Raw genomic sequence first — 56446 nt, 5'->3', positions numbered from 1 at the left:
CAGCCGGACGGCGAGTTCGCGCCCGACGGCCGCCGCCGAGCCGTGCGCGATGGGGTTGCCGGCGGGCTTGAGCGCGCCGAGCAGGACTTCGCGCTGCGGTTCGACCCGCAGCCAGGAGAGGGTGGCCGGCAGCGGCCCGTCCTGCGGCGGCGCGATCCGGGCGTGGAACGGGTGGTTGAACTCCTGGCCCTGGGCGGGCAGGGTCTGGCTCCGCCAGTCGCCCGGGCCGCCGACCAGTGCGTAACTGAACTCGTGCGTCCAGTGCTGGAGTTGGAAGGAGGCGCCGTCGGGCAGGGTGCGCCGGGGCGGGTCGATCCAGACGCCGGAGGGCCAGCCGGTGCAGGAGCGCATCAGGGAGAGGTGCAGGGCTCCAGTGGTGTCGACCGCGAAGCCGGGCAGGCCGAAGCTGAGCAACGCGACGGTGTGGTCGGCGAGTTGGTCCACGACGTCGGACGGGCAGACGGCTCCGATCCGGGCGTCGGCGAGGTCCGCGACGAGCGCGGCGGCGTCCGTGACGACCAGTGCGGGCAGCGCCCGCAGGTCCCGCAGGTCGGCGCCGGGCTGCCAGACCTCGGCGAGCGGGGTGAGTGCGGGCACCCAGACCGCGCCGTGCGTCTTGAGGACGCTCGCGTACTCCTCGCCGGCCCGCTCGATCAACTCCCGTGCGGCGTCGTTCTCTTCCGGCCCGCCGAGGACGATCCGGAAGTCGGGCAGGTTGGAGTCGACGTCCAGCCAGCCGTACCGGGCCCAGTCGGCGCCGGAGGTGGTGGCGGTGACGCCGACCCGGGCGAGGGCGACCACCAGCGGGCGGGCGTCGGCGGCGTCGTCCAGGCTCGGCACGACCACCTCGGCGACGCCCAACGCCCGCTCCCCCAGCGGCGATCCGGCCGGATCGGACAGCACGGCGCGCGCGGTGGCGCCGAGGCCGAACCAGGTGTTGGCCGGGTTGTCCAAGGTCCACGGCGCCTCGGCGGAGTCGACGTCGGGCAGGGCGAAGCCGCGCCCGACGACGGCGCCGGCGACCTCGCTGACCGGCAGCGCGCCGGGCAGGTCGACGGGGAAGCGCAGCCGCAGCAGCCGGTCGGCGCCGGAGTAGTCGACGACCCGGGTGCGGCAGTCGACCCGGTCGAGGCCGCGCCACAGGGTGACGGTCTGCTCGTAGCGGATCCCGTCGACGGTGCCGCCGATCACCAGCCGCTCGCCGAGCGGGCCGGTCTCGCGGCGCACGTCGGCCGGGGCCGTGCCGGAGCCGCGCACCGGTCCGCTGGGCACCAGGTGCCAGGGGCCCTCGCCGAAGTCGGGATGCTGCGGGTACTCCTCGTAGACCCGCAGTTCGTTGCCGATCCGGCCGCCCTGGATCAACTCCCGGTCGTGCAGGAGGTCGTGGACGGAGGACAGGCCGCCGCCACGGACGGGGTCGGCGCTCACCCGGTAGCGGTCGTTGGTGATCACCACCCCCTCGGCCGCCGTCCAGGGCTCCGCCGCCGGGCCCTCCACCAGCCGCCAGGTGCGCCAGCCGAGCGCGGGGACGTCGGCGGCGAGGAAGCGCAGGGCCCCCCGGTCGACGGTGCTCGGCACGGGCTCGCCCCGGTCGTCGAGCACCCGTACCGCCCCGGTCTGCGGGGGAAGTTGGACGACGACCAGGTCGGTCCGGTCGAAGGAGAGCGTGTTGGTGACGACCACGGCCGAACCGGCGGCCACCGCCGACCCGCCGGCCCCCTCCGGACCGACGCCGGCGGTGGAGATCCGCGCGGTCAGCGCGTCCAGCGCCTGGTCCCGGACGGCGGCCGCGAGGTCGTGCGCCTCTCGCCAGCCGCCGAGCAGGTCGAGGTAGACCTGGTCGGACTCGGAGCCGGTGATGGCGTCGTGGTGGGCGCCGTAGGCGAGTTGGCGCCAGACCTTGTCGAGAGCGGCGGTGGGGTACTGCCCCAGGCCGTGGACGGCGGCGAGGGTGGCGAGCTTCTCGGCGTCGGCGGCCGCGACCTCGCCGGCCCGCTGGGCCTGCTTGGTGTCGATGTACGAGACGTCCTTGCCGGTGTAGACCGGGTTCATGTCGCGGGTCTGCGGGCTGGGCCGGCGGCCGGTGGCGGCGAGTTCGGCCCGGACGGCGTCGAGGAAGTCGCGCGGGGTGGCGCAGACGAAGCGCGGCCAGAGGTACTTGGCGGCCCAGGAGCGGTGGATCTCGGTGACCCACTTGTTGGGCGGGGTGTAGTCGGTGCCGACGGGCAGCAGCAGGTTCCTGGTCGCGCCGACGGGCTTGAGCTTGCGGTACAGCTCGTAGACGGCCTGTTCGGCGGTGGCGAGGTCCGGGGAGGAGTCCATCCACCAGCCGGCCGAGTAGTGGTGCGGCATGTAGTGGGTGAGCACGCCCTCGCCGGAGGGGGCGATCCACTCGAACTCGCTCGGGAACTGCATCACCCGGGCGTCGTCCTTGGCCTCGCGGAAGTTCTTCTGGATCGGGCCCCACTGGTGGAAGGGGCCGCGGGCCCAGGCGCTGCCGGTGAGGCCGGCTGCGGCGAGGTGGCCGGGGAACTGCGGGTCGTGCCCGAACACGTCGAGCTGCCAGGCGGTTTGCGGGTCGCCGCCGAGGATGTCGCGCTGGTAGCCGATGCCGTAGACGAGGTTGCGGATGGTGGTCTCGGCGCCGGTCAGGTTGGTGTTGGGCTCGTTGTAGGTGCCGCCGACGAGTTCGACCTGGCCGCGCTCGAGCAGCGTGCGCAGGGTCTCGCGGCGCTCGGGGTGCTGGTCGAAGTACGGCTTGAGGTAGTCGACTTCGGCGAGGACGAACTTGTACACCGGGTCCCGCAGCGCGAGGTCCATGTGCGCGTCGACGAGCGCGAAGCCGTTGCGCTCCCAGAGCGGCCGGGTGGTGGCGTCGGCGGAGAGCAGTTCCCAGGGGGAGGTGTAGGCGGCCTGGGTGTTCCACCAGACCGGGTCGTAGTGGAAGTGGGAGACCAGGAACATCGTCCAGCCGGGTTCGGCGACCTCCACCAGGGCGTCCACGGAGGCGCCCTCCGCCTCGACGGTGACGGGGAGTTCGGTGCCCGGCTCGGGGGCGCCGGTGAGCTCCAACGGGACTTCGACCAGCCCCGTGCCGGTCGCCTCGCCGCGCACGCCCGGGCCGCTGACGGTGATCCGGGCGGCCGGGCCGTCGAGGGTGACCCGCAGCAGTTGGCGCGGGGCCTCCTCGGGACCGGTGAAGAGGTCGGTGTTCTCGACGGCGGTGATGGTGACCGGCACGGGGAGGGTCCTTTCGGTGCAGGTGCGGGGGCCGGGCGCGGGGTTGGGTGCCGCGCCCGGCGGGAGTTGCTGACGTGCCCGGTTACTGGCCCCAGGCCTCGAACTCGTAGATGCGGGCGGCCGGGTCGGTGTTCTGGGTGGGCTTGGTGACGACCAGCCGGACGTAGCGGGCGGTGGTGGTCACCGGGTGGGTGGTGGTGCCCGCGGTGTTGCCGGTGACGTCGGCGACCGTCGTCCAGGGGTCGGTGGTGTTCGAGCGGACCTGGATCGAGAAGTCGCGGGTGTTGAAGGCCGCGCTCTCACCGCCGGCGCCCGCGTGCTTGACCACGAACTTCGACAGCTGCTTGGCCGAGCCGAGGTCCACCTCGAGCCACTTGGAGCTGTTCAGGCTGCACCACTTGTCGCCGGTGCCGCCGTTGACGCTGCCGTTGACGGCCTTGGCCGGGCCTTCGCCGGCGTTGCACTGGCCGGAGGCGGTGGCCGGGCGGTTCAGCGCCAGGTTGCCGCCGGTCGCGGGCGGCGTGCCCGTCCAGCCGACGGTGGTGGAGGCGGCGGTGGAGCGGCCGTAGGTGGTGGAGACGGCCTCGACGTCGAGGGTGGTGGCGTCCTCGGTCCCGGCCCGGTCGAGCCGCCCGACGTAGTACGCGTCGTTGGGGGTCGCGCCGAGGAAGGTCCGGCTGCCGTCGGCGTTGCGCCGGTACACCTCGTAGTGGTGGACGTCGCCGCCGGGCGCGGCCGTCCAGGAGAGCCGCAGCGACTGGCTGGAGCCCGCCGTCACGTCGCTCGCGCCGAGGACGGTGAGGCCGCTGGGCGCCGCCGGGGCGCCCACGTCGCCGTCGTGGACGGAGATCTGGCCGATCCGCACGTCGTAGGCGGGGTCGGAGCCGTCGGCCCGGAGGGCGAGCTGGGCGATGGTACGGCCCGCGTACGGGGCGAGGTCGAGGGTGTGCCGCTCCCAGCCGGTACCGGAGTTGGCGCCGACGTCGATCGTGGTGAAGCTGTTCGGCGCGTCGGTGAAGGAGACCGCGGCCTTGAGCTTGGTGGGCCCGGCGGCCGGGGTCCTGACCACCAGGTCCAGCTTGGTGTTCGCGGCGACGGGCAGTTTGGTCTCGTACAGCCGCACGGTGTTGGCGGCGTCCAGGGTGCCGGTGAGGCGCAGCGAGGAGCCGCCCTGGTAGGCGTCGGTGAAGTCGACGGACGGGGTGAGCTTGCTGCCGCTGGAGTCGACCATCCACCGGTAGGTCGGCGGGACGTCCTGGAGGGACAGGTTGTTCCAGCCGCCGGTGGCGACCCGGGTGCCGGCGGAGTTGTAGAAGTCCCCCTGCCCGGTGTTGAAGTTGGTGACGAAGGGCTTGGCGGTGATCGGCGAGGACTCGGCGACGTAGCCGGCCAGGCCGGGCCAGTTGTCGGAGGGGTTGGCCTTGGACGGGTCGTTGTCGGCGCCGACCCAGTAGCGGGCGTCCTTGGCGTAGAAGTCGGCCCGGTCGGTGGCGGACTTCCAGGTCCATTCGGGCCGGTAGAGGCCGAGCGAGGTGGTGTGCGGCTGGCCGGTCGGGAAGAGGGACTTCCAGTCGACGCCGGTGTTGTAGCCGTTGGCCTCGGTGTCGATGCCGGAGTAGAGGTCGTACTCGCTGCGGCCGAGTTGCCGGGCCAGCGCGCGGGAGGAGTTCAGGCCGCCGGAGCTCCAGTTGAAGTTCAGGAACATCGAGTCCGAGGTGCGCTTCGAACCGTCCTGGAGGAACGGGGAGTTGGCGGAGGTGAGGGCGTTCTGCCAGTTGACCGAGCCGGAGGTGGTCATGGCGTCGTACCACATGAACTCGGTGCCGCTCTTGGCCTTGCTGTACTGCATGAGGTTGCGCACTTCGGTGGCGAGGGCCGAATCGCCGCCGCCGGTCTCCTGGTTGATGAACCAGCCGTCGAAGCCGTAGTACTGGGCGGCCTGGGCGAGTTTGTCGGCGACGGGGTAGCTGTTGCCGGACTTCTGGACGAAGTCGCGGAGCCACTGGAGCTGGCCGCCGTAGGCGGCGGGCGGGAAGAAGACGGTGCCGTAGACCTTTACGCCGTTGCGGTGGGCGGCGTCGATGACGGTCGGGTTGGGGGCGAGGATCAGGCCCTCGCCGGCCGAGCCGCCCCAGAAGACCAGCTTGTCGACGTACTGCCAGTAGCCGAAGGCGTAGTAGTTGGGGTCGGCGGAGCCCTGGGAGGGGTTGTTGGAGGTGGGCCCGAAGGAGACCAGGGAGGCGATCTTCCCTTCGCCGGTGCGGGCGTTGGGGTTGGCCTTGAGGGCGGGGTCGCTGGTGCGCGGCTGGAGCGGGACGCGGGAGCGGTTGAAGCGGGCGTCCGGGTCGGTGGCCGGGTCCCAGTTGAGGATGGTGGAGGGGTACCAGTACGAGGCGTAGGGCTGGGTGCCGGGGGTGCCGGCGGCCGGGGTGGTGGGCGCCTGCGGCCCGGCCTGGGCGGCGGGGGCGGCACCCAGCACGGCGGCCGCGAGGGCGGCACTGAGCAGCAGGGGTATCCGTCGTGACATGCGGTGGCTCCGATCGAGCGGAGGTGGGTGGGGGCGGGCCGTCGGCGTGGACGGGCCGGGTGCATGTGGGCGTGGCGGTGCGCGAGGAGGCGGGGTGACCGTGTCGCGGCTGCGGCCGGCCGCAGCCGCGACGCGGCGGGCCCGCCGGGGGTGCGGGCCTGCGGAGGGTGCGGGCCTGGGTGCGCGCCGGGCGGAGGCCGCTCGGCGCAGCGAACCTAAACCGGTTCAGGAGCGCTGTCAACGACTCGCGCAGCAACCACCCCGTCGGGTGGCTCGGCCCCCGGCGGCGAGGTGGACTCGCGCACGGTCAGCCGCGGTGTGGGCATCTGCAGGTCGCGCCCCGGGCCGGCCTCGTCGAGGGCCGCCAGCAGGCTGCGGGCGACCTGCTCGCCGAGCGCGAAGGTGTCCCGGCTCAGCGCGGTCAGCGGCGGGTGGACGATCCGGGCCAGCACCGAGTCGTCGAAGGAGACGATGGACAGTTCGGCGGGCACCGCGACGCCCATCTCCCCGGCCACGCCGAGCCCGGCGACGGCCATCACGTCGCTGTCGTAGACGATCGCGGTGGGCCGCCGGGGCCGGGAGAGCAGGGTGCGGGTGGCGGCGGCGCCCTCGGCGTCGCTGAAGTCGGTGGGCACCGACACGGCCTCCTCCAGTCCGAGCCGGCGGGAGGCGTCGCGCAGCGCGCGGATCCGCCGCTGGGTGTGCTGGAAGTGCGGCAGCCCGGCCAGGTGGGCGATCCGGTGGTGCCCGATGGCGGCCAGGTAGTCGACGATGGAGAGCATCGCCTCCCGGTCGTCGGCCCAGATCCGCAGCGGGCCGCCACCCTTGCCGGGCCCGCCCAGGATGACGGCGGGCAGGCCGAGTTCGTCCAGCACCGGCAGCCGCGGGTCGCGGACCTGGAGGTCGACGACGATGAAGCCGTCGACCCGGTGCTCGGAGGCCCAGCGCCGGTAGACCTCGATCTCGGCGGCGGTGTCCTCGACCACCATCAGGTGCAGTGCGACGGAGCTGGCCGAGAGCACCGCCTGGAGGCCGGACAGCAGTTGGCTGAAGAACGGCTCGACGCCGATGGTGCGGGCCGGGCGGGCGATCACCAGCCCGACGGCGTCGGCCCTGGCTCCGCCGAGGGCCCGCGCGGCGCTGTGCGGGCGCCAGTTCATCTCCTCGGCGACCCGCAGGATCCGGGCCCTGGTCGCCTCGCTCACGCCGGGGCGGCCGTTGAGCGCGAAGGACACCGCGCCCTTGGAGACACCGGCCTGGCGCGCGATGTCGGCGATCGTCGGTCTGGCCACAGAACCCGACTCCTCTCTTGACATCCAAGTTTAGGCGGGAGCATAGTCCCTGGCATAGCTAGACCGGTTTAGTAAGACAGGTTCTGGAACTCGGCACCACCCCCGTGACCCAAAACCACCCCCCGAGCTCGGCACGATCCCCCACCCACCCCCAGGACCGGGAGACCCTCATGCGAAGAATCTGGGCGGCACTGACCACGACGGCGTTCACCGCGGCCGCACTCACCGGCTGCGGACTCGGCTCCAGCGAAAGCAAGAACAGCGACAGCGTGGCGAGTGCGGCCGCCACCGGCGAGGTCAAGGGCAAGGTCTCGATCCAGACCTGGGCGCTCAAGCCGAAGTTCACCGACTACATGCAGGGCGTCCTCGACGGCTTCAAGAAGAAGTACCCCGGCGTCGAGGTCGAGTGGCTCGACCAGCCCGGCGAGGGCTACTCCGACAAGGTGCTCAGCCAGGCCGCGTCCGGCGGCCTGCCCGACGTGGTCAACCTCCCGCCGGACTTCGCCTTCCCGCTGGCCAAGAAGGACCTCCTGCTGGACGTCCTCAAGGCCGACCCCAAGCTCGCCGACGAGTACGTCGCGGGCGGCGTCGAGGCCTACCGCTACACCGGCCTGAACGGCACCTTCGGCTACCCGTGGTACCTCAACACCGATGTGAACTACTGGAATTCGGAACTCCTGACGAAGAACGGACTGGACCCGAAGAAGCTCCCCGCCAGCCTGGACGACCTGATCGCCCAGTCCCGGGCGATGAAGGAGAAGTCCGGCGGCCAGACCTACCTGATGAGCCGCAAGCCGGGCCTCGGCGACCTCTACAACGCCGGCGTGAAGCTCATGTCCGACGACGGCAAGTCCTTCACCTTCAACACCCCCGAGGCCGCCGCGCTGCTCGACAAGTACCGCGACGCCTTCAAGGAGGGCCTGCTGCCCAAGGACGTGCTGACCAACACCTACGTCGGCAACTCCAAGCTCTTCAACGCGGGCACGGCCGCCTGGACCACCGGCGGCGGCAACTTCATCACCAGCCTCGCCACCGACAACCCGACGATCGCCCCGAAGATGGTCTCCTCCCCCACCATGGGCGTCCCGCCGCTGTACGTGCAGGGCCTGACCATCCCGAAGAACACCAAGAACCCGGCCGCCGCCGTCGCCCTCGCCCGCTGGGTCACCAGCGCCGAGAACCAGGCCGCGTTCTCCCACCTGACCAGCGTCTTCCCGTCCACCAAGGCCTCCGCGAACGACCCGTTCTTCAGCAAGAGCGACGGCACCAACGCCGGCGACGCCAAGGTGGTCGCCTTCGACTCGCTCGCCAAGGCCAAGCTGATCCAGCCCGTCCAGGTCGACGACGCCATGAGCACCATCGTCAACCAGCAGATCGCGCTGGCCATCAGCGGCGACGCGAGCTCCAAGCAGGCGCTGGACTCCGCCGTCGAACAGTGCAACAAGCTGCTCAAGGGCTGACGGCCAGGCGCCACCCCGACCGTACCGGTCAAGCGGCGGGCCACCCCCGCCCGCCGCACCCGGGAATGACCCGCACCACCCCCAGGAAGGCAACGGCATGACCCACCGGCGTTGGTTCACCCCCTGGCTGCTCGCCGGGCCCGCGATACTCTGGCTGGCCGTCTTCAACCTCTGGCCGGCCGTCAACACGGTGATCCTGTCCTTCACCAACGCCAAGCCCCTGGGCGGCGGGCAGTTCACCGGCCTGGAGAACTACGGGCGCCTGCTCGACGACGAACAACTCGCAGACGCCCTGCTCAACAGCATCGTCTTCATGCTGGTCTGCCTGCCCCTGCTGACCATCCTGCCGCTGCTGCTCGCCCTGCTCGTCCAGCGCAAGATCCCCGGCATCACCTTCTTCCGCACCGCCTTCTACACCCCGGTCATCGCCTCCGCCGTCGTGGTCGCGCTGATCTGGGGCTGGGTGCTGGACGACCGCGGCCTGGTCAACGGCCTGCTCCAGCAGTCCGGTCTGACCGACTCCCCGGTCGCCTTCCTCACCGACCGCTGGCTGCTCCTGTTCAGCGCGATCGCCCTGACCGTCTGGAAGGGCTTCGGCTACTACATGGTCATCTACCTGTCCGCCCTCGCCAACGTCCCGCGCGAACTGCACGAGGCGGCGGCCGTCGACGGCGCCAGCCCGATCCGCCGGTTCTGGCACGTCACCCTGCCCGGGGTGCGGCCGACCATGATGCTCGTCTCCGTCCTCATCTCGGTCAGCGCGCTGCGCGTCTTCTCCGAGCTGTACGTGCTCTCCCACGGCCAGGGCGGCCCGGGCGGGCGGGACATGTCGGTGGTGATGCTGATCCAGATGTACAGCCGCGGCTTCAACGGCCACCTCGGCTACGCCTCCGCGCTCAGCCTGATGCTGTTCGTCATCACCCTCGGCCCGATGCTGCTGCTGATGCGCCTGAACCGGAAGGCGGCCTGAACCCCGTGACCTCCCCCCGTTCGAAGGCCGTCCGCCGCGCTCAAGGCTCGCAGGGCTCCCGGGGCTCGCAGGGCTCCCGGGGCTCCCAGGGCTCCCGGGGCTTCAACACCCCCTCCACCGCCCAGACCGCCGGCCGCTACCTGCTCCTGGTGCTCGTCCTGCTGCTGGTGGTAGGGCCGTTCCTGTGGCAGCTCTCCACCTCCCTCAAGGGTCCCAACGAGGACGTCTACACCAGCACCCCGAGCTTCATCCCCGAACAGCTGACCTTCGGCAACTACGGCAAGGTCGCCGAGACCATCCCGGTCTGGACCTACGCCCTCAACTCGCTGATCGTCGCCGCCATCTGCATCACCGGCAACGTGGTCGGCTGCACCCTGGCCGGCTTCGCGCTCGCCCGGCTGCGCTTCCGCGGCGCCAAGCTCGTCCTCGGCCTCTTCCTCGCCACCCTGGTGCTCCCCGGCGAGGTCACCATCGTCTCCCAGTACGTGCTGGTGCGCGGCCTCGGTCTGGCCGACACCCTGACCGGCGTCGCCCTGCCCGGCGCGATCGCCATGCTCAACGTACTGCTGATGCGCACCGCCTTCGCCGCCGTCCCGCTCGAACTCGACCAGGCCGCCCTGGTCGACGGCGCCACCGTGTGGCAGCGGCTCTGGCACATCGGCCTGCCCAACGTGCGCGGCATGCTCAGCGTGATCGTCATCTTCACCTTCATCGGCGCCTGGGACGACTTCCTCTGGCCCCTGATCGTGCTCAACGACCCGCAGAAGTACACCCTCACCGTCGGACTCCAGTACCTCAACGGCACCTTCTCCGCGAACCCGCGGCTGATCGCGGCCGGCACCATGATCGCCTTCCTGCCGATCGTCGTGGTGTTCGGCGTCTGCCAGCGCTTCTTCTTCAAGGGCGTCGAGGAGGGAGCCGTCAAGGGTTAGGCCCCGGCCGGACGTGTCCGACGATTCCTGACCCCACCGCCCGTTCGCCCCACACCCGTTGAGGACTCACCCGCCCATGAGCAACCCCGCACCGCAGCGCCCCCGCTTCGGCGTCAACTACACGCCCAGCGCCGGCTGGTTCCACCACTGGCTCGACTTCGACCTCGACGCCGTCCGCGCCGACTTCGACTCCATCGCCGCACTCGGCCTGGACCACGTCCGGGTCTTCCCGCTCTGGCCGCTGTTCCAGCCCAACCGCACCCTGATCCGCCCGCGCGCCGTCGAGCAGCTGGCGGCCCTGGTGGACGCGGCCGGCGAACGCGGCCTGGACGTCGCGGTGGACGGCCTCCAGGGCCACCTGTCGAGCTTCGACTTCCTGCCCTCCTGGACGCAGACCTGGCACCGGCGGAACATCTTCACCGACCCCGAGGTCCTCGACGGCCAGGCCGCCTACCTGCGCACCCTCGCCGAGGCGCTGCACGAGCGGCCCAACTTCCTCGGCATGACGCTCGGCAACGAGATCAACCAGTTCTCCGGCGAACCGCACCCCGACCCCGACCGGATCACCCCCGGGCAGGCCGACGCCTGGCTGCGCCGGATGCTCGACGCCTGCGAGCAGGGCGCGCCCGGCCGGATGCACCTGCACGCCTCCTACGACGCCGCCTGGTACCTGGACGAACACCCGTTCACCCCCTGGCACTCGGCCCGGATCGGCGCCGCCACCGCCGTGCACTCCTGGGTGTTCAACGGCACCGCCCAGCGCTACGGCGCCCACTCCACCGCCACCGCGCAGCACGCCGCCTACCTGGTCGAGCTCTCCAAGGCCTGGGCGGACGACCCGGCCCGCCCGGTCTGGCTGCAGGAGGTCGGCGCCCCCGCCCCGCACATCACCGCCGAGGACGCCGCCCGGTTCACCGGCGCCACCGTCGAGGCCGTACTCGACTGCCCGGACGTGTGGGGCGTCACCTGGTGGTGCTCGCACGACGTGGACCGGTCGCTGGCCGACTTCCCCGAGCTGGAGTACAGCCTCGGCCTGCTCACCACCGACCGCGCGGTCAAACCGGCCGGCGCTCGGCTGGCCGAGGCCGCCGCCGAGGCGCGCCGCTCCTGGCAGCCGCCCCAGCCGCGCACCACCGCCGTGGTGGTGGCCACCGGGGACGAGGTGACCGCGCCCAAGCGCTCGGCCTGCGGGCCCGGCGGCGCCGTCTACGAGGCGTTCATGCGCCTCGCCGAGGCGGGCGCCCGCCCGACCACCGTCCTCGCCGAACACGCCGAGGACCAGGCCCACCTGGCCGCGCGCGGGATCACCGAGGTGGTCCACCCGGACGACGTACGTTCTCTCTGACCCTTCGCCTCAGCCGTTACCCCTCAGTCACGCAACGGAGCCCGCTGACATGCACGATGACCGCACGCTGGTCGAGTCCCGCCTCAAGCGCGTCCTGGACGAGCGCATCCGCCCGGCCGTCTACCCCGAGTCCGTCCCGCTGGAGGTCGGCATCTGGACGGCACCCGGCGAGCCCGTCCCGGTCGCCGAGGGCCTGGCCGCGCCGCGCACCCCGATCGCGGTCGGCGACGCCTGGGGCGCGCCGTGGGGCACCAGCTGGATCACCGTGACCGGCACCGTGCCGCAGGCCTGGGCCGGGCGGACGGTCGAGGCGCTGATCGACCTCGGCTTCGACGCCAACATGCCCGGCTTCCAGTGCGAGGGCCTGGTCTACCGCCCGGACGGCACCCCGGTGAAGGGCCTCAACCCGCAGAACCAGTGGGTGCGCATCGCCGCCCCCGCGGCCGGCGGCGAGCAGGTGCTGCTGCACGTCGAGGCGGCCTCCAACCCGGTCATCCTGGACTACCACCCCTTCCTGCCCACCGAGTTGGGCGACAAGGACACCGCCGGCGACCAGCCGCAGTACAAGCTGACCAGGATGGACCTCGCCGTCTTCGACGAGACGGTCTGGCAACTGGTGATCGACCTGGAGGTGCTCGGCGAGCTGATGGCCGAGCTGCCGGTGGACGGCGCCCGCCGCTGGGACGTCCTGCGCGCGGTCGAGCGGGCGCTCGACGCGATCGACCTCCAGGACGTCAACGGCACGGCGGCCGCCGCCCGTTCGGAGCTCACCGACGTGCTGGCCGCGCCCGCCGTGCCGTCCGCGCACCGGATCAGTGCGATCGGCCACGCGCACATCGACTCGGCCTGGCTCTGGCCGCTGCGCGAGACCGTCCGCAAGGTGGCGCGCACCACCGCCAACATGACCGCGCTGCTGGAGGACGAGCCGGACTTCCTCTACACCATGTCCCAGGCACAGCAGTTCGCCTGGATCAAGGAGCACCGCCCCGAGGTGTACGCCCGGGTGCAGAAGGCCGTGGCGGAGGGCCGGTTCGTCCCGGCCGGCGGCATGTGGGTCGAGTCCGACACCAACATGCCCAGCTCGGAGGCGATGGCCCGGCAGTTCGTGCACGGCAAGCGGTTCTTCCTGGACGAGTTCGGGGTGGAGAACCACGAGGCGTGGCTGCCCGACACCTTCGGCTTCACCGGCGGCCTGCCGCAGATCATCCGCAACGCGGGCTCCAAGTGGCTGCTGACGCAGAAGATCTCGTGGAGCCAGATCAACAAGTTCCCGCACCACACCTTCCTCTGGGAGGGCATCGACGGGACCAGGATCTTCACCCACTTCCCGCCCGTGGACACCTACAACTGCTCCATGAAGGGCAGCGAGATCGCCCACGCGGCACGGAACTTCAAGGACAAGGGGGTGGCCCGGCACTCGCTCGCCCCGACCGGCTGGGGCGACGGCGGCGGCGGCACCACCCGCGAGATGGTCGCCAAGGCGGGCCGGATGAAGGACCTGGAGGGCTCGGCCACCGTCCGCTGGGAGAAGCCCGCCGAGTTCTTCGCCAAGGCCGAGGCCGAGTACCCGAACCCGCCGGTCTGGGTCGGCGAGCTCTACCTGGAGCTGCACCGGGCCACCCTGACCAGCCAGGCGAAGACCAAGCAGGGCAACCGGCGCAGCGAGAACCTGCTGCGCGAGGCCGAACTCTGGTGCGCCACCGCCTCGTTGCGCACCGGCGCGGCTTACCCGTACGAGCAGCTGGACCGGATCTGGAAGACCGTCCTGCTGCACCAGTTCCACGACATCCTGCCCGGCTCCTCCATCGCCTGGGTGCACCGCGAGGCCGAGGCGACGTACGCGGCGCTGGCCGCGGAGCTGGACTCGCTGATCGACGGCGCCCAGCAGGCCCTCGCCGGGGACACCGCCGGCGGGCGCGAGCTGGTGTTCAACTCGGCGCCGCACCCGCGCTCGGCCGTCCCGGCCGGCGGGGCCGCCCCGGCCGTGCTCGGCTCGGGCGCCTGCGAGGTCATCGAGCGGCCCGAGGGCGGCTTCCTGCTGCGCAACGGGCTGCTGGACGTGGTCGTGGACGCCGACGGCCTGGTGGCGTCGGTGGTCGAGGTGGCGAGCGGCCGGGAGACCGTCGCCCCCGGCACCCGGGCCAACCTGCTCCAGCTGCACCCGGACTTCCCCAACATGTGGGACGCCTGGGACGTCGACCAGTTCTACCGCAACACCGTCACCGACCTGACCGCCGTGGACGCGCTGACGGCGCTCTCCGCCCCCGACCAGGCCGCCGTCCGGGTGGCGCGCTCCTTCGGCTCGTCCACCGTCGTCCAGACGCTCACCCTGCGGGCGGGCGAGCAGCGGCTCGACATCGACACCGAGGTCGACTGGCACGAGACCGAGAAGTTCCTCAAGGCCGCGTTCCCGCTGGACGTGCACACCGAGCGGTACGCCGCCGAGACCCAGTTCGGCCACCTCTACCGGCCCACCCACACCAACACCAGCTGGGACGCCGCCAAGTTCGAGGCCTGCAACCACCGCTTCGTCCACCTCGACGAGCCCGGCTGGGGCGTCGCCCTCGTCACCGCCTCCACCTACGGCCACGACGTCACCCGCGCCGTGCGCGACACCGACGGCGGCACCACCACCACGGTCCGCTTCTCGCTGCTGCGCGCGCCCCGCTTCCCCGACCCGAAGACCGACCAGGGCCTGCACCGCTTCCGGCACGCCCTCGTCCCGGGTGCGGCGATCGGCGACGCCGTCCGCGAGGGCTACCGGATCGGCCTGCCCGAGCGGCGCGTCACCGGCACCGCCGAGCAGGTCGCGCCGCTGGTGCAGCTGGACAACGACGCGCTGGTGGTCAGCGCGGTCAAGCTCGCCGACGACCGCAGCGGCGACCTGATCGTCCGGGTCTACGAGGCGGGTGGCGGCCGCGCCCGGGGCCTGCTCACCACCTCCTACCCGCTGGCCGGTGCCGTCCCCTGCGACCTGCTGGAGCGGCCCTGGGACGGCACCCGCGGCGAGGTGGCCGTGGAGGACGGCGCGGTGCGGCTGGCGCTGCGGCCGTTCGAGCTGGTCACGCTGCGTCTGAGCGCGGCGGGCTGAGCACCGCCGGCTGACGGGCGGGCGGGGACCCGCCGTTTCGGGGACCCGCCGTTCGGAGCCCCGCTGTTCGGGGCCCCGCTGTTCGGGGCCGCCGTTCGGGGTCTCGCACCCCCGCCCACCGCGCCCCGCATGCCGCACTACGCTGATCGGCGCCCCGGCCCGCCCGCCGGGGCGCCGCCCCCGCCCGAACCCGCCTGGAGCCCGCCGCGATGACCCTCACCCCGCCGCCCGCCGCCACCCCGCTGTTCGCCGCCGTGGACATCGGCGGCACCAAGATCGCCGGGGCGCTGGTCGACGGCCACGGGCGGCTGCGGCACCGGCACCAACTGCCCACCCCGGCCCGGGAGCCGGGCGCGGCCGTGCTCGCCGTCGTGCACGAGGTGCTGGACCGGCTCGCCCGCACCGCCGACTGGTCCGCCGTGACGGCCGTCGGGATCGGCAGCGCCGGCCCGGTCGACCTCGTCGCCGGCTCCGTCAGCCCCGTCAACATCCCCGGCTGGCTCGACTTCCCGCTGGTCGCCGAGGTCGCCGCGCACCCGGCGGTGGCCGCCCGGCGGCTGCCCGTCCAACTGGCCGGGGACGGCGTCGCGATGGCCGCCGCCGAGCACTGGCAGGGCGCCGCCCGGGGCACGGCCAACGCGCTGTGCCTGGTGGTGTCGACCGGGGTCGGCGCCGGGCTGGTGCTCGACGGCGCCGTCCGCCCCGGGCCCAGCGGCAACGCCGGCCACCTCGGCCACATCAGCGTCGACCTGGACGGCGAGCCCTGCCCGTGCGGCTCGCGCGGCTGCCTGGAGGGCCTCGCCAGCGGCACCGCCATCGCCCGCCGGGCCCTCGCCGAGGGCTGGCGCCCGGCCGGGGAGGACCGCTCGGCCCGGGCCGTCGCCGCCGACGCCGAGGCGGGCGACCCGGTCGCGCTCGCCTCCTTCGACCGCGCCGCCCAGGCCCTCGCCGCCGGGATCGCCGCCACCGCGGCCCTGGTCGACCTCGACCGGGTGGTGGTCGGCGGCGGCGTCGCCACCGCCGGCGACGTCCTGTTCGCACCGCTCGCCCGCCACCTCGACCGCTACGCCACGCTGTCCTACATCCGCGGCCTCGACGTCCGCCGCGCCGAACTCGGCACCGATGCCGGGCTGATCGGCGCGGCCGCGCTCTGCCGCTGACCCGAACCCCTCGGAGGCCGCGCCATGTCGCTCCCGCCCTTCGCCCTGCTCCACAACCCGGTCCGCCCGTACGCGTGGGGCTCGCCCACCGCCATCCCCGCGCTGACCGGCACCGCGCCGACCGGCGCCCCGCAGGCCGAACTGTGGATGGGCGCACACCCGTCGGCGCCCTCCGAGCTGCTGTCTCCGGACGGCACCGGCGGGCCGCAGCCGCTGGACGAACTCATCCAGCGGTACCCGAACGCCATGCTCGGGCCGGACACCGTGGGGCGGTTCGGCCCGACGCTGCCGTTCCTGTTCAAGGTGCTCGCCGCCGACCGGGCGCTCTCCCTCCAGGTCCACCCGACCCGGACCCAGGCGGCGGCCGGGTACGCGGCCGAGGAGGCTCGCGGCGTCCCGCTCGACGCACCCGAACGGGTCTTCAAGGACCCCGGGCACAAGCCCGAACTCATCTGCGCCCTCGGGGACTTCGAAGCACTGTGCGGCTTCCGCCCGGCCCCTGGAACGGCCCGGCTGCTGGACGCGCTCGCCGTCCCGCTGCTCGCCCCCTGGGCGGACGACCTGCGCGCGCACCCCGCCGCCGAGGCCCTGCCCGCGCTGCTGCGCCGGGTCCTGGCCGAGGACCGGCCGACCCGCACCCAACTCGGCGACGTCACCAGGGCGTTGCACCGGCTCGCGGCCGAGGGCGGCCCGTTCGCCGAGGCCTGCGCCGGCTACGCCCGCGCCGCCGCGCAGTACCCCGGCGACCCGGGCCTGATCGCCGCACTGCTGCTCAACCACGTCCGGCTCACGGCGGGCCAGGCCCTCTACCTGGACGCCGGGGTTCCGCACGCCTATCTCCGGGGCGTGGGCGTGGAGTTGATGGCCAACTCGGACAACGTGCTGCGCTGCGGGCTCACCCCCAAGCACGTCGACGTCGACGGCCTGCTGGCGGTCACGTCCTTCCGCGCCGATGAACCGCAGGTCCTCACGGCACTCCCAGGCGACCGATTCGAGGACGAATTCCCCTCCCCCGCCGAGGAGTTCAGGCTCTCCCGGCTGCGCCCCGGCCCGGCCGCCGTCCGCGCCGAGCTGCCCACCCCGCAGATCCTGCTGTGCGTCGAGGGCCGCGCCCGACTGCACGCCCCCGGCTTCGCGGACCTCGACCTCCCCCGGGGCGCGTCCGTCTACCTGCGGCCGGGCGCCGGACCGGTCGAGCTGACCGGCCGGGGTGCGGAGCTGTTCCGGGCCACCACCGGCGCGCCGGCCCAGGCCGGCACCGGGTGGCCGAACAGCAGATCGTAGCCGTCCGGGAGCTGCTCGACCACGCGGTCGACCAGTTCCCCCGGGGCCAGGTCGGCGAGGGTGCCGAGCACGGCCCCGATGTCCCACGGCCCGGTCGCCTCGGTCGCGCCGTCGATCCAGCCGACCACGCCGCGCACGAAGCGCTCGGCGGTCAGCGGTTCGGCGGCGGGCCCGGCATCGCGCAGCAGCGGGGCGTACGCCTCGGGCAGCGCGTCGGCGAGCTCGGCCCGTTCGGCCCCGACCAGGTGCTCACCGAGCAGCGCGAGCACGACCCGGATGGCGTGCTCCGCCTCCGCCTCGCTCGGGTACTCCCCACAGTCGACGACGCGGGCGCGGAAGTCCTCCGGGGAGATGGTCATCGCGTCCTCCTTCCGGTCGGCGGGAACCGGCTGCGCTCCGCCCGGAAGCCGGAGGCCGAGAGCCGCCGGCCCTCTCGCGGACGATCCCTGGCCCGGTGGCCCGGAGGCCCGGAGGCGGCGGACGGCTGGTGTGGCGGACGGCCCGTGGCGGACGGCTGGTGGCGGCGAGGTCCGGTCGGCTGCGCCGTCACGGCCCGTGACCGCCTGGGGTTCGCCGGTACCCGTGCTGCTCAGCGTACTGCGGCACGGCGGCACGGCGGCAGGGAGACCGGCCGGACGGATCGACGCCGTTGTCGATCACGCCGCCGGCCCGCGCCCTGCCCGGCGCGGGGCCACCAGGGGACCGGGTGTCAGGCCACCGACGCCCGACACCGTCTGCGGGTGCGGTGCGGCAGAGCGGCGCCCGAGCGGGCCGCCACGCGCTGCGGCGGAGGCGCCGTGACCGGCACGGCCGGTGCGGCGGGCACAGCGGGCACGGTGGACACAGCCGGCGCGGCCGGCGGGACCGCGACGGCCTGCACGGCATCCGGCATAAACGCCTCGAGAAAACGCCGCTCGTTCGAACTGAGTTTGCGCGAGCGGCCGGATTCACGGTCCCGCGCGACCACCACGGTCCTGGCCCGCATAAAGGTGAGCGGGTCACGGCAGACATTCACCACGACATGCGTGGAACTCCGCCCGATCCGTTCAACCGTCAACTGCACCGACAAGGGCTCGGGCCGGTGGTACAACTGCTCCAGGAAATCGATCTCGTGCCGCGCGATAATGAATCCGGACGGGAACAGGGCGTCCCGGACGGCGGTCTCGTGGTGGCAGAACATGTCGTAAATCCCCTCCTGGACGTAGCCGACCAGCCGGGCGTTGTTGATGTGCCCGTTCTCGTCGACGTCGCTCCACCGGGTGGGGCAGGACAGCACGTGCACGCCCGGGTGCAGCGCGCTCACTGCTGCGTCAGCCCGGCGCCGGTCGCGGCGGGGAGCAGTGCCCGGCGCAACCTCGCGTAGTAACCGGACTGTTCCGCCGCCATCCGGGCCGCCGTCCAACCCTCCTCGGCCGCTTCCGCGGCGACCTGGACGACCAGGCTGTCGAGCACCGCGTCGACCGACCGGCAGAGTTCGGCGACCGCCGCGAGGCGCTCGGTGACATCGGCGCCGACGGCCGCGCCCCGGGCCGGGAAAGCGGCCAGCGATTCCGCCGCGAGTTGCAGGTCGTCGACGGTGTCCGGCATTTTCTCCGGCATGTTTTCCGGCATCAAATTCGACACGTTTTTCTCCATGACTCATTCCGGCCATTACGGCCCGGTAACTAGTGTTCGAATACACCGAATCGGTGTCGGCCCCCCGACGCCTTCGACGCTATCCCAGCCGACACGGTCGACGGATGGTTTACGGACGGCGACGGGAAACTCACTCCTATTGGAGTAGTTTGGCGGGGTACACAATATGCCCCATCATCCGAATGCCGTCGGCAGAACGGGTGGCATCGCCGACCCGAACCCCGAAACCGACACCTGCACGTCGCGGATCTGCTACCAGCCTCCCCACCACCTCGCCTTGTAGAGATGCGTCCCGCGCAGCATCCGCGTCCCGTCCGGCCGGTGCAGGGTGATCACCGAGGTGCACCAGGAACACGGCCCGCTGTGGTCGGGGGCCACGGTCAGCAGCCGTCCGGTGCCGGGCTCGTCCCCGACGCTCTTCACGTCCCGGACGGCTGCGGGGTCGCCCAGCCGCACGGCGGTGAAGCGGTCGGCCGCCGGGTCGTACCGCCACAGGCCGGTCAGCGTGCTCACCCAGAACCGTCCGGGCTCGGCCAGCACCGGCGCGAGGTCGTGCCCGCCGTGGTCGGGCAGCGGCGTCGAGCGGACGGCGGTCAGGGTGGGCGCCGCCGGGGTGCCGCCCACCCGCAGCGCGGTCAGCACGTCGTCGCCGAGCACCCAGAGCAGGCCCGTCCGGCCGTCCCAGTGCACGCCGTGCGCGCCCGGGAGCGGGTAGCCTGCGTGGGCGGTGGCGCGCGGCCCCTGCGAGGCCGCGTACAGCCGCACCCACCCGCCGCCGCTCGCCGCGACCGCGACGTTGCCGTCCGGCAGCAGCTCGATGCTGTGCGGATTGGCCGCCCCGCCCAGGTCCGCCGCCCAGCGGGTCGCGCCGGTGGTGGTGTCCACGACGGCGGCCAGGCCGCCGGAGGCGGTGGTCAGCAGGTAGCGCCGGCCCTGCCGCACCCGGCTCTTCGCCTCGTCCGGATTCGTCCAGCTCCGCGCGGGCGTCAGGTCCGCGAGCCCGGCCGCCCGGTCGGCGCTCCAGCCCCACACGACCGGCAGCCGCCCCGGGCCCCGGTAGGCCATCAGCTCCTCGGCGCTCTGCAGCACCAGGACGCTACGGGACTCCTGGTCCACCACCACGACCGCCCACCCGGGCGACCTGGCCTGCGCGCCGGTCGCCGGCACGCAGAACAGCAGGACGCACAGAGCGCACAGGGCCACCAGCGTTCTCCTCAGCACGCCCCCACCGTGCTTGCTCCCGGGCCGCTTTGCACGGCGGAGCGTCCGAACGGCCGTGGCGAGCGCGGTGGCGGATCCGGGGTGGCGAATCCGCCACCGTGTTCGCCACCGTCCGGATCCGCCACCGTGCTCGCCACCGTCCGGATCCGCGCGGGCGCCCTCCCTCACGCCCGGACCCGCGCAGCCGCGTTCGCTACCTCCCGGAGACGACGTCCGCGACGCGGGCGATCGGCGAGGTGGTGGCCCGTCCGCCCGCCTCCTGGCGGTCCGCCGCGTGGTAGGCCGCGTACATCGCGTGCACCCCGATCCAGCGCAGCGGCTCGGGCTCCCAGCGGCGCACGGTGTGGCCCACCCAGGGCAGCCCGGTCAGCCCGGTGTCCCGCCCGAGGACCAGGTCGCGCAGGGTCCGGCCCGCCAGGTTCGTCGTGGTCACCCCGCTGCCGACGTACCCGCCCGCCCAGCCGAGGCCACTCGCACGGTCCAGCTCCACGGTGGCGCACCAGTCCCGGGGGACGCCGAGCACGCCCGCCCAGGCGTGGTCGATCCGGGCGCTCGCGGCCGCCGGGAAGAAGCGGTTCAGGATCTGCCGGAGCTGGCGCACGGTCTCCACCTGGGTGCCGCCGTCCGCATCCGTCCGCGAGCCGAACCGGTACGGCACGCCCCGGCCGCCCAGCGCGATCCGGTCGTCCACGGTGCGCTGCGCGTACATGTAGGCGTGCGCGAAGTCGCCCAGCACCTCGCGGCCCTGCCAGCCCGCGTCCGCCCAGAAGGCGGGCGGCAGCGGCTCGGTGGCGATCATCGCCGAGTTCATCGGCAGCCAGGTCCGCCGCTCGCCGCGCAGGCCGGCCGTGAACCCCTCGGTGGCGCGCAGCACGTACTCGGCGGTCACCGTGCCCTGCGGCGTCACCGCGCGCGGCCGGGCGTACGCGGTGCCCGGCAGGATCGCCGTCACCGCCGTCCCCTCGTGCACCGCCACCCCGAGGTCCCGCACCACCCGCGCCAACCCGCGTACCAGCTCGGCCGGTTGGATCCGCGCACCGTACGGCGTCCAGGTGCCACCGAGGGCACCCGCGACGGCGATCCGGTCGGCGGCCTCCTTGGCGCCCAGCAGCTCGACGCGGCCCTCGCCGTACGCCCGCTCGGCGGCGGCGAAAGCCTTGAGCCTCTCCAACTGGGCTCTGTTCCTGGCCACTTCGAGCACCCCGCCACGCACGATGTGCGCGTCGATCCGCTCGGCGGCGGCGACGTCCACGACCTCCCCGACCGCATCGTCCATCGCCCGCTGCATCGCCGCCGCCGCACCCGGGCTGTACCGCTTCGCGAACGCGCCCCGGCCCGCGAAACCGTTGTACAGCCACCCGCCGTTGCGGCCCGAGGCGCCGTAGCCGCAGAACCGGCGCTCCAGCACCGCGATCCGCAGCGACGGCTCCGCCTTCTTCAGGTAGTACGCCGTCCACAGCCCGGTGTACCCGCCGCCGACGATGCACACGTCCACATCCGCGCTCCCGGGCAACGCCGGCCCCGGCTCCGGCAACCCGCTCGCCGCGTACCAGAACGACACCTCGCCGTTGACCGCCACCAGAACCTCCCACACCCGTCGCCGACCTGCCCGGACGCTACGCCGCACCGGTCACGCCGGAACACCCCCACACTGCCAAGATCCCCCCGCCCGGCCAGCCACCCTGTCAGACCGCCAGCAGCTCCAGCACCCGCGTCCAGCTGTACGCCCCCGGTGTGAACTCCGCGATCCGCACACCCATGCTCCGCAGCCTGGCCAGGCTCTCCCCGTACGCCGGATGCGCCGCCTGCGCCGCGCTCAGACAGGGCTGCACCGCCACCGGGACGCCCCACCCGTACGACTCGCAGAGGATGCCGAGCGCCAGGGTGTCCGAGATCCCCGCCGCCCACTTGTTGATCGTGTTGAACGTCGCCGGGGCGACCACGACCGCATCCGGATCCGGCAACGGCCGCGGATCCCCCGGCTTCCGCCAGGCCGAACGGATCGGATACCCCGTCCGCGCCACCAGCTCCTCCTCGTCGATGAACCCCATCGCCCGCGGAGTCGCCACCACGCCCACCTCCCACCCCCGCCCCTGCGCGGCGGATACCAACTCCCCCACCCCACCCGCGACTCCGGCCGCACACACCACGACGTAGAGCATCAATTTCGTCTCCCCGCTGTTCCTGTCACTGGCACATCACCGTCCCCCAGAGCGCGATCAGCATCATCACCCCGGCCACGGAGACCCCACACGCTAGCCACACCCGCACCGGGTCGGCGATCCCACTCTCACCCCTCACGGCCGCCCCACTACCAGGTCCGCATGCACGACCTTCCCGCACGGCTCGACCACGGCTCCCCGACGCCCCTTCGTCAGCTTGTGCACCAACGCCAGCCGCCGGTGGCACTCCTCGTCCTCCCCCGCAGCCATCAGTACCGGCAACGACAACCGGATCGCGGAGTTGCACGACCACATTACGGCGCTCCAGCGCGCCGCATGAGGAAAGGAACAGCTCATGACCGAGGACGGCAGGATCTTCCGGGAGGCGTGGATCGCCGGAGTGAAGCGGCACTTCCCCGGAGAGCCGAAGCCCGGCTGCATCGCCTCCTGGGAGGAGACCCCCGACTGGGAACGACCCTGCGCCGCAGCCGTGTTCGGGCAGGTTCGGGACTTCGTGGCCGTGAGCGGCGGGACGACCGTCAAGCTCTCCCGCGAGCAGAAGGGGCGCTTCGTCTCGCTCTGCTGGATCGCCCAGATCCACAAGCACATCGAGAGCCCCAAGCCCGGCTACGTCGCGGATTGGAACGACCTGCCCAAGTGGCAGCAGGAGACCGACGCCGACATCTTCGAGGCGATCGAGCGACTGGTTTAGGTAAGCCCCGGGTGTCCGCCCCTGCGGCGCGCAGGGGCGGACACCATCACACAGCGCCGGCCGGATCGCCGTTCATACCCCGCAGGTCGTAGACCGTCAGGACCACGGCTTCGGCCCCCGCTCCTCCTGCGCGCGGACGACCGTCGCCGGTGCCGCGTGGTGCCCTGGTGGTCCCGGGCGCGCCGGCCCGACGAGAGGAGACGCTCCGTGAACCCGTCCACCCCGTACAGGAATCGACCACTCCGGCTCAGCGCGGCGGCCGTCGCCGCGGGCGCCCTGCTGTTCGGCGTGACCGCCGCGCCGGCAGCCCAGGCGGCAGGCCCCCGAGCCGACCTCGTCCAACAGCGGCTCGACGCGCTGGTCCGGCAAGACGGTGTGCCCGGCGCGCTGGCCACCGTGCGGGACCGGAACGGGCACACCCGCACCTCCACGGCCGGGGTGGGCGATCTCGCCACTGGCGCGGCGGTGCCCGTGGACGGGCAGGTCCGGGCGGGCAGCAACACCAAGTCCTTCACGGCCGTCGTCGTCCTGCAACTCGTCGCCGAGGGCAAGGTCGATCTGGAGGCCTCCCTCGACACCTACCTGCCGGGCCTCGTCCGCGGCACCGGCGCCGACGGCAGCCGCATCGACGGGCGGAAGATCACCGTCCGCCAGATCCTCCAGCACACCAGCGGCCTGCCCGACTACACCCACTTCCTGCCCGACCAGAGCCTCTCCCAGTACCACGAGCCCCGCGACCTGCTCGACCTCGCGCTCGCCCAGAAACCCGACTTCGAGCCCGGCAAGGGCTGGAAGTACTGCAACACGGGCTACCTGATCGCCGGTCTGATCATCCAGAAGGTCACCGGGCGGCCCGCCGGCGAGGAGATCACCCGGCGGGTCATCGACCGCATCGGCCTGCGCCACACGTACTTCCCCGCCCAGGGCGACATGACGGTGCACGAGCGCCACCCGCACGGCTACTTCACCGAGGAGCCCGGCGGCCAGCCGCTGGACGTCACCGAACAGGACATGTCCTGGGCCTGGACGGCCGGCGCCCTGGTGTCCACGAACAGCGACCTGAACCGCTTCTTCCGCGCCCTGCTCGGCGGCGAGCTGCTGGCCCCGGCCCAGCTCGCCCAGATGCAGGTCACCGTCCCCGCCGAGTACATGGGCCCCGGCGGCCGCTACGGGCTGGGCCTCGCCAGCCGCCCGCTGTCCTGCGGCGGTGTGTACTGGGGCCACGGCGGCACGCTCCCGGGCTACGTGACGCGCGGTGGTGTCACCGAGGGCGGTCGCGCCGCCGACATCGCCGTCACCACCCTGCCCTCCGCCGACGTCAAGCAGCGCGTCGCCGACGCCGTGGACGCCGCGCTCTGCCGCTGAGGCGCTGAAACGCTGAAACACCCAGGCCCGGAAGCGGACCCCGGGCGACGGCCGTGCCCGCCCACGTGTCACGGGGCGGGCACGGCCGCTCATCCGCAGTCTCAGCCGATGGTGGAGCCGGTGACGGGCTCGGAGAGTTCGACGGTCCTGCCGTTCAGGCCGGCCTTGACGAACTGCCAGGTGAGGCCGTTGATGACGCCCTGGCCGAGCGGGGCCAGCTGGGCGAACGCGGGCTGGCTGAGGTCGAGGTGGCCGGCGTCACAGGAGGGGCACTTGTCCCGGACGGGGACGGTGACGGTCTTGCCCTGGTAGCTGACCTTGACCGAAATTCCTTGACACAGGGGGTCGTTGTTGGGGTTGGCGCTGGTCCACCAGGTGTGGGAGACCGCGACGAGCATCTGGTTGGAGGCGTTGATCTGGGTGCCGCAGGCGCCGTAGCCGGCGTCGTTGTAGTAGGTGGCCTTGCCGGCCATGGGCGTGTTGATCGGTATCGCCGCGCTGGCGGTGCCGGCGGTGAGGGCGATGAGGGCGGCGGCCGCGAGCGGGGCGCCCGCGAGGATCCTGAGGTTCTTGCTGATGGCGCGCATGGTTCCCTCCGGTTCTCTAGCCATGGGCATGACAGGCAGAAGTCGCCGAAGCCGCAAGGGGGTTCAGCGAGATCGCCCGATGCCCGTCCGAGTGAAGAGAACGTATGCGCCCGACGGCGGTATGGTCCAGACCGCCGCCATGTTGACATGAACACAAGGCAGGAATCTTTACCAATACGGCCGAAGGGGCGAAGATACGTGACCGCACCGCGCCGCAGGGTGTTGACAGGTCACCACGCCCACCCCCGGAGGCCCCGCCCCATGCGCACCGCACTCGCAGCCCTGCTCCTCGGCGCCGCCCTGATCCCGGCCGCCGCCGCACCCGCCAACGCCGTGCCCGCCAACGGCGCGCCCGCGCCCCGCGCGGTGAACCAGGGCTACAGCATCCCCGTCGGCGCCGTCACCGACCTCGGCGCGCTGCCGGTGCTCGGCAGCCTCGGGCTGGACTTCGCCCGCCTGCTCGGGCAGTAGGGTCGCGCCCCCCTCGAACCCGGCGCCGCCACACCCGGACCCCTCACACCCGGACGCTGAACAGACCGCCGGACAGCGGGTGTTGGTCGGACCGGGCGGACGTGATGTAGAGCGTCCGCCCGTCCGGCCCGCCGAAGGCGCAACTGGTGACGCGCGGCACCGGCAGCTCGACCGACGCCAGCACCTCGCCCTCGGGCGAGAGGCAGTGCACCGCCCAGCCGTCCCAGAACGCCACCCACAGGTTGCCGTCGGCGTCGAGCGTCATGCCGTCCGGGTAACCCGGCAGGTGGGAGACGTCGAGCGTGCGGATCCGCTCACCGAGGGGGCCGTGCTCGGGGTAGGGGTAGAGGGCGATGCGGCGCGTGGTGGTGTCGATGTGCCAGAGCCGGTCGGGCTCCGGCCAGGCGAGGCCGTTGGGGATGTCGAGCCCGCCGAGGATCGCCCGGACACCGCCGTCGCGCTCCAGCCGGTACAGCGATCCGGGCTCGCGCGGCTCCCCCCGCCCCATCGAGCCGGCGACCGGTCGGCCGTACGGGTCGGTCTTGCCGTCGTTCATCCGGCGGTCCGGGCGGTCGGCCTCGACGGCGGCGACCAGCGTGGTGCGGCCAGTGGCCGGATCGAACCGTTCGAAGCCGCGCTCGGTGGCGAGCATCAGCCCGCCGTCGCCGTACGGCATCAAGGTGCCGGGGGTGGCGTCGAGTTCGACCGAGCCGATCGCGCCCGAGGCCGGGTCCAGGGTGAGCACCCGCCGGTCGGGGATGCCGATCCAGCGCAGCAGTTGCGCGGACTGGTCCCACAGCGGGCCCTCGCCCAGCTCCAGGTACGGTGTGTCGGCGACCGGTTCGGCACGCACAGCGGGGCCCTCCTCGAACAAGGTGTCAGCGCAGCGGGGCTTCGGGCAGCATCGCGGTCGTTCCTCCGTCCACGGCGAGGCGGACACCACTGACGACCGAGGATTCCTCGGCCGCCAGGAAGCCGACCACCCGCGCGACCTCGGCCGCACTGCCGAACCGCCCCAGTGGGGACGACCGTAGCATCGCGGCGCTCGGCTGCGGATCCGCCCACACGCGCCGGTTGCGCTCCACCGGGACGAAGCCGGGAGCGACCGCCGCCCTGGCCCGCCCGGCGCCCGGGCCGGCCTCGGAGCACTCGCCCAGTCCGTACGCTCCGTCACCGCCGGACAGTCGCGCCACCCGTCACGTGGTCCGCGCCGACGCGCGGGCGTGCAGCAGTTCCGGCACGGGCGCCGACCTCCCCTTCGCCAAGGCTCGAGGGCGCGCCCTCGGCCCGCTCCGAACTTACTTCCGCTCCGCAAGTTAGTAACCGCCGCGAGCCCGTCACAAGGTCGAACTCCCGCCCGCAGCACACCCGCCACCCCCGCGACATCCGCCGCAACACACCGCAACGCGGCGGCAACACCCGTTCCCAGAAGACAAGTTGACGATTGACAGCGAGCCTCGCCCTTCAGCACGATGAGCGCCGAGCCCACTCGCGGCGAGCCGGAAGGAGGGCCGATGCACACCGCTGTCCGCCGTGCCCCGCGCCCGGCCACCGCCTGCTGCCCGCGCCGCTGTTGTCGCGGTGCGCTCGCCCTCTGACCGTCCGTCCCGCCGGACCGGCCTCCCTCCCGCACGCCCTGCCCCGCCGCTCGGCCTTGCCCCGCCTCGCCGCTCAGCCCTGCCCTGCCCTGCCCTGCCCTGCCCTGCCCTGCCCTGCCCGGCGACCGGTACGCGGAACGGCCCGGTGCCGCCATGCGTCACTCACCGTCACCATCTTCCCGTGAAGGGGAACCGTCATGACCACCGCCCTGACCGAACTCCGCCTCACCCCCGCCGCCGGCCGGATCGGCGCGATCGTGCACGACGTCCGCCTCGGCGGCGACCTGCCGGCCGAGACCGTGGCCGCCGTCGAGGCCGTCCTCCACCAGCACAAGGTGCTGTTCTTCCGCGGCCAGCAGCACCTGGACGACGCCGGACACGAGGCGTTCGCCCGCCTGTTGGGACAGCCGGTCGGCCACCCGACCGTCCCCAGCGCGGACGGCCGCTACATCTTCGAGCTGGACGCGACCAAGGGCGTGCGGGCCAACAACTGGCACACCGACGTCACCTTCGTGCCGTCCTACCCCAAGGCCTCGATCCTGCGCTCGCTGGAGCTGCCCCCGGCCGGCGGCAGCACGGTCTGGGCCAACACCGCGGCCGCCTACCAGGACCTGCCCGCACCGCTGAAGGCCCTGGCCGAGAGCCTGCGGGCCGTCCACACCAACGACTACGACTACGCCGCCCGGCTGGCCCTGCGCCCGGAGCTGGCGGACAACGCCGAGATCGCCCGGCTGTTCCGCGACGTCTTCGTCTCCACCGCCTTCAAGACCGAACACCCCGTCGTCCGGGTGCACCCGGTCACCGGGGAGAAGTCGCTGCTCCTGGGCGCGTTCGCGCAGCGCATCCAAGGCGTGTCGGGCGCCGACAGCCGGGCGCTGATCGACCTGTTCCAGCGCTACGTCGAGCGGCTGGAGAACACCGTCCGCTGGGACTGGCAGATCGGCGACGTCGCGATCTGGGACAACCGGGCCACCCAGCACTACGCGGTCAACGACTACGGCGACGAGCCGCGCCTGGTCCGCCGGATCACCCTGGACGGCGACCTGCCGCTCGGCGTGGACGGCGCTCCGAGCCGTCTGCTGGAGCCGGCCGACCCGCCGCGGGTGGCCGGCCTGGTGCCCGCCGAGGAGCTCGAAACGGCCAACTGACTCGGCCGGGGCACGCGTTACCGCCGATCGTCCCGACCGGAGGAACGCGATACGACCGACCCGGCCGGGGAGGACCCGGCCGTCAACCGACCCAGAGGACCCGGGTACCGCCACCATGACCACCCCCCTCGCCCGGCCGCCCGTCCGCACCGGGGACGACCGCCGGGACGCCAACGCCTCCGCCGTGCTGCGCACGGTGCTCGACCACGGGCCGATCGCCCGCAGCAGGGTCGCCGCTCTGACCGGGCTGAGCGCGTCGGCGGTCTCCCGGCAGGTGGTGGACCTGGTGCGGCTCGGACTGCTGCGCGAGCGCCGGGAGTTGGCGGGCGGGCGCGGCACCGGGGCGCTGGGCCGCCCGCAGCTGCCGGTGGACGTGGACACCGACCGGCTTGCCGTGGCCGGACTGCACATCGGCGTCCCGTACACCACCTTCGCACTGCTCGACCTGCGCGGGCAGGTGCTGTACCGGCAGGAGATCTCCAACCGGGGCCGGACCGGATTCGCCGTACTGAAGCCGCTGTTGGAGCGACTGCCCCGGCTGATCGCCGCCCTGCGCGGCGGCCGGACGGTAGTCGGCCTGGGCGCCGTCACCGGCGGCGCCGTCGACCCGGAACGCGGGCTGATACCCCGTCACGGACCGTTGGGCTGGCGGGACATGCCGCTGCGGGAGCTGCTGGAGGACGCCACCGGCCTGCCCGTCCAGGTGGACAACCACGCCCGGGCGCTCACCCAGGCGGAGATCCTGTTCGGCCACCCGGCCGCCCGGCGGAGCATGGTGCAGCTGTTCGTCGGCCATGTGGTGGACGCGGCGCTGGCGGTCGCGGGCACGGTCCATCAGGGCCCACCCTCGGCCACCGGCGACCTCGGCCACCTGCCGATCGCGGACCGGCTCGCGGACGGACAAGCGGACCAGCAAGTGGACCAACAAGCGGACGAGAGAGCGGACGAAGACGCGGACGACGCCGCACTCTGTCACTGCGGCCGCCGGGGCTGCCTCTCGGTCGCAGCCTCCGACACCACCCTGTTCGAAGCGGCTGCCGCCGAGGGGATCACCGCCAAGCCGGACCGCGCCCAGCTGATCGCCGCCGTCCAGCAGGGCGACCCCCGGGCGGACCGGCTGGTCCGCGAGCGGGCCCGGACCATCGGCCGCGCCCTCGCCCTGCTCGCGGACGTGGTCAACCCCGATCTGCTGGTGCTCACCGAGACCTTCGCCGTCCTCGACCCCGCCTATCTCGACGTCGTACGGGCCGAGTTCACCCTCCGCTCACACCTGCACCGGGACGCCGACCTGCTGATCGCCCAGCAGCGGGGCCCCGACGCGCTAGCCGTCGCCGCCGGCGCCCCGGTGCTCGGCGAGCTGTACGCCCGGCCCGTCCGGGCCCTCGCCGCGACGCCTGCCCGGTACCGCTAGCCCCCGCCCAAAAAGCCCTCGAAAGCCCCCCCCCCCCCCGCAGACCGCCCCGCACACCGACCGGCCCGTCGCCCCGCCCACCGACCCGCAGGCCGACCCCCACCACCGCGAGCCCTACGCCGCCGACGACCGCACCAACTGACCGCTGCAGCAGGCCTTCGACCAGTACTACGGCGCCCTGGAAGGCCTGACCGGCCTCTTCCACCCCGCCCGCCACCGGGGCCGCCACCGGGGCCGCCACGACGGCGGCTGGGACGAACTGCGCCGCAGCCGCTTCGCCCGCCAACTCGCCGCCGGCCACTTCCCCGAGGGCACCCGCAGCTACTTCAGCCGCTTCGTCCACCACCCGAACCTGCCCGACGACTGGAACCCGGACGTCGAGCGCGAGGCCGCGCTCATCGGCGGCCCGCAGAGCCTGGTGCGCTACCCGCGCAGCTGGGGCCTGGCCTCGGCCGACCGCTGCGGTCGCTGGACGGCGCCGAGCAGTACCGCGAGTTGGCCTCAGTGGTCCCGGTGCTCCCGATGCTCCGGGTGGTCCCGGTGGATCTTCCCCGGAAGGCCCGCCGGGACCACCCCCACCCGGGTTAGGCTCGATCCGCGCGGCGGCCGTCCGCGCACCGACCGAGGGGGAGCGTGTGATCGGGGACCTGCTGCCGGACGCCGTCGTGACCGAGGTGTCCTACGACGACCCGCCGGAGGCCCGGCTGGAACCGGCCGAGGAGGCCGCCGTCGTCCAGGCGGTGGCCAAGCGCCGCCGAGAGTTCACCACCGTCCGCCACTGCGCCCGCACCGCCCTCACCCGCCTCGGCATCCCCTACCGCCCGCTGGTCCCCGGCCTGCGCGGCGCCCCGAGCTGGCCCGACGGCGTCGTCGGCAGCCTCACCCACTGCGAGGGCTTCCGAGCGGCGGCCGTCGCCCACTCCGGCGACCTCGCCTCGGTCGGCATCGACGCCGAGCCCGCCCTGCCGCTCCCGGACGACGTCCTGGACGTCATCGCGCTGCCCGAGGAGGGGAAGCGGATCGTCGAACTGCTCGCCGAGCACCCCGGCACGCCGTGGGACCGCATCCTGTTCAGCGCCAAGGAATCCGTGTACAAGGCGTGGTTCCCGCTCACCGAGCAGTTCCTGGACTTCAGCGAGGCCGACCTGGTCCTCTCCCCCGACGGCTCCTTCACCGCCCGGCTGCTGGTCCCCGGCCCGAACGTCAACGGCCGCCGCATCGAGGGCTTCGAGGGCCGCTGGGCCGTCGGTGACGGCCTGCTCGCCACCGCCATCGCGGTCGCCCGGTAGTCCGGCGCACCGACGACCGCACTCGGCATATCCTCGACCCCGTGACCGTGACCTATGTGATAGCTGGCACCCGGATCCACACGCTGGACGACTTCTGGGACGTGGTCGGTGAGACCATCGGCAGCGACGGCTACTTCGGCCGGAACCTCGACGCCTTCGCCGACTGCCTGCGCGGCGGCTACGGCACCCCCGAGGACGGCGACTACCTGATCGAGTGGCGCGACCACGCGGTCTCCCGGCGCAACCTCGGCTACCCCGAGACGGTCCGCCAGCTGGAACTGCGGCTGGCCCACTGCCACCCCGCCAACCGCGAGCACGTCCGCGCCGACCTCGCCGCCGCCAGGGCCGGCAAGGGGCCGACGGTGTTCGACTGGCTGGTCCGGATCATCGAGGAGGAGCACCCGGGAGGCCTCCGACTGGCCTAACGCCGCAACGCGGTCCGCGCACGTCGCCGCAGCGCGGCACGCCCGCGCCTCACCGCATCACGTCCGACAGCCGGACGAAGCGCCGCCCCGCCGCCAGCAGCCCCGGCACCGCCGCCACCACCCCGGGGGCGGTACCGCCGCCCGGGTGGTTCATGTGGCAGATCACGATCGCCCCGGGCGGGGCCGCCGCGATCTCCTGCCGCACCTCGACGGCGCTGAGCGTCGCCCCGCCGTCGCCGTTCACGGTGAAGCCCGCGGCGCGTTCCCCCAGGTCGGCGACCACCCGGGCGGCGACGTCGTCGTAGTGCGCGGTGCCGGAGCGGAAGAAGCGCACCGGGCGGCCGAGCAGCCCGGCGAGCTTGTGCGCGTTGCCCGCGACCTCGTCGTACACCTCGCCGACGCCACCGGTGCCGGCGATGCCGTAGGCAGAGCGGCCGGTGACCGAGAGCGGGCGGTGGACGGTGCCGTGGTTGCCGATCTCGAAGAGCGGGTCGGCGGCGAGCTGCTCGAACACGTCCGGGTTGGCGTCGATCCAGCGGGCGTTCAGGAAGAGCGTGGCGGGGACGGAACGTTTCCGCAGGAAGTCGATCAGGTCGGCGTCGTACCCGTTCCCGCCGGGGCCGCCACAGGCGTCGAAGGTGAGCGCCATCGCGATCTCGCCGGCGGGCAGCTCGGTGATCACCCCGGTGACCTCCATCCCCCACTGCTTCGGCTCGGCGCCGCCGTACCGGGCGACCAGCTCGGCCCGGGTCGGCTCCGGGCGCCCGGGCGCAGCGGTCGGGGTGGTCGGGGTGGTCGGGGCGGGCGTCGGGGGCTCCGACGGCGTCGCCGCCGATATCGCCGAGGCCTCGGAGGCCTCGGAGGCCTCGGAAACCGAAGCGGAAGCCACCGAGGCCGCCGGGGCCGCCGCCCGGCCACCCGCCGAGGGCCCGCACCCCGCCAGCGTGCTCCCGGCCACCGCCGCCAGCAGCGCCCGCCGACTCAGTGCCACACCCGTCTCCTCCGCGATGATCCGATCCGCTCGCTATGAATATGAACGGACTATTCGTCACCGCCCGCAACTCGCCGACCCGGCCGACGGCGACCCCCTTCACCGAGCCGCCCCCCGCCCGTGGGCCCCGGCTCACCCCTGATTCACCGCCACGGGTAAGGAGCCGAACGGACCCCGCCCGCCCTGCCCCGGAGGACCCGATGCCCGCCGACCACGACACCCCACGCCCCGCCCGTCGCGACCTCCTCCGCACCGGCCTCACCACCGGAGCCGCCGCCCTCGGCCTGGCCGCGACCACCCCCGCCGCCGCCTCCGCACCCGACGCACCCGGCGCACCCGGCACCCCCGGCACCGAGCGGACCCTCACCCTCACCGGCCACCTCCCCACCGGCTCCCCCGACTTCGTCCACCTCCCCGTCGAAGTCCCCGCCGGTGTCCGCGAGATCGCCGTCAGCTACGGCTACGACAAGCCCCCGGTCCCGGCCGGCACCCCCGGCAACTCCTGCGACATCGGCATCTTCGACGAACGCGGCACCGACCTCGGCGGCCCCGGGTTCCGCGGCTGGTCCGGCGGTTTCCGTACCGAGTTCAGCCTCGCCCGCGACACCGCGACCCCCGGCTACCTCCCCGGCCCGATCAACCCGGGCACCTGGCACCTCGCCCTCGGCCCCTACCAGATCGCGCCGCAGGGGCTGGACTACCACGTCCAGGTCACCCTCCGGTTCGGCGCCCCCGGGCCGGCGTTCACCCCGCACTACCCGTCCGAGCGGGCCCGCGGCCGCGGCCTCGCCTGGTACCGGGGCGACTGCCACCTGCACACCGTGCACTCCGACGGACGGCGCCTCCCGGAGGAGGTGGCCGCCGGAGCCCGCGCGGCCGGCCTCGACTTCATCGTCTCCACCGACCACAACACCAGTTCCTCGCACGCGGTCTGGGGCCCGCTGGCCGGCCCCGACCTGCTGATCATCCCGGGCGAGGAGATCACCACCCGCAACGGCCACTGGCTGGCCCTCGGCCTCGAAGCGGGCCAGTTCGTCGACTGGCGCTACCGCTCCCGCGACGAGGAGTACCCGCGCTTCGTCCGTCAGGTCCACCGCTCCGGCGGCCTGGTGGTGCCCGCGCACCCGTACTGCCCGTACGTCGCCTGCCAGTGGAAGTTCGGCTACGAGCAGGCCGACGGCGTCGAGGTGTGGAACGGGCCCTGGACGTACGACGACGAGTCCGCGGTCGACACCTGGGACGGCCGGCTCGCCGTCGCCCTGCGCGAGGGCCGTTCCTGGCTGCCCGCCCTGGGCAACAGCGACGCGCACAGCGCCCCGCAGGTCATCGGCTCCCCGCACAACGTCGTCCTGGCCGAGGACCTCACCCGGGACGCGATCCTCGACGGGCTGCGCGACGGGCGCAGCTGGCTCGCCGAATCCGCCTCCGTCCAGCTGGAGTTCACCGTCACCGGGCACGGCCGCCGGGCCGGCATCGGCGAGGAGCTGGCCGTCCCGGCGGACGCCCCGCTGGACGTCCGGCTCGCCGTCTCCGGCGTGCCCGGCGGGACGGTCCGCCTCCTCACCGACGAGGGCCAGCTGCACCAGGAGTCACTGCCCGCCGACGGCTCCGGCACGGTGGTCTGGCGCACGACGGCCTCGCTCGCCGCCTACGTCCGGGCCGAGGTTCGCCACCCGAAGCCGGACGGGTCGCCCGGCAAGGGCAACGCGATGGGCCCGGACCTCCCCTGGGGCCCGATGGCGGCCCTCACCAACCCGATCGTGCTGCGCGTCGAGGACCGCTGAGCGCCCCGGTGCAGGAGTGGGGACGACTCGGGGCACCGGCGTGGACTAGGTTGATCCCCGAAAGCACCAGTCGTAGGGACGAGGCGGTCGGCTGTCCGTATCCGGGCCGGCCGGCCCGTCCGCACTCCGACCGCCTCGCCCCGGCTACCCGTCCGTCCCCGGCCCGCGAAGGGATCAGCAGCTGTGAACCGTACGACCGTAGGTGGGCCGGAGCTCGGGGGCGGCCGGGGCGCCGGCGGCGTCCTCGTCCTCGTCGACCCGGCCGGGGCCGGCCAGAGCCCGGTCGCGAGCCGGCTCGCGGAGGAGCTGCACCCGAGCGTCCACCTGCGTGCGCACGACTTCCTGCGGGTCATCCGGCGCGGCCAGCTCCCGCCGCACCTCCCCGAGGCCGAGCGGCAGAACACCACCGCCCTCGCCGCAGCCGCGCAGGCCGCCTTCGCCTACGCGACCGGCGGCTACCAGGTCATCGTCGAGTGCCCGGCCGCCCCGCCCACCCTCGACACCTTCCGCCGCGAGAGCCGCACCACCGGCGCCGCCCTCCACCTCGTCGTCCTCCAGCCCACCCCGGGCGCCGTCCCCGGCCCGCACACCCTGGACACCAGCTCCCTCACCCCCGCCGGCGCCGCCGAGTCCATCCTCGCCGCCCTCACCCGCCGCACCCACCTGCTCGGCTGGTGACCCCGCCGGGTGCCCGAGGCCCCGGCCCCGGGCACCCGGCCCCGCTACAGGACCGGCGCGGCGCCCCGCGTCAGGTCCTCGAAGACGTCCAACAGGTACCCGCTCACCAGGGAGCCGTCCAGGGCCAGCTTCGGGTTGACGACCAGGTTCGTGCCCCGCGTCATCGCCAGCCGGACGAAGCGGTCGAACTGCTCGTCGCTCAGGATCCCGGCCACCGTGAACTCGGGCAGCTCGACGCCGCTGCGCGCCCAGTTCCGCACGTAGGAGTCCAGCTCCAGCGGATCGGTGAGCAGTGTGATCACCCCGTCCACGACCACGGGGTCCCCGGTCTCCGCGTCCACCAGGTACGCCAGTGGCGCGTAGTACCGCCGGCAGTCCGAGTAGGCCTCCCCGATGGCCCGGGTGTACCGCACCGCCTTGGCCCGGACGCACGGGATCGGCTCCTCCCCTTGGCGGAGCAGCCTTGAGTAGGGGGCGAATCCGGAGCCGTCGGGCGTGTAGCACCAAGGATCCCCCGACCTCCGCGCGGCGGCGAAGTCCGCGTTCATCCGCTCGGCGCCCTCCGCCGCCCTCCGCTCCGAGCGCCGGGCCACCCGACCGCGGTCGGTGACGTAGTTCGCGCCGCCGTCCTCCAACGAGATCCGGACACACCAGCCGCCCCGGGAGAAGTCGTCGTACTCCGACTTCCAGGCGATGCGGGCGACCGGCAGCTGCGCCCTCGCGATCCCGCCGAACATCCACTGGCCGCCCTGGAGGGCGGCGATCCAGCCCGCGTAGTCGAAGTTGCGCAACCGCGGATTCTCCCGGAGGAGTTCGCCGTCCACCCCGCCGAGCACCCGGTCCGTCGGCCGCAGGCACTCCTCGTGCACCAGGCCGATGTCCTCGGGGCGGCCCTCCTCGTCGACCTCGATCAGCGGTGCGCCCGCCTCGGACACGGCGTCGCCGCAGTGCCGGCAGCCGAAGGCGTCCTCGACGCGTTCGGCGAGGTTCGCGCAGTGCTCCGCGTGCGCGCGGGCCGCCGGTGCGTCACTCGGGTCGTCCGTGAACGTGGCGGGGATTATGAGCACCCGCCGGTCCCGGTACTCCTCCGCACGGTTTTCGAGGTGCCTTTCCAGTCCCGCCCAGGTGGCCCACCGTCCGACGACCCTCCACCGCTCCCCCGGCGCCCACTCGACGTGCCCGTCCGCGAAGGTGACGCGCTTCGCCCCGGCCTCGTCGAACCTGCGGAAGTCCGCGATGACAAGTTCGTACCCCTCGAAGGAGGCCTCCGCGAGCACCACCTCCCGGCCGAACGCCAGCCCGGCCACCGTCTCCCGGTTCAGCAGCCCGCTCGCGCCGGGCCCCGGCGGCTCCGGGTGGTCCCGGACGTACTTGCCCATCCGCGCCCGCAGACCCTCGGCATCGATCGCGAGCCTGTCCCGTGCCAGCGACACCGCCAGCGCGATCAGGCCGCCCCAGAGCAGCCGCGGTCCGATCGCCGACCGGACGCTGAGCATCAGCAGCGCGGCCGACTCCAGCGAACCGCCCTCCCGCACGTCCAGCGAGCTGACCCTGATCCTGGCCAGGATCTCCCGCAGCTCCACCGCCGTGATCGCGCGCCCGGTCGCCGTCTCGTAGTGCGCCCGGACAAGCCCCTCGGTCTTCTCCAGGACGTCCCGCTCGGCCCCGTTGAGCGGGAGCTCCGCGCTGCTCGACCGGCTCAGCCGCGCGGCCTCCGTCAACTTGCGCAGTTCCCTGCGCACCCGGGCGGACGCCTCGGTCGAGGTCGCCAGCAGATAGACGTCCCCGGGCCGGCTGTCCGTCACGTACTGCCGCACGAACTGGCCCAGCACCGACCCGAAGTCCGAGGTCGGCGCGGCCGACACGCTGATCGTGTTCTTGGCCTGGACGAAGTACCGCACCCCGGGCCCGACCAGCACGAGGTCGTCGATCTCGTCCTCCGTCTCGAACCGCAACTCCTCGACCCGGCCCGCGCCGTCGAGCCCCAGCAGGCTCAGATCGGCGAGGTCGCACAGCATGTGGCACATGGCGAGCGCCGCCACGCGCTGCTGGAAGTCGATGCCGGAATGCGCCGCGGCACCTCCGCTGTTCCCCAAGGAATCCCCTCTCCTGTTCAGACGTCCCGGTAACGGGTCTCCTGTTCAGACGTCCCGGTAACGGGCCGGGCGGCCCGCACGACACGCCCTGCGCCCCGGCGCCCCGTCGGCCGCCTCCCGCAGGAAGTCCGCGCGCCCGGTAGCCGCCCAGGGTAGTGCGGCGGTGTTCTGAGCCCCCCGGGCCACCTCCGCGCCCCTTTCCCGCCCCGGACCGGGGTCCATCACGTACCGTGTTCGGATCACCACCGGTTTGGGTACGTACCTCGGCGCGCCCGACGGGCGCCGAACACCGCGGAGCCGGTCACAGCGCCGCCACACCGTCACACTGCGCGTTCAGCGCCCCCGGTCCGGGGTCGTCACTCCACCGCCGAGACCGGGTACATCACACACCGGGAGACCGACCATCATGAGCCACGACCACATCCCCGCCCCCGTACGCCGGACCTACGGTGCCGGCGATCTGTCCCGGGCCGCGAGCTTCGCCGGTGGATTCATCAACTTCGGCTACTGGCAGGACATGGACCTCACCGCCCCGACGACCGAGGACCGGGTCCACAGCCAGGAGCAGCTCTACCGCCGGGTCCTGCGGGAGTTCGCGGAGCCACGTGAGCGGCTGCGGCTGGCCGAGGTCGGCTGCGGGCGCGGACTCGGCGCGGCGCTCGCCCTGCGCGAGTTCCGGTTCGGGGGCGTGACCGGCGTCGACATCCACCCGGACCAGATCGAGCGCGCCCGCGCCGTCAACGCCAAAGCCCTGGCCACCTACCCCGATCGGCTGGCCTACACCTTCGGATCGGCCAACCAACTCCCCTTCGCCGACGCCTCCCTGGACGGCGTCTACTCCGTCGAGGCCGCCCAGCACTTCCGTGAACTCACCGGCTTCGCCCGCGAGACCGCCCGCGTCCTACGCCCGGGCGGCCGACTCGTCGTGACCACCTTCTTCGCCGCCGCCGGACCGGACATCACCGAGCGCCTGAGCATCCTCCTCGCCAGCTTCGCCGACGGCCTCGACGTCCCCCACCCCCTCGCCGCCTTCACCAGCGACCTCACCGCGGCCGGCTTCACCACCATCACCACCGAGTCCATCGGCGACGCCGTCTGGCCCGGCCTCGACCGCTATCTCACCGACGCCGTCCCTCCCGGTCACTGGAGCCGCAACTTCCTCCCCGCCTGGCGCAGCGGCCTCCTCGACTACCACGTCGTCACCGCCACCCGGCCCGGACCGGCGGAAATGGCCCGCCAGCCGATCTGACGAGCCGCCCCGCGGCAACGCGGCCGACCGTCCCCCCGCACGTCACGAGGCCCTGACGCCCCCTCCGCCGTCCGTCCCGGCCCGCCGGCGGCACCGGGCCCGGCGGGCGCCCGGCGGCCGCGACGCGCCGGATCAGCCGACCGCCGCGCCCACCCGCGGCGACGGCTCGGCCGCCGGGCCGGCCAGCGCCGCCAGCCGGCGCAGGCTGGCCCGGCGCTGGAGCGCGCCGAGGCCGACGGTCGCCGCGCCGAGGGCCAGCCAGCCGGCCGGACCGGCCGTCATCACCACGCCGGTGAGCAGCAGCGGGCCCACCGACTTCTGCACCGACTGGGCCATCCCGGCCACCCCCAGGTAGGAGGCCTGGGCCCCCGGGGGCGCCAGGACGACCGCCAGCTCCCAGGAGCTCACCGAGCGCATCAGCTCCGCCAGTGTGACCAGCATCGCCGCGGCGAGCAGCGCGAGCGAGGCCGTCCACGGCCCGCCGCCGGTGGCGAGCGCGGTCAGCAGGCAGCAGCCGAGCAGCGTCAGGCCGTACCAGCCCACCGCCGCGGCCGCCCCGCGCGGGCCCTCCGCCCGCGCGGAGACGCGCAGTTGCAGGAGCACCACGAGCACCGTGTTGAGGATCAGGAAGGCCGGGACGACGGCGTGCGGCGCGCCGGTGTGGTGGACGAGCCAGAGCGGCAGACCGACGTTGAGGATCGAGTCGTCGAGGTTCAGCGGCATGTCCAGCGCGACGAACAGCAGGTAGCCCCGGTCGCGCCAGGGGCTCGGCACGGCCGCCGGGGCGGCGGCGGGCTCCTCCCCGGAGGCCGCCGCGACCAGGCCGCGCCCGGCCGGCTCCCGGGTGCGCCAGACCAGGACGGCAGCGAGGACGAAGGAGAGCGCGTTGGCCACGATCAGCGCGCGGTAGGCGGTCGTGGTGCCCATCGCCAGGCCGATCGCCGCGATGCCCGCGCCGAGCGCGTACCCGGCGTTGGCCACGCTGCGGAACAGCGCCTGGTACGTGCCGCGCCGCTCGCCCGCGATCCGGGTGGCGAACAGCATCTCCAGGGTCTTGGCCGCCCGTTCGGCCAGGCAGGTCAGGGCGACGGCGGGGAGCAGCGTGGCGAAGTCGTCGACGACCAGCAGCAGGCCCATCGTCCCGATCCGCAGCAGGTGACACCCGATCAGCAGCCACCGCACCGGCAGCCGTTCGGCCGCCCGCCCGGCGAGCGGGGACCCGGCGATCCCCGCCGCCGCGCCCACGCCCAGCAGCACGCCGAGCTGTCGGGCGTCCATTGCGCACACGTAGGTGAAGTACAGCACCGAGGCCGCCGCCCACACCCCGCTCCCGGTCCGGTCGACGCACTGCGCCAGCAGCATGATCCGCGCGTCCCGCCCGCCCGGCGGCTTCCGCAGCTGCGCCATCAGTCCGTTCCCCCGCATGGCAGGCCCCCGTTGCATGATCGGCATCAATCTCGACATCAAGATACTTCACGTCGAGATAGATGCGGAAGCCCCGGCCGCGCGCCCGCCGGAGCCCCGGCCCCCGGGCTCCGGGCCTCGACGGCGGGCAGGCGGTGCGCCACACTCTCCCCAGCAGCATCCGCGCTCCCAACGCACCGGCACGACGTCACGATCCACCGCCACATCGGAGAGCCACACGGTGACCACTCGTCAACTGCTGCACATCGCCTTCTCGTCCGGCCGGGCCGGGTCCGGTCCCGCCACCTGGGGCCAACAGGCCATCCGGGACGCCGTGAGCCGGCTCGCCCCGGCCGACGCGCCGCGCTACAACATCGCCGCGGCTGCGCCGCTCGACCCCGGGCTGCCGCTGCCCGTCCTGCTCGCCGGCCTGGAGCGACTGCTCCATCTGCACGACTCGCTGCACACCCGCCTGGTGCCGGGCGAGGCCGGCCGCTTGCGCCAAGTAGTCGACCCCGAGGGCCGGTTGGAGGTGGAGGTACGGCACTGCGCGGAGCCGGCCGATCCGGTCGAGGCGGGCGCGCGGCTGCACGAGGAGCTGGCGGCGCTGCCGTTCGACACCGCCGCCCAGTGGCCGATCCGGGTCGGCGTCGTGGAGACGGGCGGGTCGGCCCGGTACGTGAGCCTGGTGCTCTCGCACACCGCGGTCGACGGCACGGGGATGAGCCGCCTGGTGGCCGACCTGACCGCGCTCTGCCAGGGCACCTCGCCGGACGAGCTGGCCAAGATCCGCGAGCCCGCCCAGCAACCGCTGGAGGAGGCGGAGTTCCAGGCCTCGGAGCGCGGTCGGCGGCGGGACGAGGGCGCCCGCAAGCAGTTCCTGCGCAAGCTGCGGCTGGCCCCGGCCCGGCTGTTCCCCCCGCCCGGTGAGCCGGCCACGCCGGCCACCAGGTTCCCGAACGCCGTCCTGCGCTCGCCCGCGCTGCCCCGCGCGGTGGACCGGGTGGCGGCCGCCCACCGGGTGACCTCCTCCTCGGTGCTGCTGGCGGCGACGGCGGCGATGACGGCCCGGCTGTCGGGTTCGACGGACGCGGTGCTGAACGTCGTGGTGAGCAACCGCTTCCTGCCCGAGCTGACCAACGCGGTGAGCGTGGTCGCGGGCGACGGGCTGTTCCACCTCCCGGACGCCACCGCCGAGTTCGGGGACGTCGTCCGACGCACCAACGCCGCCGCGATCGGCGCCTACCGCCACGCCTACTACGACAAGCTCCGGTTGGAGGCCGAGATCGGGCGGCTCGCCGCCGAGGGCGTCCCGCTCGCGGACCGGTCCTGCATCTTCAACGACACCCGCGAGCTGGTCACCGCATCCCCCGACACCGGGACAGGCGAGGACGTGACCACCCTGACCTGGCCGGTGGAGTTCGAGCCCCGCCCCGGCCTGACCTACGCCCTGGACGCGCTGCAGTCCCCGGGCGCACTGAGCCTGACCATGACGGCCGACCCGGCGGTGCTCCCGCGCCCGGCGATGGAACGCTTCCTTTACGGGATCGAGGAGTTGATCCTCACCGAGGCCCGCGCTCTCGAAGCAGCCTAGGCCCTTGTCCGGAGGGCACCGCGTGATGCGCGGTGCCCTCCGGCGCCCCCTCACCATCCGTTGTTCCCCCGGCCCCGCCGCTACGCTGGGCCCATGCGGATCCTCCTCCTCGGCGGCACCTCCTTCGTCGGCCGCGCGATCGCCGACGACGCCCTGCGCAGTGGCGCCGAGGTCGCCCTGTTCACCCGCGGCCGGACCAACCCCGGCCTCTTCCCCGCCGCCGCCCACCTGATCGGCGACCGCGACACCGGCGACTACACCGCCCTGCGCGGCGGCCGCTGGGACGCGGTGGTGGACGTCAGCGGCTACCGCCCCCGCCAGGTCGGCCAGGCCATGGACGCGCTCGGCGACCGGGTCGGCCGCTACCTGTTCATCTCCAGCCACGCGGTGTACGAGCGCGCCGGTCTCACCCCCGGCTCGGACGAGTCCGTCCCGCGCCGCGCACCGCTGCGCGACGCCGAGCAGCTCACCGAGGAGACGTACGGCCGGCTCAAGGTCGCCTGCGAGGACGACGTCACCGCCCGCTACGGGGACGGGGCGACGATCGTGCGCCCCGGAAAGGTGGCCGGCCCCCACGACGAGCAGCGCGGGCTCACCTACTGGGCGCGCCGGGCCGCCCGGGGCGGGCGGATCGCGCTGCCGGGGCGGCCGGAGCAGCCCGTCCAGGTGGTCGACGTGCGCGACCTGGCCCGGCTGGTGGTCCGGCTGCTCCAGGACGGCCGGGCGGGTGCCTTCCACGCCGTCGGCCCGGCCGAACCGACCACACTGGGCGGGCTGATCGCCACCTGCGCCGAGGTCGCGGGCACCGAGGTGGAGGTCGTCCCGGTGCCGCCGGAGAGCGCGCCGCCGCCGTTCTTCCCGCTGGTCCGGGCCGCGCCGCTCTGGCCCGGACAGCAGCGCAGCGCCGCCCGGGCCAGGGCGGCCGGGATGCCGGCGACCCCGCTCGCGGTCACCGCCGCCGACGTGCTCGCCTGGGACCGCGAGCGCGGCGAACCGCCCCTCGGCCACGGCTTCACGCCCGAGCAGGAGGCCCGGGTGCTGGCCGAAGCGACGGGGTCGAGGCCCTGAACGGCCTCCGACCTTGCACCGCACGACCGGTCAGGACGGACTGCCGGACCGCCACCCCGTCCTGACCGGTTGTCAGTGTCACGCGCTATGGTCGGCCCCGAACGATCCCACCAGCACCTGCACAGCACCGCCAGGGGGCACCATGACCGCGCACCGCACCACCGCGCACAGCGCCGGCCCGCGCACCACCCCGCTCGACGCACCGCTCGAGGCGCCGCTCAGCACCGCCGATCTCGTCGAGGGCTGGCGGCGGGTGGGCGTCCGCGAGGGCATGGCGATGATCGTGCACTCCTCGCTCTCCAGCCTCGGCCGGGTCGACGGCGGTGCCGCGTCCGTGGTGGCCAGCCTGCGCGAGGCGGTCGGGCCCGGCGGCACGGTCGCGGTGCCCACCTTCACCACCGCCGTCGTCCGGGACCCGGCACCGGAGCACACCGGCCTGCCGAGCCCCGAGGTCGCCGAACGGCGCGCCGCCGTCCCGCTGTTCCACCCCGGGCTCCCCTCACTGATGGGCGCCGTACCGGAGGCGCTGCGCGCGCTGCCGGAGAGCCTGCGCAGCACGCATCCGCAGGCCTCGGTCGCCGCGGTCGGGGCGCACGCCCGCGAGGTCACCGCCCGCCGCTCGCTGGGCTTCGCGGTCGGCCGCGAGTCGCCCTTCGGCGCGCTGCACGACCTCGGCGGGTACGTGCTGCTGATCGGTGTCGGGCACAACCGCAACACCTTCCTGCACTACGCAGAGACCTTCGCGCCCAACCGCCGCCTCAAGCTCCGGCGCTTCCCGATGGCGATCCAGGGCGAGCGGGTCTGGATCGAGGCACCCGACGTGGGCGACGACAACGACACCCACTTCCCGGCCGTGGGAAAGGAGTTCGAGGAGCGGGCGGGCATCCGCGAGGTGCTGGTCGGCAACGCGCCCTGTCGGCTGATCCCGGTCCGGGAGCTCATACCCTTCGCCGTCCGCCGCCTCACCGAGCTGCTGGCGGCGGACGGCCCCGGAGCGGCGTAGCCCGATCGACCGCCCGCTTCCTCAAGCGGCCGACCGGACCACGCCCGTCACCAGGTCACCAGGTCACCTGGTCACCAGGTCACATCCGGGGGCTCAACGGACTCAGGAATCAACGCTCCTCGTCGTGCAGCGAGTTGGTCTCCTGGATCTTCTTCCAGGACTTCGGCTCCGCCGGCAGCCGCCCGGCGTCCTGTCCCGCGCCGGCACCCGGCGCGAGCGAGGCCGCCGCTGCGGCCGGCGCCGGCCCGGCGGCCGGCTTCGAGGCGGTGAACAGCCAGGTGGCGAAGAGGTCCCCGAGCTTCTTCCCGGAGACCTTCTCCGCGTACGCCTGGAACTCCGGGACGGAGGCGTTGCCGTAGCGGCGCTCGGTGGGCCAGCCCTTCAGGATCCGGAAGAACTTGTCGTCCCCGACGGCGTTGCGCAGCGCCTGGATGGCCACCGCGCCCCGGTCGTAGACGGCGTTCGCGAACTGGTTGGCGGCGCCCGGGTCGCCCGGCTTGACGGTCCAGAAGGGGTCGTCGGCCGGGTGCGAGGCGTAGACGTAGTCGGCGAGTTCCTGCGCCGTGCCCTCGTCCTCGTGCTCGGACCAGAGGAACTGCGAGTACCGGGCGAAGCCCTCGTTCAGCCAGATGTCACTCCAGTGCGAGACCGAGACGCTGTCGCCGTACCACTGGTGGGCCAGCTCGTGGACAACGACGGAGGTGTTGGAGCCGCGCGCGAACTGCCGGGGGCTGTAGAAGACCCGGGTCTGGGTCTCCAGGGCGAAGCCGGTCTTGACGTTGGGCACGTAGCCGCCGACCGAGCTGAACGGGTAGTCGCCGAAGTAGCCGCTCAGCCAGTCGACGATCTCGCCGGTGCGCTCGACGCTGGCCTTGGCCGCGTCGGTGTCCTCGCCGAGGTCCTTGCTGTACGCGTTGTAGACGGGCAGCCCGCTCGGCGTGGTGTCGGTCGTGACGTCGAACTTGCCGACCGCGAGGGTGGCCAGGTAGGTCGCCTGCGGCTTGTTCTCGCGCCAGCTGTAGCGGGTCCAGCCGGCCTGGGAGACGGCACTGGTCAGGATGCCGTTGCTGATCACCTGGTTGCCGTCCGGCACCTGGACCGAGACGTCGAAGGTGGCCTTGTCGCTCGGGTGGTCGTTGCTCGGGAACCACCACCACGCCGACTCGGGCTCGCCGGCGGCCACCGCGCCGTCCGGCGTGCGCAGCCAGGCGGTGAAGCCGTACTTCTTCACGGTGGACGGGACGCCCTTGTAGCGGACCACCACGGTCGTCTGGCTGCCCTTGGCGAGCGGCCGGGCGGGCGTGACCTCCAGCTCCTGCTCGCCGCTGGTGGCGAAGGTCGCCGGACGTCCGTTGACCCGGACCTCCTGGACGTTCAGCGCGAAGTCGAGGTTGAAGCGGGAGAGGTTCTCGGTCGCCGTGGCGAGGATGGTGGTGGTGCCCTCCAGCTCGTCGGTGGCGGGCTGGTATTTCAGCCGGATGTCGTAGTGCGAGACGCGGTACCCGCCGTTCCCGTAGGTCGGGTAGTACGGGTCTCCGATGCCGGCCGCGCCGGGTTGGAAGTCGGCCGCCGAGGCGGGGACGGCCAGGAACAGGCTCAGGGCGCTGGCAGCAGAGACGATCAGCCTCTTGCGCACGTGGTCCTCCAGGGTCACTGGGACGATGGGTCGGATCGATCCATGTCCCGGTGGCTCCCGCTCCACTCCCCAATTGTGAGATGTTCATGAAAAGAAACAGGCCGACACGGCACCGCCGCGGCACCGTCACACACCCCGCCGGCCCCCCGCGCCCCACCCGTCCCTCACGCCCCGACCCCTCACCCCCCGGCCCACTCACTCCTGACCCCCTTCACCCGCCGCCCCTTCACCCGCCGCCCCCTCACCCGCCGAGCGTCACCGGCGCCCGCACCAGCGAGCCGTACTCCGTCCACGAGCCGTCGTAGTTCTTCACGTGCGGGTACCCCAGCAGCTCGGTGAGCGCGAACCAGGTGTGCGCCGACCGTTCGCCGATCCGGCAGTACGCGATCACCTCGCGCTCCGGTTCCACGCCCTTCCCCGCGTACAGCGCCCGCAGTTCCTCCGCCGAGCGGAACGACCCGTCGTCGTTGGCCGCCTGCGACCAGGGGACGTTCACCGCGCCGGGAATGTGCCCGGGCACCTGCGCCTGCTCCTGCGGCAGGTGCGGCGGGGCGATCAGCTCGCCCCGGTACTCGGCGGGCGAGCGGACGTCGACCAGCACCGCGTCCGAGCCGGGCTTGGCGAACAGCTCGGCCTTGCCGAGCACTTCGTCCCGCAGCGCCCGCAGCTCCGGGCGCTCGGGCCCGGTCAGCCGGTAGGCGGTGTGCTGGTAGTCCATCACCTCTTCGGTGAGCCCGCGCCCCTCCAGCTCCCACTTCTTGCGCCCGCCGTCCAGCAGCCGCACGGGCCCGAAGCCGCGCAACCGCAGCAGCCAGTAGGCGTACGCGGCGAACCAGTTGTTGTTGCCGCCGTAGAGCACCACGGTGGTGTCGTCCTCCACGCCGGCCGCCCGCAGCAGGTGCTGGACGCCCTCCCGGTCGGCGTAGTCGCGGCCGACCCGGCTGTGCAGGTCGGTGGTCCAGTTCCAGCCGATCGCGCCGGGGATGTGGTCCCGGTCGTAGGCGGTGGTGTCCTCGTCCACCTCGACGACCCGGATCGTCCCGTCGTCCAGGTGGCGGGCCAGCCACTCGGTGCGGACCAGCGCCTCGGGGTGTGCGTAGCCGTTGCCGGTCATCCCAGGCCCTCCTTCGCTCTGCCCAGGCTTGGGGCGCCCGACCACGGGCACAGCGAGCCGCGCACGGGCACGGCGGGGCGCCGGCGACCGGGCCGGACAGTTCGACGCTACGCCGACCGTCCGGCCCGGGCCACCCCACTCAGGAGAAGACCACGGAGCGCAGCTTCAGCCGGTCGCCGAGCTTCTTGCCGGGGTTCATGACGTAGAAGACGTCGCCCTTGCAGTCGAAGTCCAGGAAGACCGTGGCCGTCGAGGTGGTGAAGTTCTCCGGCGCGAAGGCCGGGTCCTTCTCGGTGGCCCCGAACAGGTTGATGCACTGGCCGCTCTCCGGGTCGGCGAGCCCGGCCGGCACACCGGGGCCGACCTTGTAGAGGAAGTCGCCGGTGGCGGCGCCGGCGGAGGTCGGAACCGCGAGGACGAGGGCGACGGCGCTGGCGACGGCGAGTGCGGTGTTGCGGAGACGCATGATTGATGGCCTTTCAGGAGGTACCTGGTGGTACCTGATGCATTGATGCGAGATCACCCTAGAGGCCCAAAATCAGCAGAAACGGTTCTCCCAAGCCACTCTTTCGGGTGGTTTAAGCGGTAAAGCCGCGACCTTCATCGGGAAACCGCCACCCGCACCCGCCGCCCCGCGCCCCCGCTCAGTTCGACGGGGCCGAGAAGGAGTACCCCTGGTCGACCAGCACCGGCAGGTACGCCTTCAGCGCCGCCACCGTCTGTGAGCGGTCACCGCCACCGTCGTGGTTGAGCACGATCGACCCCGGCCGGACGTTCTTGAGGATCCGCTCGGTGATCACCGAGGTCCCGGGCGTGGCCCAGTCCTCCGGGTCCACCGTCCAGCCCATCGGCCGCATCCCGAGCTCGGTGGTCACCCTGAGCGCGACCGGCGACCAGTCCCCGCCGGGCGCGCGGAACCAGGACGGCTGGCGCCCGGTGGTCCGGTACAGCAGGTCGGAGGTGCGCTCCAGTTCGTCCCGCACCGCCTCGTCGGACATGTGCCGCAGGTCGGGGTGGGTCCAGGTGTGGTTGCCGATATGGTGGCCGCGGTCCGCGATCTCCCGGACCAGCCCGGTGTTCTCGACGGCGCACTCGCCGACCAGGAAGAAGGTCGCCCGGATCCCGTACTGCTGGAGCAGCGCCAGGACGGTCGGCGTGTACCGGGGATCCGGCCCGTCGTCGATGGTGAGCCCCACCACCCGCTGGCCCGGGTCGAGTTGGTTGACCGGCTTGGCCTCCTCCTCCGTGAGCCGCCGGCGGGCGGGCATCGGCGGGGCGGCGGCGGGCGGCGGCGCAGCCGTGGGGGCGGGCGGGGGCGCCGCGGAGGGGGCGGCCTGGGCCGCCTCCGGCCCGGAGCCCGGTCCGGAGGCCTCCGGCGCGGCACCCGGCGTCCGCGCCGTGGCGCCCGCCCCGGCGTCGTCCGCGTCGCTCCAGGGGCTGCCGCAGCCGGCCGCCCCGAGCAGGGACATCCCGGCCGCGACCAGTAGCAGTCGCCGCGAGGGCATTCGTGAGTAAATCTGATGATCTGACAGCATTCTGAATGCTTCCCCCGTGTAGCGCCGCCGCTCCCCGATGGCGCCTCAGACGGGCCCGATCACCACTCCGACGGCGCAAGCGCACCCCGCCCGCCCCCGGCTTCCCCGCGACTTCCCCGACCGGACGCTCGGCCTCCCCTCCCGACCGCTACGCTGTGCCTTCCCCAGTGTGATGATCTGCCATCAGAGGACGTGGCCATGACGACAAGTCAGGACATCCCGGACCAGGGCCGGCCCGACGACGACCCCGCCGAGCTGAGCCAGTGGGAACGGTTCGGCGTCGACACCACCGCCCCCCACTCGGCGCGCGTGTACGACTACTGGCTGGGCGGCAAGACCAACTTCCCGCCGGACCGCGCCATGGGGCAGGCCATCGAGGAGGCCGTGCCGAGCGTCAAGCAGATGGCCAAGGCGAACCGCGCCTTCCAGGGCCGGGCCGTCCGCCACCTCGCCCGGGAACACGGCATCCGCCAGTTCCTCGACCTCGGCACCGGCATCCCCACCTCGCCCAACACCCACGAGATCGCCGAGGCGGTCAGCCCCGGCACCCGGGTGGTCTACGTCGACAACGACCCGATCGTGCTCGCCCACGCCCGCGCCCTGATGGTGTCCAGCCCCGCCAGCCGGACCACCTACATCCACGCCGACCTGCGCAAGCCCGAGGAACTGTTCACCGACCCGGCGCTCACCGCCACGCTGGACCTCACCCAGCCGGTCGGCCTGCTGATGATCGCCGTGCTGATGCTCATCGCCGACGAGGACGACCCGTGGGGCCGGGTCGCCGCCCTGCGCGACGCCCTGCCCGCCGGCAGCTGCATCGCCCTCACCACCCCCACCCAGGACTTCGACCCGGAGGCGGTCGGCAAGGTCACCGAGGCCGCCCGGGCCGGCGGCATGACCCTCGTCCCGCGCACCCACGACGACGTCCTGCGCTTCTTCGACGGCTGGGACCTGGTCGAGCCGGGCCTCTCCCCCGTCCTCGCCTGGCGCCCGGACGGCGAGCCGCCGGCCGACCCGAAGGCCGCGTACTACTGGGGCGGCGTCGCCGTCAAGCGCTGAACCCGCGCCGGGCCCGCCCCCACCGGAGCCCCACGGAAACCCACCTCGGGTGGGGCGGGCCGCACCGGGCCCGCCCCACCCGCGCCCTCACTTCAGCAGCCGCGACAGCCGCCGGTCCGCCAGCGGCTTCCCCCCGGTCTGGCAGGTCGGGCAGTACTGCAGCGAGGAGTCCGCGAAGGACACCTCGCGCACGGTGTCCCCGCAGACCGGGCAGGGCAGGCCGGTCCGGCCGTGCACCCGCAGCCCCAGCTTCTTCTCCGCCTTGAGCTCCCCCGCCGCCAGCCCCCGCGAGCGCTCCACCGCGCCGCGCAACGTGGCGCCGAGCGCCTCGTAGAGCCGCGCCGCCTCCTCCTCGGTCAGGCTGGACGCCAGCTTGTACGGGGACATCCGGGCCGCGTGCAGCACCTCGTCCGAGTAGGCGTTGCCCACCCCGGCCAGCACGCCCTGGTCGCGCAGCACGCCCTTGAGCCGGCGCCGGTCGCCGCTCAGCAGGGCGGCGAAGTCCGCCAGGGTGAACGCCGGGTCCAGCGGGTCGGGGCCGAGCCGGGCCACCCCGGGCACCTCGGCCGGGTCCTTCACCACGTAGACCGCGAGGCCCTTCTTCGTCCCCGCCTCGGTCAGGTCGAAGCCGTCGCCGGCCTCCCCGGCCAGGCGCAGCCGCAGCGCCAGCGGGTTCCTCGGGCTCGGGCGCGGCGGTTCGGCGGGCAGGCCGTCCTTCCAGCGCAGCCAGCCGGCCCGGGCCAGGTGGACCACCAGGTGCAGCCCGCCGGCCTCGATGTCGAGGAACTTGCCGCGCCGGGTCACCGGGCCGACCGTCCGCCCCTCCAGCGCGGTGACCGGCGGGTCGTACGTCTTCAGCGCGCTGATCGCGACCGGCTGCACCCGGGCGATGACGCGCCCGGTCAGCCGCTCGGACAGGAAGTCGCTCAGCGCCTCGACCTCGGGCAGCTCCGGCATGCGCCCAGTCTCCCGCAGCCCCGCGCCGGCCGCCCGCCCGGGGGCGTGCCTTTGCCCGGCCCCCGCGCGGGGCGCAGGCTGGAACTACGCGCCGTACCCCGCGTCCCCCATGCGCCCCCGCCACGGAGCACCGTGATGAGCATCCTTGAGGAACAGATCGACCTCGCCGTCCCCGTCCTCGCCGCCTGGGAGCAACTGCACCGGGTGCACGAGTACCCGCAGTTCGTCGACGGCGTCCGCAGCGCCCACCCGCACGGGCGGAACCTGGCGCACCTCGGGGTGGAGGTCGACGGCACCGAGCGGGCGGTGGACACCGAGATCACCGACCGCGGCCGGGGCCGGGTGATGTCCTGGCGGACGCTCGACGAACCCCGGCTGCACGGCGCGTTCGCGCTGCTGCCGCTGGACGCCCGGCACACCCGGCTGCAGATCCGGGTGGAGTACGACCCGGAGGCGATGCACGAGGCGTTCGGCGGGCCGCGCGGCTTCGCCCTGGCCGGGGCGATCGAGCGGACCGTCCGGGGCGACCTGGAGCACTTCCGGGAACTGGTCGAGGAGCGGATCGGCGCGGCGGGCAGACGCGGCTGAGCGCAGCCGGCAGGCCCGGGCGAGCGCGGCGGGCAGCCCCGGTGAGCACGACGGCCCGGCCCGCGTAAGGGCCGCATAAGCCCAGCTCAGCGCCGGTGGTGAGGCTCTTCACAGCGGACCTCCGGCCCGACCGTTTCGCTTTCAACCTGTGGCAGACTCGGATGCCATGGACATCGGCCCGGTCACCAGGACGCTCCGCGCGGCGGTCTTCGCCGCGCTGGTCGTGCTGCTCGCCGGGCTCGGCCAGGTGCTGGTCACCGGCCGCGCGCTGCCGGCCGGCCCGATGGCCCTGGCCTGCGTCGCCGTGTTCGCGGTGGCGTACGCGTTGGCCGGCCGCGAGCGCGGCTACCCGGCGGTCGCGGCGGTGTTCCTGCCGCTGGAGCTGGGCGTCAGCGCGCTGTTCGACTTCGCCCAGACCACCTGCCCGTCCTTGCCGCCCGGCTCCGCGCGCGGCTTCCAGCCGCTGCTGTGCGGCGGCGGTTCGCTGGGCGGGTTCCTGCTCGGCCACGGCGTCTCCCAGCAGACCGGCGTCCTGCTGCTCCTGCTGCTGCACGCCGCGATCGCGCTGGCCGGCGCGTTCTGGCTGCGCCGCGCGGACGCCGCGCTGGCCGGCCTCGCCCGCACCGCCCGGATGCTGGGCGACTTCCTGCACCGGCACCTGCCGGCCGCCGCCCGCTGGCTGCGGCTGCTCGCCGCGCCCGTCCCGGCCCGTCCGGTGGCGCGGGTGCCGTTCCCCCGGGCCAGCCGGACCCTGGTCCCGGCCGAGGACGTCGTCGTCCGCCCGACCGTCCGGCGCGGTCCGCCGACGCTCGCCCTGGCCTGCTGACAGGCGCGCGCCGCTCGGCGCCGCTCCCGGCCGGTCCTCTCGCCGCGCGCCCCGCGCGCCCGCACCCCCGCACGCCCGAGAGCACAGGACGACACCTCATGAGCAACACCCGCAAGGCCGCCGCCAAGACCAGCGCCACCGACCGCATGCGCGCCGCCCGCGCCCAGGCCGAGCGCTCCGACCGGATCCGCCGCCGGGTCGTGGTCGCCGGCGCCTCCGCCGCCGTGCTCGCCCTCGTGGCGGGCGTGGCCTTCGCCGTCGGCGGCTCCTCCGGCTCCGGTTCCGCCGACGCGGCCGCGAGCGGCCCGCTGGTCGTCCCCGCCAACACGGGCGGCCAGGACGGCACCGTGATCACCTACGGCAGGGCCGACGCCCCGCACACCCTGGAGATCTACGAGGACTTCCGCTGCCCGTACTGCGAGCAGTTGGAGACCACCACCGGCAAGGCCGTCCAGCAGCTCGCCGACGACGGCACGTACAAGATCGAGTACCACCTGGCGACGTTCCTGGACAAGAACCTCGGCGGCAAGGGCTCGCGCACCGCGCTGGCCGCCGCCGGCGCCGCGCTCAACGAGGGCGTGGACAAGTTCAAGCAGTTCCACGACGTGCTCTACGCCAACCAGCCCGACGAGCGCACCGACGGCTTCGGCGACGTCAACCACCTCCTCGACCTGGCCGGCCAGGTGCCCGGGCTGAAGACCGACGGCTTCGTCAAGGCCGTCCAGGACGGTACCTACGCGCCGTGGGCGGCCAAGGTCAACGAGGAGTTCGACAAGAGCGACGTCACCGGCACCCCGACCGTCAAGCTGGACGGCAAGAAGCTGGACGTCCTCACCGGCGGCAAGGCCGCCACGCCCGAGCAGTTCACCGCGATGGTCAAGCAGGTGACCGGATGACGGCCGCCGCCCCCGCCGCGCGGACGTACGGCGCGAGCCGCCCGTTCGCCTGGCTGCTGCTGATCGGCGGCGCGGTCGGCCTGTTCGCCTCCTCGGTCCTCACCCTGGACAAGATCCGGCTGCTGAAGGACCCGTCGTACGTCCCCTCCTGCAACATCAACCCGATCATCAGCTGCGGCTCGATCATGCGCAGCGACCAGGCCGAGGCCTTCGGCTTCCCCAACTCGCTGCTCGGCCTGGTCGGCTTCGGCGTCGTCATCGCGATCGGCGCCGGGCTGCTCTCCGGGGCGACGTACCGGCGCTGGTTCTGGCTCGGCCTCCAGGCCGGGACGGTCTTCGGCATCGGCTTCGTGACCTGGCTGATGTACCAGGCGCTCTACCGGATCAGCGCGCTCTGCCCGTACTGCATGGTGGTCTGGGCCTCGATGATCCCGCTGTTCTGGTACACCACCCTGCACAACCTGCGCTCCGGGATCATCCCCACCGGCCGCGCCCTGCGCCCGGTCGTCCGCGAGGCGGCGCGCTACCACTGGGTCGTCCCGGCGCTCTGGTACGCGGTGATCGCCCTGCTGGTCCTCAACCGGTTCTGGTACTACTGGAGCACCCTGCTCTGACCTCGTCCGCCCGGCCCCGGGCCCTACGCTCCGGGGCCGGGCGGCCGACCCGTCAGCCGCCGCCCAGGACAGTTCCTAGAAGCGGAACTCCTCGACCTCGGCCAGCAGTTCGGCCCGGCGCTCGTCGTCGATGAAGGAGGCCCGGAAGGAGTTGGCGGCGAGTCGGCGCAGCGTCTCCTCGTCGAGCGCGAGGGCCTGCTGCACGGCCCGGAAGTTGTCGTCGACGTAGCCGCCGAAGTACGCCGGATCGTCCGAGTTGACGGTGACCAGCAGGCCGGCCTCCAGCATCTCGCGCAGCGGGTGGTCGGCGAGGGTGTCGATGCACCGCAGGCGGACGTTGGAGAGCGGGCAGAGCGTCAGCGGGACCTGCTCGCGGACCAGCCGCGCGACCAGCTCGCCGTCCTCCAGGCAGCGCAGGCCGTGGTCGATCCGCTCGACGCCGAGCACGTCCAGCGCCTCGGTGATGTAGGACGCCGGGCCCTCCTCGCCCGCGTGCGCGACGCGGCGCAGCCCGGCCTCGGCGGCCCGCCGGTAGACCTCGCGGAACTTGGCCGGCGGGTGGCCGACCTCGGCCGAGTCGAGGCCGATGCCCGCGATCCGGTCGAAGTACGGGCGGGCGGCCTCGAAGGTCTCCAGCGCGGATTCGGCGGACTCGTCCCGCAGGAAGCACATGATCAGCCGGGTGCTGATCCCGTGCCGCTCCTCGCTGCGCGCCAGCGCCCGGGTCAGGCCGTCGACCACCACGCCGAGCGGCACGCCGCGCGCGGTGTGCGCCTGCGGGTCGAAGAAGATCTCCGCGTGCCGGACCCCCGCCTCGGCCGCCCGGGTGAGGTAGGCGTCGGCGAGGTCGGCGAAGTCCTCCTCGGTGCGCAGCACGGCCATCAGCGCGTAGTACAGGTCCAGGAAGGACTGCAGGTCGCTGAAGGAGTACGCCTTCCGCAGCGCCTCGGTGTCGGCGTAGGGCAGCGTGACCGCGTTGCGGGCGGCGAGGGCGAAGGCGAGTTCGGGCTCCAGGGTGCCTTCGATGTGCAGGTGGAGTTCGGCCTTGGGGAGCGGCATGGGGGATCTGTCCGAGCTGTAGGGGGCGGGAGCGAAGAGTCCAGAAGCATTCATCCTACGATCCGTTCGATCACGACCGGCCTGACGGGCGCGCCCCCGGCCACCCGAACTGGTGCACCGGCCGGGGGCAGCGGGCACCCTGGAGGAGGGGGCTTCCGCCGAGGAGGTACCAGATGCGGCACGTCGAGGATCCGCACATCCGGCCTGCGGGCGTCTCCCCGCACGCCCTGGGCAACGACACGCTCCTGCACGAGCTGGAACAGCTGCACCGCACGCGCCACGAGACCTTCCTGTACGGCTCGGAGGAGGCCCTCAAGCGGCACACCCTGCGCACCGGGCAGCTGGAGGCCGAGTACCTGCACCGCTTTCCCAGCCGGCTGGTGACGGCCGGGCGGACCAGGGCCGGCGCCCGGGCCCGCGAGGCGGCGGCCCGGGTGGAGTCGCTGCCCGAGTAGACGTGCCCGCGCCACCACCGCCCGGCGGGACACGCCGGGCGGTGGTGGCGTGCCCCCGGGCGGGCCGTCGGGGAGGGTGAGAGGCGCAGACGCACCGGACCCCGACCCCCCTGGGAGCCCCGCATGCCCATCGCCAGCGTCAACCCCGCGACCGGCGAGATCCTGGAGACCTTCGAACCGCTCGACGCGGCCGGCATCGAGCAGCGGCTGGCCCGCGCCGAGGCCGCGTTCCACGGCTACCGCACCACCCCCTTCGCCGCCCGCGCCGACCTGCTGCGCCGGGCCGCCGACCTGCTGGACCAGGACCGGGAGGCGATCGCCCGCACGATGACCGAGGAGATGGGCAAGCCGCTCGCCGCCTCCCGGGCCGAGGCCGCCAAGTGCGCCACGGCGATGCGCTGGTACGCCGACCGCGCCGAGGAACTGCTCGCCGACGAGCACCCGGCCCCGGCCGACGTCGCCGACTCCGGCGCCGCCCGCGCCTACGTCCGCTACCGCCCGCTCGGGGCGGTGCTGGCCGTGATGCCGTGGAACTTCCCGTTCTGGCAGGTGGTCCGGTTCGCGGCGCCGGCCCTGATGGCGGGCAACGTCGGCCTGCTCAAGCACGCCTCCAACGTGCCCCGGACGGCGCTGGCGCTGGAGGAGCTGTTCCGGCGGGCCGGCTTCCCGGAGGGCTGCTTCCAGACCCTGCTGATCGGCTCGGGCGCGGTCGAGGGCGTGATCCGGGACCGCCGGGTGGCCGCGGTGACGCTCACCGGCAGCGAGCCCGCCGGGCGGGCGGTCGCCGCCACCGCCGCCGACGAGGTGAAGAAGGCCGTCCTGGAGCTGGGCGGCAGCGACCCCTTCGTGGTGCTGCCCAGCGCCGACCTGGACGCGGCGGTGCGCACCGCCGTCCGAGCCCGGGCGCAGAACAACGGGCAGTCCTGCATCGCCGCCAAGCGCTTCATCGTGCACACCGACGTGTACGACCGCTTCACCGCCGCCTTCACCGAGGCGATGCGGGCGCTGCGCGTCGGCGACCCGATGGACGAGGCGACCGACGTCGGCCCGCTGGCCAGCCGCCAGGGCCGGGACGACCTGGAGGAGCTGGTCGAGGACGCCCGCACCCACGGCGCCCGGGTCGAGTGCGGCGGCGGGCGCCCGGAGGGCTGGGACACCGGCTACTTCTACGAGCCGACGGTGCTGACCGGCATCACCCCGGCCATGCGGATCCACCAGGAGGAGACCTTCGGCCCGGTCGCCACGGTCTACCGGGTCGCCGACCTGGACGAGGCGGTGGCGCACGCCAACGACACGCCGTTCGGGCTCAGTTCCAACGTCTGGACCCGGGACGAGGGCGAGCAGGAGCGCTTCGTCCGCGACATCCAGGCCGGCGGGGTGTTCTTCAACGGGATGACCGCCTCCCACCCGGCGCTGCCGTTCGGCGGCGTCAAGCGCTCCGGGTTCGGCCGGGAGCTGTCCGGGCACGGGATCCGGGAGTTCTGCAACATCACCACGGTGTGGATCGGCTGAGCACCCCCGGACCGCCGGGCACGAGCCGGGCACGAGCCGGACGCGGACGCGGCCGGGTCAGGACGCCACGCGGTGCCTGCCCCGGCCGGGCGTCATCCAGCGGGCGACCACGCCGACCAGGGCGAGGACGGTCGCTCCCCAGACGATGGCCATCAGCACCAGCATCGGCAGCCAGCTCACCTGGGCGCCGACCATGGCCAGGCCGAGCGAGAGCGCGACCATGAACACGACGGCGGTCGGGTTGAGGCCGAGCAGCCAGTGCCAGGCCCGCTGCACCGGGCTCCGGTGCGGCGGTGGGGCCTCGGGGTCGGTTTCGGTGTCGAGTTCCTTGTACGTCAGCAGGTCCATCGGGATCGCCTCCGGTTCTCGGGGGGCTGCCGGATCCGCGGGGCTCAGGAGGCCTTGCGCGGAGCCGTGGACTTTCCGGTCGCGGTCTTTCCCGCCCCGGCCTTCGCGGTCGCGGACTTCGCGGTCGCGGACTTCGCGGTCGCGGTCTTCTTCGCCGGGGCGGTCCTCTTCGCCGGGGCGGCCTTCCCGGCGGCGGCCGCCGATCCGGCGGGCTTCTTCACCGGGGCGCGCCTGCGGGGCGCGGGCTGCTCCTCCTCCGGTTGGTCCTCGTCGGGCCCGGCGGCGTGCCCCCGCCCGCCCTTGGCCCGCTTGAGGCTGCTGCGCAGCGCCTCCATCAGGTCGATCACGTTGTCGGGCGCCTCGCCCGGCTCCTCCTCGTGCGGGAGCTCGACGCCCTCCAACCGGGCCGTGATCACCTGCTGGAGCGCCCGCTGGTAGTCGTCGTGCAACTGGGCGAGGTCGAAGTCCTCGGAGAGCGTGTCCATCAGCGACCGCGCCATCTTGAGCTCCTGCGGCCGCACGGTGACGTCCTCCTCGGGCGCGATGCCGGCCGCGGGGCGGACCTCGTCGGGCCAGATGCAGGTCTGCAGCACCAGTGTGCCGTCGTGCACCCGCAGCACCGCCGGGGATTCCCGGGTGCGCAGCGCGATCTTGG

General features: G+C 73.5%; 50 protein-coding genes and 1 pseudogene (2 of these 51 only partly in view). 28 read left to right on the top strand and 23 right to left on the bottom strand.

Annotation, left to right across the window (positions count from 1 at the left end):
• From ACIP37_RS05370 to ACIP37_RS05360, 3 genes are all read right to left on the bottom strand, one after another.
• A protein-coding gene (locus ACIP37_RS05370; protein WP_400803109.1) for an NEW3 domain-containing protein crosses the window boundary here: on the bottom strand, positions 1–3240 show its 5' portion. It extends 981 nt beyond the left edge of the window; only the first 3240 of its 4221 coding nucleotides appear in the window; its start codon is at positions 3238–3240; its stop codon lies off the left edge, out of view.
• 82 nt (positions 3241–3322) lie between these two features.
• The gene (locus ACIP37_RS05365; protein WP_400803112.1) at positions 3323–5767 is read right to left on the bottom strand and encodes a discoidin domain-containing protein; all 2445 of its coding nucleotides are present in this window, start codon (positions 5765–5767) and stop codon (positions 3323–3325) included.
• A 215-nt stretch (positions 5768–5982) separates the two neighbouring features.
• A complete protein-coding gene (locus tag ACIP37_RS05360; RefSeq protein ID WP_363581810.1) occupies positions 5983–7059 on the bottom strand; it encodes a LacI family DNA-binding transcriptional regulator in 1077 nt (358 codons plus the stop codon).
• 170 nt (positions 7060–7229) lie between these two features.
• On the opposite strand from ACIP37_RS05360, the gene ACIP37_RS05355 reads away from it, so the two are divergent.
• From ACIP37_RS05355 to manA, 7 genes are all read left to right on the top strand, one after another.
• Positions 7230–8519 carry a sugar ABC transporter substrate-binding protein gene (locus ACIP37_RS05355; protein WP_363581808.1) on the top strand — a complete coding sequence of 430 codons (1290 nt, stop codon included), beginning with the start codon at positions 7230–7232 and terminating at the stop codon, positions 8517–8519.
• A gap of 97 nt (positions 8520–8616) precedes the next feature.
• A complete protein-coding gene (locus tag ACIP37_RS05350) occupies positions 8617–9489 on the top strand; it encodes a sugar ABC transporter permease (protein WP_363581806.1) in 873 nt (290 codons plus the stop codon).
• Positions 9490–9494: 5 nt separating this feature from the next.
• Entirely contained in the window at positions 9495–10421 is a 927-nt protein-coding gene (locus tag ACIP37_RS05345; protein WP_363628372.1) for a carbohydrate ABC transporter permease, read from the top strand.
• A gap of 76 nt (positions 10422–10497) precedes the next feature.
• Positions 10498–11766, top strand: a complete 1269-nt coding sequence (locus ACIP37_RS05340; RefSeq protein ID WP_363581802.1) for a glycosyl hydrolase — start codon at positions 10498–10500, stop codon at positions 11764–11766.
• A gap of 49 nt (positions 11767–11815) precedes the next feature.
• Positions 11816–14857, top strand: coding sequence for a glycoside hydrolase family 38 C-terminal domain-containing protein (locus ACIP37_RS05335; protein WP_363581799.1), 3042 nt, complete (start codon positions 11816–11818; stop codon positions 14855–14857).
• Between the two features lie 209 nt (positions 14858–15066).
• On the top strand, positions 15067–16017 hold the full coding sequence (locus ACIP37_RS05330; RefSeq protein WP_400803118.1) for an ROK family protein: 951 nt from the start codon (positions 15067–15069) through the stop codon (positions 16015–16017).
• A gap of 24 nt (positions 16018–16041) precedes the next feature.
• Complete coding sequence (manA, locus tag ACIP37_RS05325; RefSeq protein WP_400803121.1) at positions 16042–17301, top strand: mannose-6-phosphate isomerase, class I; 1260 nt, start codon at positions 16042–16044, stop codon at positions 17299–17301.
• Here the strand turns inward: manA and ACIP37_RS05320 are convergent.
• The 6 genes from ACIP37_RS05320 to ACIP37_RS05295 form a co-directional block, all read right to left on the bottom strand.
• Complete coding sequence (locus ACIP37_RS05320) at positions 17184–17660, bottom strand: DUF2267 domain-containing protein (protein ID WP_079135401.1); 477 nt, start codon at positions 17658–17660, stop codon at positions 17184–17186. The two genes, manA and ACIP37_RS05320, sit on opposite strands and share 118 nt — an antisense overlap.
• A gap of 350 nt (positions 17661–18010) precedes the next feature.
• Entirely contained in the window at positions 18011–18604 is a 594-nt protein-coding gene (locus ACIP37_RS05315) for an acyl-CoA thioesterase (RefSeq protein ID WP_400803125.1), read from the bottom strand.
• Entirely contained in the window at positions 18601–18936 is a 336-nt protein-coding gene (locus ACIP37_RS05310) for a hypothetical protein (RefSeq protein ID WP_363581794.1), read from the bottom strand. The genes ACIP37_RS05315 and ACIP37_RS05310 overlap by 4 nt, the downstream gene beginning before the upstream one ends.
• 252 nt (positions 18937–19188) lie before the next feature.
• Positions 19189–20157 (bottom strand): DUF6528 family protein, encoded by a 969-nt coding sequence (locus tag ACIP37_RS05305; protein WP_400803129.1) that lies wholly within the window; start codon positions 20155–20157, stop codon positions 19189–19191.
• A 193-nt stretch (positions 20158–20350) separates the two neighbouring features.
• The gene (locus ACIP37_RS05300) at positions 20351–21739 is read right to left on the bottom strand and encodes an NAD(P)/FAD-dependent oxidoreductase (protein WP_400803803.1); all 1389 of its coding nucleotides are present in this window, start codon (positions 21737–21739) and stop codon (positions 20351–20353) included.
• A gap of 103 nt (positions 21740–21842) precedes the next feature.
• Positions 21843–22319 carry a flavoprotein gene (locus ACIP37_RS05295; protein ID WP_400803131.1) on the bottom strand — a complete coding sequence of 159 codons (477 nt, stop codon included), beginning with the start codon at positions 22317–22319 and terminating at the stop codon, positions 21843–21845.
• Positions 22320–22674: 355 nt separating this feature from the next.
• Between ACIP37_RS05295 and ACIP37_RS05290 the strand changes: the two genes are divergently transcribed.
• Both ACIP37_RS05290 and ACIP37_RS05285 read left to right on the top strand, forming a co-directional pair.
• Positions 22675–23031, top strand: a complete 357-nt coding sequence (locus ACIP37_RS05290) for a hypothetical protein (protein WP_363581790.1) — start codon at positions 22675–22677, stop codon at positions 23029–23031.
• A 207-nt stretch (positions 23032–23238) separates the two neighbouring features.
• A complete protein-coding gene (locus ACIP37_RS05285) occupies positions 23239–24396 on the top strand; it encodes a serine hydrolase domain-containing protein (protein WP_400843313.1) in 1158 nt (385 codons plus the stop codon).
• 101 nt (positions 24397–24497) lie between these two features.
• Here the strand turns inward: ACIP37_RS05285 and ACIP37_RS05280 are convergent, their stop codons facing one another.
• Complete coding sequence (locus tag ACIP37_RS05280; RefSeq protein WP_363581786.1) at positions 24498–24983, bottom strand: cysteine/serine endopeptidase inhibitor; 486 nt, start codon at positions 24981–24983, stop codon at positions 24498–24500.
• A gap of 261 nt (positions 24984–25244) precedes the next feature.
• Between ACIP37_RS05280 and ACIP37_RS05275 the strand changes: the two genes are divergently transcribed.
• Complete coding sequence (locus ACIP37_RS05275; RefSeq protein WP_363628362.1) at positions 25245–25454, top strand: hypothetical protein; 210 nt, start codon at positions 25245–25247, stop codon at positions 25452–25454.
• Between the two features lie 43 nt (positions 25455–25497).
• Here the strand turns inward: ACIP37_RS05275 and ACIP37_RS05270 are convergent, their stop codons facing one another.
• Positions 25498–26307, bottom strand: coding sequence for an SMP-30/gluconolactonase/LRE family protein (locus tag ACIP37_RS05270; RefSeq protein WP_400803135.1), 810 nt, complete (start codon positions 26305–26307; stop codon positions 25498–25500).
• A gap of 25 nt (positions 26308–26332) precedes the next feature.
• The gene (locus ACIP37_RS05265; RefSeq protein ID WP_363628359.1) at positions 26333–26647 is read right to left on the bottom strand and encodes an SDR family oxidoreductase; all 315 of its coding nucleotides are present in this window, start codon (positions 26645–26647) and stop codon (positions 26333–26335) included.
• Between the two features lie 602 nt (positions 26648–27249).
• Here ACIP37_RS05265 and ACIP37_RS05260 point away from each other — a divergent pair.
• The 5 genes and pseudogenes from ACIP37_RS05260 (at position 27250) to ACIP37_RS05240 (ending at position 31325) form a co-directional block, all read left to right on the top strand.
• Entirely contained in the window at positions 27250–28200 is a 951-nt protein-coding gene (locus ACIP37_RS05260; protein WP_363628358.1) for a TauD/TfdA family dioxygenase, read from the top strand.
• 115 nt (positions 28201–28315) lie between these two features.
• Positions 28316–29611, top strand: coding sequence for an ROK family protein (locus ACIP37_RS05255; protein WP_400803140.1), 1296 nt, complete (start codon positions 28316–28318; stop codon positions 29609–29611).
• A gap of 118 nt (positions 29612–29729) precedes the next feature.
• Positions 29730–30062, top strand: a pseudogene (locus ACIP37_RS05250) (hypothetical protein); the annotation flags it as partial.
• Positions 30063–30246: 184 nt separating this feature from the next.
• Positions 30247–30900 (top strand): 4'-phosphopantetheinyl transferase superfamily protein, encoded by a 654-nt coding sequence (locus ACIP37_RS05245; protein WP_363581774.1) that lies wholly within the window; start codon positions 30247–30249, stop codon positions 30898–30900.
• A 41-nt stretch (positions 30901–30941) separates the two neighbouring features.
• Entirely contained in the window at positions 30942–31325 is a 384-nt protein-coding gene (locus tag ACIP37_RS05240) for a barstar family protein (protein ID WP_063346419.1), read from the top strand.
• A 49-nt stretch (positions 31326–31374) separates the two neighbouring features.
• Here the strand turns inward: ACIP37_RS05240 and ACIP37_RS05235 are convergent, their stop codons facing one another.
• Complete coding sequence (locus tag ACIP37_RS05235) at positions 31375–32316, bottom strand: polysaccharide deacetylase family protein (RefSeq protein ID WP_363581772.1); 942 nt, start codon at positions 32314–32316, stop codon at positions 31375–31377.
• Between the two features lie 200 nt (positions 32317–32516).
• Here ACIP37_RS05235 and ACIP37_RS05230 point away from each other — a divergent pair, with 200 nt between their 5' ends.
• Together ACIP37_RS05230 and ACIP37_RS05225 are read left to right on the top strand one after the other, a co-directional pair.
• Entirely contained in the window at positions 32517–34100 is a 1584-nt protein-coding gene (locus ACIP37_RS05230) for a CehA/McbA family metallohydrolase (RefSeq protein WP_400803145.1), read from the top strand.
• 183 nt (positions 34101–34283) lie between these two features.
• Positions 34284–34778, top strand: a complete 495-nt coding sequence (locus tag ACIP37_RS05225; RefSeq protein ID WP_350883659.1) for a hypothetical protein — start codon at positions 34284–34286, stop codon at positions 34776–34778.
• Positions 34779–34822: 44 nt separating this feature from the next.
• Here ACIP37_RS05225 and ACIP37_RS05220 read toward each other — a convergent pair whose 3' ends face one another.
• Positions 34823–36874 (bottom strand): hypothetical protein, encoded by a 2052-nt coding sequence (locus ACIP37_RS05220; protein ID WP_400803148.1) that lies wholly within the window; start codon positions 36872–36874, stop codon positions 34823–34825.
• A 406-nt stretch (positions 36875–37280) separates the two neighbouring features.
• Between ACIP37_RS05220 and ACIP37_RS05215 the strand changes: the two genes are divergently transcribed.
• Positions 37281–38123: a methyltransferase domain-containing protein gene (locus tag ACIP37_RS05215; RefSeq protein WP_363581766.1), complete on the top strand. Its 843-nt coding sequence runs from the start codon at positions 37281–37283 to the stop codon at positions 38121–38123.
• Between the two features lie 132 nt (positions 38124–38255).
• On the opposite strand, the gene ACIP37_RS05210 is transcribed toward ACIP37_RS05215, so the two are convergent.
• Positions 38256–39530: an MFS transporter gene (locus ACIP37_RS05210; protein WP_363581764.1), complete on the bottom strand. Its 1275-nt coding sequence runs from the start codon at positions 39528–39530 to the stop codon at positions 38256–38258.
• 238 nt (positions 39531–39768) lie between these two features.
• On the opposite strand from ACIP37_RS05210, the gene ACIP37_RS05205 reads away from it, so the two are divergent.
• The 3 genes from ACIP37_RS05205 to ACIP37_RS05195 all read left to right on the top strand — a co-directional run bounded on the left by ACIP37_RS05205 (position 39769) and on the right by ACIP37_RS05195 (position 43192).
• Positions 39769–41121: a condensation domain-containing protein gene (locus tag ACIP37_RS05205; RefSeq protein ID WP_363581762.1), complete on the top strand. Its 1353-nt coding sequence runs from the start codon at positions 39769–39771 to the stop codon at positions 41119–41121.
• Positions 41122–41214: 93 nt separating this feature from the next.
• Positions 41215–42189: an NAD-dependent epimerase/dehydratase family protein gene (locus ACIP37_RS05200; protein ID WP_363581760.1), complete on the top strand. Its 975-nt coding sequence runs from the start codon at positions 41215–41217 to the stop codon at positions 42187–42189.
• 142 nt (positions 42190–42331) lie between these two features.
• Positions 42332–43192, top strand: a complete 861-nt coding sequence (locus ACIP37_RS05195) for an AAC(3) family N-acetyltransferase (protein WP_363581758.1) — start codon at positions 42332–42334, stop codon at positions 43190–43192.
• Between the two features lie 109 nt (positions 43193–43301).
• Here the strand turns inward: ACIP37_RS05195 and ACIP37_RS05190 are convergent, their stop codons facing one another.
• The 4 genes from ACIP37_RS05190 to ACIP37_RS05175 all read right to left on the bottom strand — a co-directional run bounded on the left by ACIP37_RS05190 (position 43302) and on the right by ACIP37_RS05175 (position 47447).
• On the bottom strand, positions 43302–44828 hold the full coding sequence (locus tag ACIP37_RS05190; protein WP_400803806.1) for a M1 family metallopeptidase: 1527 nt from the start codon (positions 44826–44828) through the stop codon (positions 43302–43304).
• Positions 44829–45069: 241 nt separating this feature from the next.
• Positions 45070–45942, bottom strand: coding sequence for a sulfurtransferase (locus ACIP37_RS05185; RefSeq protein ID WP_363581754.1), 873 nt, complete (start codon positions 45940–45942; stop codon positions 45070–45072).
• Positions 45943–46081: 139 nt separating this feature from the next.
• Positions 46082–46408: a hypothetical protein gene (locus tag ACIP37_RS05180; RefSeq protein WP_363581752.1), complete on the bottom strand. Its 327-nt coding sequence runs from the start codon at positions 46406–46408 to the stop codon at positions 46082–46084.
• Positions 46409–46586: 178 nt separating this feature from the next.
• Positions 46587–47447 carry a polysaccharide deacetylase family protein gene (locus ACIP37_RS05175; RefSeq protein ID WP_363623677.1) on the bottom strand — a complete coding sequence of 287 codons (861 nt, stop codon included), beginning with the start codon at positions 47445–47447 and terminating at the stop codon, positions 46587–46589.
• Between the two features lie 228 nt (positions 47448–47675).
• Here ACIP37_RS05175 and ACIP37_RS05170 point away from each other — a divergent pair, with 228 nt between their 5' ends.
• A complete protein-coding gene (locus tag ACIP37_RS05170) occupies positions 47676–48536 on the top strand; it encodes an SAM-dependent methyltransferase (protein ID WP_079135406.1) in 861 nt (286 codons plus the stop codon).
• An 87-nt stretch (positions 48537–48623) separates the two neighbouring features.
• Here the strand turns inward: ACIP37_RS05170 and ACIP37_RS05165 are convergent, their stop codons facing one another.
• On the bottom strand, positions 48624–49493 hold the full coding sequence (locus tag ACIP37_RS05165; RefSeq protein WP_363623675.1) for a DNA-formamidopyrimidine glycosylase family protein: 870 nt from the start codon (positions 49491–49493) through the stop codon (positions 48624–48626).
• A gap of 135 nt (positions 49494–49628) precedes the next feature.
• Here ACIP37_RS05165 and ACIP37_RS05160 point away from each other — a divergent pair, with 135 nt between their 5' ends.
• The 4 genes from ACIP37_RS05160 (at position 49629) to ACIP37_RS05145 (ending at position 52417) form a co-directional block, all read left to right on the top strand.
• The gene (locus tag ACIP37_RS05160; protein WP_400803156.1) at positions 49629–50081 is read left to right on the top strand and encodes an SRPBCC family protein; all 453 of its coding nucleotides are present in this window, start codon (positions 49629–49631) and stop codon (positions 50079–50081) included.
• 166 nt (positions 50082–50247) lie between these two features.
• The gene (locus ACIP37_RS05155) at positions 50248–50907 is read left to right on the top strand and encodes a hypothetical protein (RefSeq protein WP_400803159.1); all 660 of its coding nucleotides are present in this window, start codon (positions 50248–50250) and stop codon (positions 50905–50907) included.
• Positions 50908–51005: 98 nt separating this feature from the next.
• Complete coding sequence (locus tag ACIP37_RS05150; protein WP_400803162.1) at positions 51006–51803, top strand: DsbA family protein; 798 nt, start codon at positions 51006–51008, stop codon at positions 51801–51803.
• Positions 51800–52417, top strand: coding sequence for a vitamin K epoxide reductase family protein (locus tag ACIP37_RS05145; RefSeq protein ID WP_400803165.1), 618 nt, complete (start codon positions 51800–51802; stop codon positions 52415–52417). The genes ACIP37_RS05150 and ACIP37_RS05145 overlap by 4 nt, the downstream gene beginning before the upstream one ends.
• Positions 52418–52492: 75 nt before the next feature.
• On the opposite strand, the gene ACIP37_RS05140 is transcribed toward ACIP37_RS05145, so the two are convergent.
• Positions 52493–53476 carry an adenosine deaminase gene (locus tag ACIP37_RS05140; RefSeq protein ID WP_363369635.1) on the bottom strand — a complete coding sequence of 328 codons (984 nt, stop codon included), beginning with the start codon at positions 53474–53476 and terminating at the stop codon, positions 52493–52495.
• Positions 53477–53649: 173 nt separating this feature from the next.
• Between ACIP37_RS05140 and ACIP37_RS05135 the strand changes: the two genes are divergently transcribed.
• Positions 53650–53931: a DUF6158 family protein gene (locus tag ACIP37_RS05135; protein ID WP_350883625.1), complete on the top strand. Its 282-nt coding sequence runs from the start codon at positions 53650–53652 to the stop codon at positions 53929–53931.
• Positions 53932–54054: 123 nt separating this feature from the next.
• Entirely contained in the window at positions 54055–55443 is a 1389-nt protein-coding gene (locus tag ACIP37_RS05130; RefSeq protein WP_363581736.1) for an NADP-dependent succinic semialdehyde dehydrogenase, read from the top strand.
• 57 nt (positions 55444–55500) lie between these two features.
• Here ACIP37_RS05130 and ACIP37_RS05125 read toward each other — a convergent pair whose 3' ends face one another.
• Positions 55501–55791, bottom strand: coding sequence for a hypothetical protein (locus ACIP37_RS05125; protein WP_400328771.1), 291 nt, complete (start codon positions 55789–55791; stop codon positions 55501–55503).
• A gap of 44 nt (positions 55792–55835) precedes the next feature.
• On the bottom strand, positions 55836–56446 hold the 3' portion of the coding sequence (locus ACIP37_RS05120; protein ID WP_400803170.1) for a Ku protein. The gene runs 415 nt beyond the window's last position; only the last 611 of its 1026 coding nucleotides appear in the window; its start codon lies beyond the right edge, outside the window — the gene reads right to left on this strand; the stop codon is at positions 55836–55838.

The organism is Kitasatospora sp. NPDC088861 (assembly GCF_044750105.1).
Classification (GTDB): domain Bacteria; phylum Actinomycetota; class Actinomycetes; order Streptomycetales; family Streptomycetaceae; genus Kitasatospora.
This window is presented reverse-complemented; position numbering and strand designations above follow the sequence as displayed.

What these genes read in the sequence shown, in the direction of transcription:
- ACIP37_RS05365 (WP_400803112.1), bottom strand. Translation starts at nt 5,767, where the DNA reads ATGTCACGACGGATACCCCTGCTGCTCAGTGCCGCCCTCGCGGCCGCC.
- ACIP37_RS05355 (WP_363581808.1), top strand. Translation starts at nt 7,230, where the DNA reads ATGCGAAGAATCTGGGCGGCACTGACCACGACGGCGTTCACCGCGGCC.
- ACIP37_RS05350 (WP_363581806.1), top strand. Translation starts at nt 8,617, where the DNA reads ATGACCCACCGGCGTTGGTTCACCCCCTGGCTGCTCGCCGGGCCCGCG.
- ACIP37_RS05340 (WP_363581802.1), top strand. Translation starts at nt 10,498, where the DNA reads ATGAGCAACCCCGCACCGCAGCGCCCCCGCTTCGGCGTCAACTACACG.
- ACIP37_RS05335 (WP_363581799.1), top strand. Translation starts at nt 11,816, where the DNA reads ATGCACGATGACCGCACGCTGGTCGAGTCCCGCCTCAAGCGCGTCCTG.
- ACIP37_RS05330 (WP_400803118.1), top strand. Translation starts at nt 15,067, where the DNA reads ATGACCCTCACCCCGCCGCCCGCCGCCACCCCGCTGTTCGCCGCCGTG.
- manA (WP_400803121.1), top strand. Translation starts at nt 16,042, where the DNA reads ATGTCGCTCCCGCCCTTCGCCCTGCTCCACAACCCGGTCCGCCCGTAC.
- ACIP37_RS05320 (WP_079135401.1), bottom strand. Translation starts at nt 17,660, where the DNA reads ATGACCATCTCCCCGGAGGACTTCCGCGCCCGCGTCGTCGACTGTGGG.
- ACIP37_RS05310 (WP_363581794.1), bottom strand. Translation starts at nt 18,936, where the DNA reads ATGGAGAAAAACGTGTCGAATTTGATGCCGGAAAACATGCCGGAGAAA.
- ACIP37_RS05295 (WP_400803131.1), bottom strand. Translation starts at nt 22,319, where the DNA reads ATGCTCTACGTCGTGGTGTGTGCGGCCGGAGTCGCGGGTGGGGTGGGG.
- ACIP37_RS05290 (WP_363581790.1), top strand. Translation starts at nt 22,675, where the DNA reads ATGACCGAGGACGGCAGGATCTTCCGGGAGGCGTGGATCGCCGGAGTG.
- ACIP37_RS05280 (WP_363581786.1), bottom strand. Translation starts at nt 24,983, where the DNA reads ATGCGCGCCATCAGCAAGAACCTCAGGATCCTCGCGGGCGCCCCGCTC.
- ACIP37_RS05275 (WP_363628362.1), top strand. Translation starts at nt 25,245, where the DNA reads ATGCGCACCGCACTCGCAGCCCTGCTCCTCGGCGCCGCCCTGATCCCG.
- ACIP37_RS05260 (WP_363628358.1), top strand. Translation starts at nt 27,250, where the DNA reads ATGACCACCGCCCTGACCGAACTCCGCCTCACCCCCGCCGCCGGCCGG.
- ACIP37_RS05255 (WP_400803140.1), top strand. Translation starts at nt 28,316, where the DNA reads ATGACCACCCCCCTCGCCCGGCCGCCCGTCCGCACCGGGGACGACCGC.
- ACIP37_RS05230 (WP_400803145.1), top strand. Translation starts at nt 32,517, where the DNA reads ATGCCCGCCGACCACGACACCCCACGCCCCGCCCGTCGCGACCTCCTC.
- ACIP37_RS05215 (WP_363581766.1), top strand. Translation starts at nt 37,281, where the DNA reads ATGAGCCACGACCACATCCCCGCCCCCGTACGCCGGACCTACGGTGCC.
- ACIP37_RS05210 (WP_363581764.1), bottom strand. Translation starts at nt 39,530, where the DNA reads ATGGCGCAGCTGCGGAAGCCGCCGGGCGGGCGGGACGCGCGGATCATG.
- ACIP37_RS05200 (WP_363581760.1), top strand. Translation starts at nt 41,215, where the DNA reads ATGCGGATCCTCCTCCTCGGCGGCACCTCCTTCGTCGGCCGCGCGATC.
- ACIP37_RS05195 (WP_363581758.1), top strand. Translation starts at nt 42,332, where the DNA reads ATGACCGCGCACCGCACCACCGCGCACAGCGCCGGCCCGCGCACCACC.
- ACIP37_RS05185 (WP_363581754.1), bottom strand. Translation starts at nt 45,942, where the DNA reads ATGACCGGCAACGGCTACGCACACCCCGAGGCGCTGGTCCGCACCGAG.
- ACIP37_RS05180 (WP_363581752.1), bottom strand. Translation starts at nt 46,408, where the DNA reads ATGCGTCTCCGCAACACCGCACTCGCCGTCGCCAGCGCCGTCGCCCTC.
- ACIP37_RS05175 (WP_363623677.1), bottom strand. Translation starts at nt 47,447, where the DNA reads ATGCCCTCGCGGCGACTGCTACTGGTCGCGGCCGGGATGTCCCTGCTC.
- ACIP37_RS05170 (WP_079135406.1), top strand. Translation starts at nt 47,676, where the DNA reads ATGACGACAAGTCAGGACATCCCGGACCAGGGCCGGCCCGACGACGAC.
- ACIP37_RS05165 (WP_363623675.1), bottom strand. Translation starts at nt 49,493, where the DNA reads ATGCCGGAGCTGCCCGAGGTCGAGGCGCTGAGCGACTTCCTGTCCGAG.
- ACIP37_RS05160 (WP_400803156.1), top strand. Translation starts at nt 49,629, where the DNA reads ATGAGCATCCTTGAGGAACAGATCGACCTCGCCGTCCCCGTCCTCGCC.
- ACIP37_RS05155 (WP_400803159.1), top strand. Translation starts at nt 50,248, where the DNA reads ATGGACATCGGCCCGGTCACCAGGACGCTCCGCGCGGCGGTCTTCGCC.
- ACIP37_RS05150 (WP_400803162.1), top strand. Translation starts at nt 51,006, where the DNA reads ATGAGCAACACCCGCAAGGCCGCCGCCAAGACCAGCGCCACCGACCGC.
- ACIP37_RS05145 (WP_400803165.1), top strand. Translation starts at nt 51,800, where the DNA reads ATGACGGCCGCCGCCCCCGCCGCGCGGACGTACGGCGCGAGCCGCCCG.
- ACIP37_RS05140 (WP_363369635.1), bottom strand. Translation starts at nt 53,476, where the DNA reads ATGCCGCTCCCCAAGGCCGAACTCCACCTGCACATCGAAGGCACCCTG.
- ACIP37_RS05135 (WP_350883625.1), top strand. Translation starts at nt 53,650, where the DNA reads ATGCGGCACGTCGAGGATCCGCACATCCGGCCTGCGGGCGTCTCCCCG.
- ACIP37_RS05130 (WP_363581736.1), top strand. Translation starts at nt 54,055, where the DNA reads ATGCCCATCGCCAGCGTCAACCCCGCGACCGGCGAGATCCTGGAGACC.
- ACIP37_RS05125 (WP_400328771.1), bottom strand. Translation starts at nt 55,791, where the DNA reads ATGGACCTGCTGACGTACAAGGAACTCGACACCGAAACCGACCCCGAG.